52 protein-coding genes and 1 pseudogene (1 of these 53 running past the window's edge) are annotated in these 57,671 nt (G+C 66.6%); 23 read left to right on the top strand and 30 right to left on the bottom strand.

All coding sequences use genetic code 11. From position 1 onward, the window contains the following. Positions 1-159 precede the first annotated feature (159 nt). Positions 160-807 carry a permease-like cell division protein FtsX gene (locus AB0L53_RS34805; protein WP_364003167.1) on the bottom strand — a complete coding sequence of 216 codons (648 nt, stop codon included), beginning with the start codon at positions 805-807 and terminating at the stop codon, positions 160-162. Further along, a complete protein-coding gene (locus tag AB0L53_RS34800; protein WP_364003164.1) occupies positions 804-1,346 on the bottom strand; it encodes a sigma-70 family RNA polymerase sigma factor in 543 nt (180 codons plus the stop codon). The genes AB0L53_RS34805 and AB0L53_RS34800 overlap by 4 nt, the downstream gene beginning before the upstream one ends. Before the next feature lie 262 nt (positions 1,347-1,608). Here AB0L53_RS34800 and AB0L53_RS34795 point away from each other — a divergent pair, with 262 nt between their 5' ends. Together AB0L53_RS34795 and AB0L53_RS34790 are read left to right on the top strand one after the other, a co-directional pair. Further along, positions 1,609-2,112, top strand: a complete 504-nt coding sequence (locus AB0L53_RS34795) for a hypothetical protein (protein ID WP_364003161.1) — start codon at positions 1,609-1,611, stop codon at positions 2,110-2,112. 132 nt (positions 2,113-2,244) lie between these two features. After that, on the top strand, positions 2,245-3,375 hold the full coding sequence (locus AB0L53_RS34790) for a DUF418 domain-containing protein (RefSeq protein ID WP_364003158.1): 1,131 nt from the start codon (positions 2,245-2,247) through the stop codon (positions 3,373-3,375). 19 nt (positions 3,376-3,394) lie between these two features. On the opposite strand, the gene AB0L53_RS34785 is transcribed toward AB0L53_RS34790, so the two are convergent. Next, positions 3,395-3,961, bottom strand: a complete 567-nt coding sequence (locus AB0L53_RS34785) for a helix-turn-helix domain-containing protein (RefSeq protein ID WP_364003155.1) — start codon at positions 3,959-3,961, stop codon at positions 3,395-3,397. 62 nt (positions 3,962-4,023) lie between these two features. On the opposite strand from AB0L53_RS34785, the gene AB0L53_RS34780 reads away from it, so the two are divergent. The 4 genes from AB0L53_RS34780 to AB0L53_RS34765 all read left to right on the top strand — a co-directional run bounded on the left by AB0L53_RS34780 (position 4,024) and on the right by AB0L53_RS34765 (position 8,930). Beyond that, positions 4,024-4,845 (top strand): CPBP family intramembrane glutamic endopeptidase, encoded by an 822-nt coding sequence (locus AB0L53_RS34780; RefSeq protein ID WP_364003152.1) that lies wholly within the window; start codon positions 4,024-4,026, stop codon positions 4,843-4,845. A 173-nt stretch (positions 4,846-5,018) separates the two neighbouring features. Then, on the top strand, positions 5,019-5,432 hold the full coding sequence (locus AB0L53_RS34775) for a hypothetical protein (RefSeq protein WP_364003149.1): 414 nt from the start codon (positions 5,019-5,021) through the stop codon (positions 5,430-5,432). Then, positions 5,429-8,038, top strand: a complete 2,610-nt coding sequence (locus tag AB0L53_RS34770) for a tetratricopeptide repeat protein (RefSeq protein ID WP_364003146.1) — start codon at positions 5,429-5,431, stop codon at positions 8,036-8,038. Before AB0L53_RS34775 ends, AB0L53_RS34770 begins: the two co-directional genes overlap by 4 nt. Before the next feature lie 163 nt (positions 8,039-8,201). Then, the gene (locus AB0L53_RS34765) at positions 8,202-8,930 is read left to right on the top strand and encodes an aminoglycoside phosphotransferase family protein (RefSeq protein WP_364003143.1); all 729 of its coding nucleotides are present in this window, start codon (positions 8,202-8,204) and stop codon (positions 8,928-8,930) included. A gap of 555 nt (positions 8,931-9,485) precedes the next feature. On the opposite strand, the gene AB0L53_RS34760 is transcribed toward AB0L53_RS34765, so the two are convergent. From AB0L53_RS34760 to AB0L53_RS34745, 4 genes are read right to left on the bottom strand one after another with little or no spacing between them, the layout of a single operon-like run. Further along, entirely contained in the window at positions 9,486-10,409 is a 924-nt protein-coding gene (locus AB0L53_RS34760) for an ABC transporter substrate-binding protein (protein ID WP_364003140.1), read from the bottom strand. A gap of 10 nt (positions 10,410-10,419) precedes the next feature. Next, the gene (locus AB0L53_RS34755) at positions 10,420-11,082 is read right to left on the bottom strand and encodes an ABC transporter permease (RefSeq protein WP_364003137.1); all 663 of its coding nucleotides are present in this window, start codon (positions 11,080-11,082) and stop codon (positions 10,420-10,422) included. Next, the gene (locus AB0L53_RS34750; protein WP_357957705.1) at positions 11,079-11,726 is read right to left on the bottom strand and encodes an ABC transporter permease; all 648 of its coding nucleotides are present in this window, start codon (positions 11,724-11,726) and stop codon (positions 11,079-11,081) included. Before AB0L53_RS34750 ends, AB0L53_RS34755 begins: the two co-directional genes overlap by 4 nt. Next, positions 11,723-12,811: an ATP-binding cassette domain-containing protein gene (locus AB0L53_RS34745; protein WP_357957703.1), complete on the bottom strand. Its 1,089-nt coding sequence runs from the start codon at positions 12,809-12,811 to the stop codon at positions 11,723-11,725. The genes AB0L53_RS34750 and AB0L53_RS34745 overlap by 4 nt, the downstream gene beginning before the upstream one ends. 101 nt (positions 12,812-12,912) lie before the next feature. Here AB0L53_RS34745 and AB0L53_RS34740 point away from each other — a divergent pair, with 101 nt between their 5' ends. The 6 genes from AB0L53_RS34740 (at position 12,913) to hutI (ending at position 20,954) form a co-directional block, all read left to right on the top strand. Then, complete coding sequence (locus AB0L53_RS34740; RefSeq protein WP_364003133.1) at positions 12,913-14,415, top strand: aromatic amino acid ammonia-lyase; 1,503 nt, start codon at positions 12,913-12,915, stop codon at positions 14,413-14,415. A 14-nt stretch (positions 14,416-14,429) separates the two neighbouring features. Then, complete coding sequence (locus tag AB0L53_RS34735) at positions 14,430-15,290, top strand: MurR/RpiR family transcriptional regulator (RefSeq protein ID WP_364003130.1); 861 nt, start codon at positions 14,430-14,432, stop codon at positions 15,288-15,290. A 69-nt stretch (positions 15,291-15,359) separates the two neighbouring features. After that, positions 15,360-17,033, top strand: a complete 1,674-nt coding sequence (gene hutU, locus AB0L53_RS34730; RefSeq protein WP_364003127.1) for a urocanate hydratase — start codon at positions 15,360-15,362, stop codon at positions 17,031-17,033. Positions 17,034-17,068: 35 nt separating this feature from the next. After that, positions 17,069-18,271, top strand: a complete 1,203-nt coding sequence (locus AB0L53_RS34725; RefSeq protein ID WP_364003297.1) for an allantoate amidohydrolase — start codon at positions 17,069-17,071, stop codon at positions 18,269-18,271. 53 nt (positions 18,272-18,324) lie between these two features. Further along, positions 18,325-19,635 (top strand): formimidoylglutamate deiminase, encoded by a 1,311-nt coding sequence (locus AB0L53_RS34720; protein ID WP_364003294.1) that lies wholly within the window; start codon positions 18,325-18,327, stop codon positions 19,633-19,635. Positions 19,636-19,829: 194 nt separating this feature from the next. Next, positions 19,830-20,954: an imidazolonepropionase gene (gene hutI / locus AB0L53_RS34715; protein ID WP_364003124.1), complete on the top strand. Its 1,125-nt coding sequence runs from the start codon at positions 19,830-19,832 to the stop codon at positions 20,952-20,954. A 28-nt stretch (positions 20,955-20,982) separates the two neighbouring features. Here the strand turns inward: hutI and AB0L53_RS34710 are convergent, their stop codons facing one another. Next, on the bottom strand, positions 20,983-21,411 hold the full coding sequence (locus AB0L53_RS34710) for a hypothetical protein (RefSeq protein WP_364003122.1): 429 nt from the start codon (positions 21,409-21,411) through the stop codon (positions 20,983-20,985). 135 nt (positions 21,412-21,546) lie between these two features. Here AB0L53_RS34710 and AB0L53_RS34705 point away from each other — a divergent pair, with 135 nt between their 5' ends. Next, positions 21,547-21,861 (top strand): hypothetical protein, encoded by a 315-nt coding sequence (locus AB0L53_RS34705; protein ID WP_364003119.1) that lies wholly within the window; start codon positions 21,547-21,549, stop codon positions 21,859-21,861. Positions 21,862-21,909: 48 nt separating this feature from the next. On the opposite strand, the gene AB0L53_RS34700 is transcribed toward AB0L53_RS34705, so the two are convergent. The 3 genes from AB0L53_RS34700 to AB0L53_RS34690 form a co-directional block, all read right to left on the bottom strand. After that, positions 21,910-22,062, bottom strand: coding sequence for a hypothetical protein (locus AB0L53_RS34700; RefSeq protein WP_364003116.1), 153 nt, complete (start codon positions 22,060-22,062; stop codon positions 21,910-21,912). A gap of 214 nt (positions 22,063-22,276) precedes the next feature. Further along, a complete protein-coding gene (locus AB0L53_RS34695) occupies positions 22,277-22,567 on the bottom strand; it encodes a hypothetical protein (RefSeq protein ID WP_364003113.1) in 291 nt (96 codons plus the stop codon). After that, positions 22,564-22,746, bottom strand: a complete 183-nt coding sequence (locus tag AB0L53_RS34690) for a hypothetical protein (protein WP_364003110.1) — start codon at positions 22,744-22,746, stop codon at positions 22,564-22,566. The genes AB0L53_RS34695 and AB0L53_RS34690 overlap by 4 nt, the downstream gene beginning before the upstream one ends. A gap of 181 nt (positions 22,747-22,927) precedes the next feature. Between AB0L53_RS34690 and AB0L53_RS34685 the strand changes: the two genes are divergently transcribed. Then, on the top strand, positions 22,928-23,167 hold the full coding sequence (locus AB0L53_RS34685) for a winged helix-turn-helix domain-containing protein (RefSeq protein ID WP_219527888.1): 240 nt from the start codon (positions 22,928-22,930) through the stop codon (positions 23,165-23,167). Between the two features lie 92 nt (positions 23,168-23,259). Here the strand turns inward: AB0L53_RS34685 and AB0L53_RS34680 are convergent, their stop codons facing one another. Beyond that, positions 23,260-23,721 carry a DDE-type integrase/transposase/recombinase gene (locus AB0L53_RS34680; protein WP_364003291.1) on the bottom strand — a complete coding sequence of 154 codons (462 nt, stop codon included), beginning with the start codon at positions 23,719-23,721 and terminating at the stop codon, positions 23,260-23,262. Between the two features lie 913 nt (positions 23,722-24,634). On the opposite strand from AB0L53_RS34680, the gene AB0L53_RS34675 reads away from it, so the two are divergent. Beyond that, positions 24,635-26,212, top strand: a complete 1,578-nt coding sequence (locus AB0L53_RS34675) for a PIN-like domain-containing protein (RefSeq protein WP_364003107.1) — start codon at positions 24,635-24,637, stop codon at positions 26,210-26,212. A gap of 68 nt (positions 26,213-26,280) precedes the next feature. Here AB0L53_RS34675 and AB0L53_RS34670 read toward each other — a convergent pair whose 3' ends face one another. The 7 genes from AB0L53_RS34670 to AB0L53_RS34640 all read right to left on the bottom strand — a co-directional run bounded on the left by AB0L53_RS34670 (position 26,281) and on the right by AB0L53_RS34640 (position 34,582). Further along, positions 26,281-26,415, bottom strand: coding sequence for a hypothetical protein (locus tag AB0L53_RS34670; RefSeq protein ID WP_364003104.1), 135 nt, complete (start codon positions 26,413-26,415; stop codon positions 26,281-26,283). 257 nt (positions 26,416-26,672) lie between these two features. After that, positions 26,673-29,738, bottom strand: coding sequence for a DUF3427 domain-containing protein (locus AB0L53_RS34665; protein WP_364003101.1), 3,066 nt, complete (start codon positions 29,736-29,738; stop codon positions 26,673-26,675). Positions 29,739-29,941: 203 nt separating this feature from the next. Next, positions 29,942-30,856, bottom strand: coding sequence for a YDG/SRA domain-containing protein (locus AB0L53_RS34660; protein ID WP_364003288.1), 915 nt, complete (start codon positions 30,854-30,856; stop codon positions 29,942-29,944). A 188-nt stretch (positions 30,857-31,044) separates the two neighbouring features. Further along, on the bottom strand, positions 31,045-31,254 hold the full coding sequence (locus AB0L53_RS34655) for a DUF397 domain-containing protein (RefSeq protein WP_364003098.1): 210 nt from the start codon (positions 31,252-31,254) through the stop codon (positions 31,045-31,047). An 18-nt stretch (positions 31,255-31,272) separates the two neighbouring features. After that, entirely contained in the window at positions 31,273-31,470 is a 198-nt protein-coding gene (locus AB0L53_RS34650) for a hypothetical protein (RefSeq protein WP_364003095.1), read from the bottom strand. Between the two features lie 102 nt (positions 31,471-31,572). Beyond that, positions 31,573-34,110: a hypothetical protein gene (locus AB0L53_RS34645; protein WP_364003092.1), complete on the bottom strand. Its 2,538-nt coding sequence runs from the start codon at positions 34,108-34,110 to the stop codon at positions 31,573-31,575. 253 nt (positions 34,111-34,363) lie between these two features. Further along, on the bottom strand, positions 34,364-34,582 hold the full coding sequence (locus AB0L53_RS34640; RefSeq protein ID WP_364003089.1) for a hypothetical protein: 219 nt from the start codon (positions 34,580-34,582) through the stop codon (positions 34,364-34,366). Positions 34,583-34,666: 84 nt separating this feature from the next. On the opposite strand from AB0L53_RS34640, the gene AB0L53_RS34635 reads away from it, so the two are divergent. Together AB0L53_RS34635 and AB0L53_RS34630 are read left to right on the top strand one after the other, a co-directional pair. Next, positions 34,667-37,183: a DUF262 domain-containing protein gene (locus AB0L53_RS34635; RefSeq protein WP_364003087.1), complete on the top strand. Its 2,517-nt coding sequence runs from the start codon at positions 34,667-34,669 to the stop codon at positions 37,181-37,183. A gap of 354 nt (positions 37,184-37,537) precedes the next feature. Next, positions 37,538-37,852: a hypothetical protein gene (locus AB0L53_RS34630; protein ID WP_364003084.1), complete on the top strand. Its 315-nt coding sequence runs from the start codon at positions 37,538-37,540 to the stop codon at positions 37,850-37,852. Between the two features lie 806 nt (positions 37,853-38,658). Here AB0L53_RS34630 and AB0L53_RS34625 read toward each other — a convergent pair. Both AB0L53_RS34625 and AB0L53_RS34620 read right to left on the bottom strand, forming a co-directional pair. Continuing rightward, a pseudogene (locus AB0L53_RS34625) lies at positions 38,659-38,799 on the bottom strand (DUF664 domain-containing protein); the annotation flags it as partial. A gap of 188 nt (positions 38,800-38,987) precedes the next feature. Further along, a complete protein-coding gene (locus tag AB0L53_RS34620) occupies positions 38,988-40,007 on the bottom strand; it encodes a LacI family DNA-binding transcriptional regulator (RefSeq protein WP_364003081.1) in 1,020 nt (339 codons plus the stop codon). Positions 40,008-40,403: 396 nt separating this feature from the next. Here AB0L53_RS34620 and AB0L53_RS34615 point away from each other — a divergent pair, with 396 nt between their 5' ends. Continuing rightward, positions 40,404-42,608, top strand: a complete 2,205-nt coding sequence (locus AB0L53_RS34615) for a glycoside hydrolase family 36 protein (RefSeq protein ID WP_364003078.1) — start codon at positions 40,404-40,406, stop codon at positions 42,606-42,608. Between the two features lie 82 nt (positions 42,609-42,690). After that, a complete protein-coding gene (locus tag AB0L53_RS34610; protein ID WP_364003075.1) occupies positions 42,691-46,845 on the top strand; it encodes a discoidin domain-containing protein in 4,155 nt (1,384 codons plus the stop codon). Positions 46,846-47,020: 175 nt separating this feature from the next. Here AB0L53_RS34610 and AB0L53_RS34605 read toward each other — a convergent pair whose 3' ends face one another. The 6 genes from AB0L53_RS34605 to AB0L53_RS34580 all read right to left on the bottom strand — a co-directional run bounded on the left by AB0L53_RS34605 (position 47,021) and on the right by AB0L53_RS34580 (position 50,929). Next, positions 47,021-47,899 carry a DUF1963 domain-containing protein gene (locus AB0L53_RS34605; RefSeq protein WP_364003072.1) on the bottom strand — a complete coding sequence of 293 codons (879 nt, stop codon included), beginning with the start codon at positions 47,897-47,899 and terminating at the stop codon, positions 47,021-47,023. Between the two features lie 220 nt (positions 47,900-48,119). Next, positions 48,120-48,407: a DUF3592 domain-containing protein gene (locus AB0L53_RS34600; RefSeq protein ID WP_364003069.1), complete on the bottom strand. Its 288-nt coding sequence runs from the start codon at positions 48,405-48,407 to the stop codon at positions 48,120-48,122. A gap of 199 nt (positions 48,408-48,606) precedes the next feature. Then, positions 48,607-49,275, bottom strand: coding sequence for a DUF2993 domain-containing protein (locus tag AB0L53_RS34595; RefSeq protein ID WP_364003066.1), 669 nt, complete (start codon positions 49,273-49,275; stop codon positions 48,607-48,609). A gap of 57 nt (positions 49,276-49,332) precedes the next feature. Next, positions 49,333-50,196, bottom strand: a complete 864-nt coding sequence (locus tag AB0L53_RS34590) for a hypothetical protein (RefSeq protein ID WP_364003063.1) — start codon at positions 50,194-50,196, stop codon at positions 49,333-49,335. After that, the gene (locus AB0L53_RS34585; protein ID WP_364003060.1) at positions 50,193-50,534 is read right to left on the bottom strand and encodes a helix-turn-helix transcriptional regulator; all 342 of its coding nucleotides are present in this window, start codon (positions 50,532-50,534) and stop codon (positions 50,193-50,195) included. The genes AB0L53_RS34590 and AB0L53_RS34585 overlap by 4 nt, the downstream gene beginning before the upstream one ends. Before the next feature lie 233 nt (positions 50,535-50,767). Beyond that, positions 50,768-50,929, bottom strand: a complete 162-nt coding sequence (locus tag AB0L53_RS34580; RefSeq protein WP_364003058.1) for a hypothetical protein — start codon at positions 50,927-50,929, stop codon at positions 50,768-50,770. Positions 50,930-51,105: 176 nt separating this feature from the next. On the opposite strand from AB0L53_RS34580, the gene AB0L53_RS34575 reads away from it, so the two are divergent. Then, positions 51,106-51,660, top strand: coding sequence for an RNA polymerase sigma factor (locus AB0L53_RS34575; protein WP_225300290.1), 555 nt, complete (start codon positions 51,106-51,108; stop codon positions 51,658-51,660). Continuing rightward, positions 51,657-52,820 (top strand): CU044_5270 family protein, encoded by a 1,164-nt coding sequence (locus tag AB0L53_RS34570; protein ID WP_364003055.1) that lies wholly within the window; start codon positions 51,657-51,659, stop codon positions 52,818-52,820. The genes AB0L53_RS34575 and AB0L53_RS34570 overlap by 4 nt, the downstream gene beginning before the upstream one ends. A 229-nt stretch (positions 52,821-53,049) precedes the next feature. Here AB0L53_RS34570 and AB0L53_RS34565 read toward each other — a convergent pair whose 3' ends face one another. Further along, positions 53,050-53,688, bottom strand: coding sequence for a response regulator transcription factor (locus tag AB0L53_RS34565; protein WP_364003052.1), 639 nt, complete (start codon positions 53,686-53,688; stop codon positions 53,050-53,052). Further along, entirely contained in the window at positions 53,685-55,670 is a 1,986-nt protein-coding gene (locus AB0L53_RS34560) for a histidine kinase (protein ID WP_364003049.1), read from the bottom strand. The genes AB0L53_RS34565 and AB0L53_RS34560 overlap by 4 nt, the downstream gene beginning before the upstream one ends. Positions 55,671-55,911: 241 nt before the next feature. On the opposite strand from AB0L53_RS34560, the gene AB0L53_RS34555 reads away from it, so the two are divergent. After that, on the top strand, positions 55,912-56,478 hold the full coding sequence (locus AB0L53_RS34555; RefSeq protein WP_364003046.1) for a glycerophosphodiester phosphodiesterase family protein: 567 nt from the start codon (positions 55,912-55,914) through the stop codon (positions 56,476-56,478). 234 nt (positions 56,479-56,712) lie between these two features. Continuing rightward, positions 56,713-57,138 (top strand): nuclear transport factor 2 family protein, encoded by a 426-nt coding sequence (locus AB0L53_RS34550; RefSeq protein ID WP_364003044.1) that lies wholly within the window; start codon positions 56,713-56,715, stop codon positions 57,136-57,138. Positions 57,139-57,336: 198 nt separating this feature from the next. Here the strand turns inward: AB0L53_RS34550 and AB0L53_RS34545 are convergent, their stop codons facing one another. After that, on the bottom strand, positions 57,337-57,671 hold the 3' portion of the coding sequence (locus AB0L53_RS34545; RefSeq protein ID WP_364003042.1) for a DUF3592 domain-containing protein. The gene runs 100 nt beyond the window's last position; only the last 335 of its 435 coding nucleotides appear in the window; its start codon lies beyond the right edge, outside the window — the gene reads right to left on this strand; the stop codon is at positions 57,337-57,339.

Here is a 57,671-nt window from a genome sequence, read left to right as displayed (position 1 = left end):
GAAAGGACTAAAATTGCAAGAGTGGGAGCTGAATGGCGAATGTTCATCGCTGTCTCCGGATGTCGATTGCCACGATGTACGTGGCGCCTATCGGCCCGGGTTCAGACAATTGCCAGACATTCTCGTTATAGATCGCGCTGAATTTTCAGCTGATGCGGGTCACCGCCCCTTGCCGGGGAAGGAACACTGCTCAGCTCTTCCCAGGAGCCTCTTGATGAACCCCCAGGGAGGGGCGTTGTCGAGGGCGCAAGCCTGGTCGACGCTGACGGACACGCCGGGCAGTTCACTCGCGGCCTTGGCCACGGCCGAGAAGTCGGCACCCGCCCTGAGCCGGGCGCGGAAGGACTCGGGCATGTCGGTGACGGTTGTCGCCTTCAGGAGCTGGGGGTTGTCCTTGTACGCCTGACGGAAGCTGTTCCAGGCCTGCTGTTGGTCCTCAAAGCTGACGCTCTCCACCTCAGGCCGGGCCGCCAGCGCCAGCTGGAGACTCTTCCGTTCTGCCGTGGTGATTTCGCCGCTCGCGCAACTCGCCATGCAAAGGAAGACCGAGACCTCGGGCCCCCCAGATGGCACCGTGCTGCTCGGTGACATAGCGACGATGCTTTCCTGCGGCTCCAGCGAGGGAGTGGTGAGCTCTACCACTCCGAAGGCCGTCGCTGCGACTGTCAGAGTGACGGCGGCGACCCTGATCATGCCCTTCCTGGAGCCGCGGCTGGGCCGCGGGGCGGGGAATGGACGTTGGTCGTCGCGGACGATCTCCGCGCGAGCCGTCATGGCGTCGCGGAGTCGCTCTTCAATGCTGTTCATGCGTTGTCTCCCAACACGTGAAGGAGCCTGGCCCGGGCTCGGGCGGTCATGGACCTGACGGTGCTCTGCCTGACGCGCATGGCCTCGGCGATCTCGGCGTCGGACAGGTCGAGGTAGAAGCGCAGCACCAGGGCCTCTCGCTGGCGCCGTGGCAGGCGGGCCAGCGCGAGCAGCACCTCCCGCCGCGACTCCCCGATCAGCGCGGCGGTCTCCGCCGAGTCGGCCAGGCCCGCGACCGGCTCGACCCGTCGCAGCGCGAGCGCCCGGCGGCGAAGGACCGACCGGGAACCATTGAGCACGCACGTCCTGACATAGGCGATCGTCGTGACTCCCGGCCGCCATCTGCCATGAAGCCGAGCGAACACGTCCTGTACCACGTCTTCGGCCGTCTCCTGGTCGCCGAGAAGCAGCACCGCGAGCCGCACAAGACCGAGCCGATGCTGGCGATAGAAGGCGACCAGCTCAGCCTCAGGGGGCGCGGCCGACGGGGCGGACACCTTCGATGCCGGCTCCCCCAGCCGCAAGATTTCGCTTTCCATGGTCTATGAACGCGCACCTCTACCGATCCGCTGCTTTTCTACAAGCGCGATCTCGCCTGATCACTTGTCTCGTTCTGCTTCGCGCGCAGTTGGTGAAGCGTCACACTGTGTGTGCGGCCATCGCCCCTTCGGTCCAGGTCATGTTCTCGAAGGACGACGCGATGGCCGTCTCCATCTTGATCCTGGGCAGCACTGCGCCAAATCTGTACATCCCGGGCCCGTCGATCTGCTGATCGGATGGGCGCCCAAGGACACTGCTGGCATGGACGGGCGTGAGGGGAGTGCGGCGGCGGAGCGGGCGGAGTTCGGGGGTGCCGTGTACGGCTCGCTGCTGGCGGCTTCCGTGGTCGCCGGCTCCGCCGCGGAGGGCGGACCGCCGTCCCCGCCGGAGCTCGTGACGCTCCTGGTCTGTACGGGGGTGGTGTTCTGGATCACCCATGTCTATGTCCAGGTCGTGAGCTCTGGTTATCCCGCCAGGCCCCTCACCTGGGCGAATTTGCGCACGGTCGCCAGGCGCGAATGGCCGCTGGCACAAGCCTCGTTCCCGCCGTCGATCGCCGCGGCCATGGCCTCGGGGCTGGGCATGTCCAACGCGGTCGCGGCTTGGGCGGCGCTGTGTGTCGCGGTGGCGAGCCAGGTCACCTGGGCTGTGACGGCCGCGGTCAAGATCGGCTCTTCCAGAAGAGTCGTCGTCATCTCCGGAATCGCCAACCTCGCCCTCGGCCTGGCCATCGTCGCGCTCAAGACCGTGGTCGCCGGCCATTGATTCCGCCAGGACAGGCTCGCCGGGGAACGTCGGCGCGTGACCAAAGACTGTAGGTCGTACATCGATGGATGTACGACCGTTTTCGCCTGGTCGGACGAGATCGGCGGGGTTTCGCGCGGCCAGCCTTGAAGCATGACGAGACGGATAGACGCACTGGACGTGTTACGCGGTGTGGCGATCATGGGCACGCTCGGGACGAATATTTGGATCTTCACCAATCCCGGCGGCCCGGCGGAGCTGATGGGACTCGGCGGCGACATCGGCGTGGTGGAGTCGTTCCTGCGGTTCCTGTCCAACGGGAAGTTCCTCGGCCTGCTGACCCTGCTGTTCGGCATCGGCCTGGAACTGCAGTACCGCAGTGCGGTGCGCAAAGGGCTGACCTGGCCGGGCAGGTACCTTTGGCGCGCGGCCCTGCTGTTCGCCGAGGGCGCGCTGCACTACATCCTGATCTTCGAGTTCGACGTGCTGATGGGCTACGCGATCACCTCCATGATCGTCGCGTACCTGATCGGCAGGAGCGATCGCACGGTACGGATCTGGATGATCAGCGCGGGCACTGTGCTCGTCTCTCTGGTGGGCCTTCTGACGATGGGCTTGCTGGCCTCGGGCGACGATGCCTTCACCAGCACCGCCACCACCCTCTACAGCCAGGGCGGCTGGACCGACCAGATCGCCTCTCGCCTCCAGCAGTTCGCCTTCTACCGTTCGGAACTGGTCTTCATCATCCCCATGGGCGTGGTGCTGTTCCTGCTCGGTTCGCGGCTGCTGCGCGCCGGCGTCTTCGATGAACGCGGCGCGGGCCTGCGCAGGAAGCTGACCGTCATCGGACTCGGGGTCGCCGCGCCGCTGAACCTGCTCACCTCCTTCGCGGGGCCCGCCTGGTTCGCCGTCGACCGATACATCCTGGCTCCGCTGGTCGCCCTGGGCCTGCTGGGGCTGATCAGCTCGATCCTCCTCGGCATGAGCGGCTCGCCCGGCGTGGTCCGCAGGGCCGTCTCGAACGTCGGACGTACGGCGCTGTCCTGCTACGTCTTCCAGAACCTGGCCGCCAGCGCGCTCTGCTACGGCTGGGGCCTGGGCCTGGCCGCCGAGCTCGATTGGCTGCGCCCCTGGTGGGTGCCCGTGGCCTGGGCTGGGATCTGCCTGCTGTTCGTCATGCTGGCCGCGCTGTGGCTGCGCCGGTTCCAGCGCGGGCCGCTTGAGCTGGCCTGGCAGTGGGCCTACCAGGCGCCTTGGGCGAAGGCCGCAAGGGGACAGATGTGAGCCGTTGGGGCGACACGGTTCACTCAGCCTTGGTGTCGGCGTCCGGCCCAGGTTCGGTCGCGCGTTTGTCCGGCACGACGACGAGGCTGACGATGCGACGGGTGCGGCCGTCAGCCTCAGCGTGGCCGATCCGTGTGACGACCGCGCTCTCGATCTCCTCGATCATCGCGGCGAATTCGTCGTCGGTCAGCCATACCGCCGCCTGCCGGTAGACCACGCCGTCCGAGACCGGATCGGCATCCTCGTGGGCGAGGTAGCGGTCGAAATCCGTCAGCAACGATGCCACGAACGTGGTGAACGCCCGCTGGTGGTCCTCCCGCGTCATCGCCGCCCGCGCCGCGGGGTCGACCACCGCCTGCTCCGGGCGAACCCGGTAGCTGCGCTCCACCGTGCCCCGCACCCGTTTCTCGCTCACCACCTCCAGCACGCCCGCCTCGGCCAGCACGGCGATGTGCCGGTACATCGTCGCCGGTGCGATGTCGAGCAGGCGCTCGCGCAGCTGTGCGGTGGTCATCGGATCGGCGTCGAACAGCGTCTGCAGGATGCGCATCCGGACGGGATGCAGGAGAAGATCAGCGGTTGCCATGGATCTATCGTCTCACTACGATAATGTTCTCATAGTCGATAACATTCTCAAGGATGATAGCTATGGGCATGACTGTCGCAACCCCTGTTCGCCGGCGAAGCGGCCTTGCCCTTTTCTGGGCTGTCACCTTCACGACCAGCTGGATCTTCTGGCTCATCGCCATCAAACTCGGTGGATCGCCGATGGCCTTCCCCACCGTCATTCCCTACCTGCTCGGCGGCTTCGGCCCGGTGATCGGCGCGATCGTGGTCCGAGCGCGCCGCGCCCGCCACCGTCAACCTGCCCCTGCTCATACCGTGAGACTCCGGCTCAGCAAGCGGCTTTTCTGGGTGCCGCCCCTGCTGGTGATGGCATCGGCAACCGTGTTAGCAGGCGCGCTGCTCGCGCACCTCCTGGGTGGTCCCGCGGTGAGCTTGGCAGCGGGGCGGAGTCTGATTTCGACCGTCGGCGGACTTGCGCCGTTCTTGGTCAGCATGCTGATCGCTGGTCCGTTGGCCGAGGAGCCCGGTTGGCGCGGCACAGCGTATCCCCGCCTGCGTGCTTCGTTGAGCCGCTTTCAGGCCGGTTTACTGCTGGGTGTCGTCTGGGCGGTATGGCATCTGCCGCTGTTCTTCGTCTCCGGAACCGTCCAGGCCGTGCTCGGTCTGATCAGCTGGAATGGCCTGCTGTTCACGCTCAGTGTCATCCCGATGGCGCTGCTGACCGGTTACGCCTACGAGCGTGCCGGGGTTGCGGCGTCGATCGCGGTGCACTTCGCCGTCAACGTGACAATGGCCCTCTTGGGCGTGAGTTCGCCCGTGACGCAGGCATTCATCGTGGCGGTGCAGATCATTGTCGCGATCACGCTGCTTGCCTGGCAGCGCGATCGCAGGGCGGATAGGTAACCCCAGATGTCAACCGTTAGGTGCGTGTGAGTCTCGCGACTATCGGAAAGTGGGCACTTTGCATACCCATGGACATCCCCCTAGAACTCCTGGATTACGCGGAACACGGTCCATGCAAGCGAGGTAGGTGCCTACAGTGGATTCATCGGGGTTTATCCGAGAAGGAGTGTTGGATGGATCCGATCGTGGTGGCAGCGGCAACGGCCTTAGTGGGGGCTATGGCCACCGATGCCTGGCAGCAGACCCGCGCCGTAGTGGTGGCCTGGTGGCGCAAAGTCCGCTCCGAACAGGCCGAGACCATACAAGCTGAGCTGGAAGCGACACAAATCCAAGTGCTCGCAGCCCGAGAGCGAGTGGATCCTGATACAGAGCAGGCCCTGGCAGGGATATGGCGACTGCGGCTGCAGCAGATGCTCGACGAGGACCCGGCCATCGGTCAGCAACTACAGCGTCTGATGGATGAGCATCTGGCACCCTCATCGCGGTCCGGTAAACAGTTGCGCATCCAGCAGAACATTACCGCCCATGCTCGCGACCAGTCCCGACAGTTCATCGCAGGCCGAGATCAGCACATCACTGAATCGTGAGTCGGCCTGAAAAGGAGCTGAAGAATACCCAGGCGCGCATTGAAGCAGTCGCCAAGGGACAAGCCCGGCAGATCATTGCTGGTCGAGATCAAACGATCTACACCGGCCCCACACCAGCTCCTGCCGTGACGATGCGTACGCTCCGTCGGGATGTGGCGGGCTTCACCGGCCGTAACGCCGAGCTGCGATGGCTCATCACTGCCGCATCTAGAACATCTGGCGCGGTGGCCGTCTGCACCATCGATGGGATGCCCGGTGTGGGGAAGACTGCTCTGGTCACACGTGCCGCACACATGCTCACTGACGCTTTCCCGGATGGGCAGCTGTTCGTCAATTTACACGCTCACACCCCTGGTCAGCAGCCCGCTGACCCCCGTGACGTGCTCGGAGATTTGCTGGCCTGCACCGGCATGCCTCAGAGCGAGATCCCTGCAGGCCTGGAAGGACGAGCGCAACGGTGGCGCGGACGTCTCGCCGGGAAGAAAGTGCTGATGGTCTTGGACGACGCCGTCGACCATGCCCAGGTAGAACCGTTATTGCCAGGGACGGCAGGAAGCGTGGTCCTGATCACCAGCCGCCGGCGCCTGATCGCCTTTCCTGATGCCGAGCCGGTCTCGCTGGCCACGCTACCGCCCAGTGAGGCATATGAGCTCTTCGCTCGCGTGGCCCATCGCTCGCCTGTAGGGCGGGAGAGGGCTGCTGTTGCTGACCTGGTTGAGGGATGCGGCCATTTACCGCTGGCCATTACGCTGCTCGCCAGCCGCTTGGCCCATCATCCCGCCTGGGATATCGCCGCCTTGGCGGATGCTTTTGCCGCCGCGCAGGATCGGCTGAGCGAACTCGACGCAGGTGACCGTACGGTGACGGCCGCCTTCGGCTTGTCTTATCGCGCCTTGTCCACCGACCAACAGCGCCTCTTCCGTCGTTTAAGCTTGCACCCCGGCCCTGAATTCGACGCCTATGCCGCTGCTGCTCTCGATGCCCTCTCTCCTGGGCAAGCCCGCCACGAACTCCACGATCTGTACGCCAACCACCTCATCGACGAACCAGCGGTTGGCCGCTTCCGCCTGCACGATCTCCTGCGGGCGTACGCTCAAGCCCTCGTAGCCCAGGACCCAGACGAGGAACGCGAGTGCGCAATCGATCGCTTATGTACCTACTACCAGCGCACCATCGAGGCGGCTGACCGTCTCATCGGGCATTCTGGCCCTGACAGCACTGTCCTGCTCGATGCTTCTGTCGACATACCGGACTTGGCAGGCCGGGAACAAGCGGTGACGTGGATACGTACCGAACGCTCCAACCTGCTTGCTTGCGCGAGCGCCGCCATCAATGTGCACGACCGCCGCGTAATTCGACTCGCTAAGGCCATGGCTTCCTTCCTCTCTCAAGAAGGCGCCTGGGATCAGGCCGCGGTTCTCCACGAGGCGGCACTTACCGCCGCTCGACACATCGATGATCGTCCTGCCCAGGCCGATGCCCTGCACAACCTGGCCAGGGCTCGGATTGGAATGGGTGCCTACTCGGCAGCGGAAGACCTCGCGGAGCAGGCACTGGTCCTGTATCGCACCTTGGTCGATCAGCACGGCGAGGCCTATGTCTTGCTGACTCTCTGTCACGCCCGGCGTTTGACAGGGAAATACGAGACAGCGGCAGACCTGGCAGAGCACGCGCTGGCCTTGCATCGCTTCCTCGGCGACCGATATGGCGAAGCGGAGGTTCTACGGGCACAGGGCTGGATCCGGCGTGTGGTGTACGTGGAGTACGCGGCGGCAGCTGATCTGCTGGAACGGGCGTTGTCCTTGCATCGTGATCTCGATGACCGCCTAGGCGAGGCCAGGGCTCTGTCCAATCTCCGCGTCGTACGGCAAGCGCTCGGAGAGTACTCAACGGCAGCGGACCTGGCTGAGCAGGCCTTGGCGCTCTATCGCGCGCTTGGCAATCTGAACGGCGAAGCGGATGCGCTCCGGGGTTTGAGTTGGGCACGGTGTTCGACGGGGAATTACAAGGATGCGGCGGATCTGGCAGACCAAGCTCTAGCCCTGTATCGCTCCCTCGGTCACCGACACGGCGAAGCCGAGGCCCTGCAGGCTCTCGGCCGAGTACGGGTCATGAACGGCGAATTCCAGGTGGCAGCCGGTCTGGCCCGGCGAGCCCTGACGATCTATCAAGCTCTCGACTTTGGCCACGGCAAAGCCAACGCCCTCCGTCTTCTTGGCCAGGCACGATATCTCTCCGGGAACTACTCGGAAGCAGCTGACCTACTGAAACAGGCCCGGACCCTATTCCGTCATTATGGTGATGATCAAGGAGAGGCCGAAGTACTGAACTGCATCGGTGCTCTCCTAGCCGACACCGCCGGACCACAGGAAGCACTTCCCGCATACCGGCAGGCTCGTCAACTGGCTTGCAAGGTGCAGAGCCCGTTGGACGAGGCAAATGCTCTCCAAGGAGCTGCCGAATGCCTAAAACGCTCCGGCCGACGACGGGCCGCCCTCGTTGATCTACGCTCGGCAGTGGCCATCTACCAGCGAATTGGGGCTGCGGAGGCTGTATCGGCTGCAGAGCATCTGGCGGCCCTCCAGGCGAACGCCTGCAAACACTAACGGCCCTGGCACGAATTCCGCGTAACTGGGCGCGGCAAGCTGCGCCGCCGACGACCTCGCCGAAGCCACCAGCGAGGCCTTCCTACAGCAGCTCACCAGTAGCACACGACCCCGTATCACCCCCGCTTGTGAGCCTTGGAGGCATGACTCACCATGGTTTGTTGTGACCGAGGAACTTCTCACTGGCGGAAACAACGCCCTGCAAGTGGCACGGGCCGGCGATACGGTGCGTCGCACGCGCGACGCGGGGTCCGCGTTCGCTGCCCGGGTCCTGACCCACCTGGTGTCCGTCGGCTACTCTCACGCGCCGCGCTACCTCGGCATCGACGAACACGGACGCGACATCCTCAGTTTCATCCCCGGCACCACCACCGACCACCCCACACAGCGAGCACAAGGCGCCTACGCAGCTGGTGGCCGGATGCTCCGCGAGCTGCATGAGGCCACCGCCAGCCACGTCCTGTCCGCCGGTCGGGAATGCGTGATGCACGGTGATCCCGGTCCGTTCAACACCATCTTCCAGCAAGGCCTGCCGGTGGCCTTCATTGACTGGTCATCCTGCCGCCCCGGCGACCGGCTCGACGATCTGGGCTACATGGCATGGACCTGGTGCATCCAGTCGCAAGGCCGGGTACCGATTGCCGAACAAGCCCGGCACCTGCGGGAACTGCGCGACGGTTACGGCACCGTCGAACCGGCACACCTCCTGGGCGCGATGGTGCGCAGGCAGACGCACATCGCGGATATGGAGGCGGCGAACATCGCCGATCCCACGCTCACGCCCGCTCGCCGCCGCCACGCTGAAGCAGCCATGGCATGGGCCACAGCTGATCGCGAGCTCATCCACCGGCACCAGCCGCTCCTGCTGTCCGCACTGCAATGGACCGGCTGACCACCGACCGCTCGATCCAGATCCGCGCGCCGCAGCACCTTTGAACACCGGATCGACCCTGTTGGTTGCGACAGGCAATTCGCGCCCAGGCAGCAAGCCGTTGGTGCGGAACAGTTGGTTGAGGGCAAGCTGCTCAGGCTCGGTGAAGGTGCCGGGTGTAGTCGTACGAGTCCTCCTCCGGGGCGAGGCCACGACCGGCGGGACAGCTCGAATACAGCGTGTCCGGCTTTGCCGGGGCGATGTCCTCCACTTCGATCTGATGCCGTCACTCATCGAGCCTGCGAGTCGACTTGTCAGCAGATCCTGGGAAGTCCTGTGCCAAGTCTGTATATCGCCGTGCCCATCGATCGGCTGATCGGGTGGAGGCAAATGACACTGCTGTCATGAACGGGCGTGAAACGGGTGCGGCATCGGAGCGGGTGCACTCCGGGGTGCCGTGTACGAGCCGCTGCTGGCGGCTTCCGTGATCGTCGGCTCTGCCGCGAAGAGTGGACCGCAGACCCCGGCGGACCTTGGTCGGCTTGCGCCACGCGGTAGCGCGAGCCGCAGGAGGGGTCAGCTCGACAGGCCGTGGGTCTTGACCCACTCGGTGGCGACCTCGTCCGGGTCCTTGTGGTCGTTGTCCACGAGCGAGTCGAGCTTGCTCAGCTCCTCGGTGGTCAGCGCGGTGTTCAGCTTGGCCAGAGCGGTTTTGACCGTGTCGGTGGCCTTGTCGGTGCGGATCAGCGGGACGATGCGCTGGGCCGGGATGAGGTGCTTCGGGTCGGCCAGTACGACCCAGCCGTTCTTCGCGATGTCCACGTCGGTGCTGAAGAGGTTCCCCAGTTGGACGTCGCCGCTCTTCAAGGCTCCCTTGACCAGCGGTCCGCTGGCGTCGAGGGACTTGAACTCCTTGAACTCGACACCGTAGACCTCCTTGAGCCCGACCACGCCGACCTGGCGGGTCTTGTCCTCCGGGGGGCCGCCGAAGACCAGCTTGCCGTTGTGCTTGGCCAGGTCGGCGAGGGTGCTGAGGCCGTACTTGGCCGCGGTCTCCTTGGTGACGGTGAAGACGTCCGCGTCCTCGGCGGCCGCGGGCGGCAGGACCGTCAGTCCCTTCGGCAGCTTGGCGGTGAGCGCCTGCTGCAGGGCGTCGGAGTCGCTCGCGGTGGCCTTGGGGTCGAAGTGCAGCAGGAGGTTGCCCTGGTATTCGGGCAGCAGGTCGATGTCGCCGTTCTGCAGCGCGGGCACGACGATCTCCCGCGAGCCGAGGTTGGGCTTGACCGTCGTCTTCACGCCCGCGGCTTCGAGGACGTCGGCGTACAGGTAGCCGAGGATCTGGTTCTCGGAGAAGTTGGCCGTACCGATCACGACCGTGGAGCCGCCAGACGCGGCGGTGGCCGGCGGCGTGTTCAGGCTGGTCGTGCCTCCGCCGCAGGCGGCGAGCACGGGAAGTACGGCGAGCGCGAGCGCGCCCGCGACGACGTTCCTGCGGTTCATGAAAGCTCCATCAAGTAAGGCGGTGGCGGAAGAGAACGCGGTGGATTCCGGCGAGGATGAGGTCCACGGCCACGGCGAGGACCGCGACGAGGACGGCGCCGCCCAGGACCTGGGTGAGGTCGCGCTGGGCGAGGCCGTCGAAGATGTACCGGCCGAGACCGCCGAAACTGACGTAGGCCGCGATGGTGGCGGTCGCGATGACCTGTACGGTCGCCAGCCGCAGCCCTGTCATGATCAGCGGGGCGGCGAGGGGGATCTCCACCCGCCACAACGACTGAAGCCCGGTCATCCCCATGCCGCGGGCGGCGTCCTTGGTATCCGCCTCGACCGCGGCCATGCCCGCGTAGGTGTTGGTCACGATCGCCGGGATGGCCAGCGCGACGAGGGAGATGTACACGGGGGTCATGCTCAGGCCGCTGACCAGGAAGACCAGGGTGACGATGCCCACGGTCGGGAGGGCACGGCCGAAGCCCGAGAGGTTGATGGCGAGGAACGCGCCTCGCCCGGTGTGGCCGATGAACAACCCGATGGGCAGGGCGATCAGCGCGGCGACGAGAGTGGAGAGCAGGGAGTACTCCACGTGCTCGAACAGCCGCTGGGCGATGCCCTCCGGGCCGGCCCACTGGCCGGCGGAGGTCAGCCAGGCGACCAGCTGGGAGAAGAGATCCATCATGCGCGCGCTCCCTTGCGGATCCAGGGGGTGCAGAGCCATTGCACAACGACGAGCACCGCGTCGGCGGCCAGCGCGAGCAGCAGCGTGAGGACCACTCCGGCGAGTACGGGGGTGGGGAAGCTGCGCTGGAAGCCATCGGTGAACAGCTGGCCGATGCCGCCGTACCCGATGTAGCTGGCCACGCTGACCAGGGAGATGGTCATGACGCTGGCCACCCTGACCCCGGCCATGATCACCGGTAGGGCGAGCGGGAACTCGACTTTCACCAGCGTGCCCAGACTGCCCCTGCCCATGGCGAGGGAGGCCTCCCGGACCTTGGCGGGCACGCTGTCGAGCCCTTCGACGGTGTTACGGAGCAGGACGACCAGGGTGTAGACGGTCAGCCCGGCGATCGCGGTCGTCCTGGTCAGTCCCGTAATAGGCAGCAGCAGGACGAACAGGGCCAGCGACGGGACCGTGAACATGATGTTGGAGATGCCGAGCAGCAGCCCGCGGAGCGGACGGACCCGGTGGGCGACCACGGCGAGCGGCAGCGCGATCAGCAGGCCGAGCAGCACGGCCGGGACCGCCGTCGCCAGGTGGTCCAGCGTGAGCGACAGCAGGTCGTCGGTGTGTGTGGTGAGCCAGCCCCATTCGATGGTCATGCGAGGCTCCGCTGATGGGCGTGCACGACGTCGTCTCTGGAGGCCCCGACCAGCACGCCCGCCGCGTCCACCCGTACCGCCATCCCGGTGGGAGAGGAGACGGTCTCGTTGAGCGCCGAGAGCAGCGAGTCGGAATCGGTCAGGCCGCGCACCGGGGTGAGGGTCGCCTGCCCGATCGAATCGGACCCGTCGAGCGCGTGGACGTCCAGCCAGCCTGCGGGTTTGCCGTCGGGGGAGACCGCGAGCAGCCAGCGCCCCGTCGCCTCCGCGCGTGCCTGCGCGGCCGTGTCGGTGGTCCGTACCGCTGCGATCGGCTCGTACGGCACATCCTGCAAGGAGATGAGAGACAGCAGCTTCAGCCCGCGTTCCGCCCCGAGGAACCCGGCGACGAAGTCGTCGGCCGGTCGGGCGAGCAGTTCGGCGGGTGGGGCGAACTGGACCATGTGCCCGCCGGTGCGGAAGATCGCGATGCGGTCGCCGAGCCGTACGGCCTCGTCGATGTCGTGGGTGACGAAGACGATGGTCTTGCGTAGTTCGGCCTGCAGCCGGATCAGCTCGTCCTGGAGCAGGGTACGGACCACCGGGTCGACCGCCCCGAACGGCTCGTCCATGAGCAGGACGGGCGGGTCGGCGGCCAGCGCGCGGGCGACGCCCACGCGCTGTTGCTGACCGCCGGAGAGCTGGTGCGGATAGCGTTTGCCGGACTCGGCGGCCAGCCCGACGACTTCAAGAAGCTCGGCGGCCCTGGCGCGGGCCTTGCGCCGGCCCCAGCCGAGCAGGGTCGGCACGGTGGCGATGTTGTCCAGGACCGTACGGTGCGGGAACAGGCCCGCCTGCTGGATGACGTACCCGATGCCGCGCCGCAACTGAGCCGCGGGCAGCTCCCGTACGTCGCGCCCGCCCAGGCTGACCGTGCCAGAGGTGGGATCTACCAGCCGGTTGATCATCCGGAGCGTGGTGGTCTTGCCGCAACCGGAGGATCCGACGAGCACCGTGATGCCTCCTTCGAGGAACTCCACGGAGAGGTCGTCCACGGCTGTCGTGCCGTTGGCGAACCTCTTTGTGACTGACTCGAATCGGATCATGGGCACCACCCTTGCCGGTCTGCATGTATTCATGCAGACTCATGCACGAATGAAGATGTGTCAATAGTCGGTTTTGTGCAGGTGAAAGGGAGTTGAACGCCGTGGCGTCTCGAATCGTAGGCGTGGCCGTCCCACAGATCGAGCTCGACGGACATGGTCTCGACAGTGAGACGGTCGCGCTGCTCGCCGACGGCGTGGCCTGCGTGGAGGTGCCCCTGTCCGCCTACGACAAGGTCGAACGGTCGTGGCACAGGGCGGGCGACCTCGTCGCCACCGGGCGCGTCTACGGGCGCAGCACCGGCGTCGGCGCCAACCGCACCCTTGATGTCGATCCCGCCGACTTCGACCTGCACGGCCTGCGCCTGCTGCGCAGCCACGCGGGCGGGATAGGGGCACTGCTGCCGGCCAGGGAGGTCCGGGCGATGATGATCGTCCGGCTCAACCAGCTCCTGGTGGGAAACGCCGGGCTCCGTCCCGAGGTGGTCCGCGGGCTCGCCGCGGCGTTCAAGGCCGGAGTGCACCCGCCGGTGAACGAGTACGGAGCGGTCGGCACCGGTGATCTGGCCGCGCTGTCCCAGCTCGGATTGGCCCTCGCCGGAGAGCACCCCTGGCACGGGGGGCCCACCCCGCCACCTCCGATCAGCCTCGAAACCGGCGACGCACTGGCCCTGATCAGCAGCAACGCCCTCACCCTGGGACAGGCGGCGCTGGCCCGCCACAGCCTGGACCGCCTGCTCAGGGCCGCCCATGTGGTGGCCGCGCTCTCCCTGCTGGCCGTCGACGGCTCGCTGGAGGCCTTCGCCGAGCCGGTGCACGCCGCGCGCCCGCATCCGGGCAACATCCGTGTCGCCGCCGAGGTCCGCCGGCTCGTCGGCGCGCCGGATCGGCCCGCGCCGCCGACCGGCCGCATCCAGGACCCGTACGCCTTCCGCTGCTTTCCGCAGATCCACGGGCCGGCCTTGGAAGCCTCCGACGCGCTGGAACGGGTGCTGGCCATCGAGCTCAACGCGGGCGCGGAGAACCCCCTGATCAGTGCGGAAGGCCCGGACGGCGGGCCGGCGTCGTACCATCACGGGGGTTTCTTCTCGGCTCACGTGGCGCTCGCGCTGGACCAGCTGTCTCTCGCGCTCCTGCCGACGGCGCGGCTGTCGGCGGCGCGGCTGGCGGCCCTGAACGAGCCGGGCATCACGGGGCTGCGTCCGTTCCTCGCCGGTGGGGCGTCGGCCGGCTCCGGGGTGCTCATCCTCGAATACAGCGCGAACGCCGCCCTCGCCGAGCTGCGGAACGCGGCGACTCCGGCCTCGTCCGGGCATGCCGTACTGTCACGGAGCGTGGAGGAGGCCGCGAGCTTCGCCTCGCAGGCCGCCCGCCAGGTCCTGCGGGCCGTCGAGACGTACCGGCTGGTGCTCGCCTGCGAGCTCGTCGCCGCCGTCCGCGCTCTGCGTCAGCTCGACCCCAACGGCGTGAAGCTGGACCGGTCCTTGCCGGTAGGTCGCGCGTACGCGCTGGTGGACGACAATCTTGAGCTATCGATGGAGGACCGGCCGCTCACGGCGGACGTCTCGGCGGCGGCCGGTCTCCTCGACGCACTGGCCGATCTGTAGACCCCTGGAGAGTCATGAACACGGACGATGTCGCGCCGGAGGCCCGCTTGCTGCGGCTGTTCGAGGGGCATCGGCTGACCCCCGCCCAGCGGCGGATCGCGCACTGCCTGGTGCAGCACGCCGGGCAGGCGGCCTTCCTGTCCAGCGTGGAAATCGCCGAGCTCGCGGGGGTGAGCCAGCCGTCGGTGACCCGGTTCGCGATGACCCTCGGGTACGACGGCTACCCCGCGCTGCGCAAGCAGATCCGCGAGCTCGGCCTGCCCGACTCGGCGGGCCGGGGCGAGACGGGCGAAGGCGTGCCCCTGAGCGAGACCCAGCGGGCGGTGCGCACCGAGATCGCCAACCTTCAGCATCTGGCCGACTCTCTGTCGGACATGACGGCGATCGTCAAGGCCGCCCGGCTGCTGGCACCCTCCCGGCCGCTGCTCGTGCTCGGCCTGCGCGCGGCCGCGGCGCAGGCCGCGGGCTGGGCCTACTTCGCCGCCAAGGTCCACCCGGACGTACGCCTGCTCAACGAGGGCGGGTCCATGCTCGCCGACCGCATCGAACAGGCGGCCGACGCCGGGGCGAGCGCCCTGCTCTGCTTCGCGCTGCCCCGCCACCCCGCCGAGCTGACGGAGGCCCTGTCGGCGGCCAAGAAGGTGGGGTTGAGCGTGGTGACCATCGCCGACAACGCCTTCGCGCCCTCGGCGGACCTCGCCGACGTGCTGCTGCCCGTGCCGGTCGGCACGGAACTGGTCTTCGACACGGCATGCGCGCCCATGATGCTCGGCCGGGTCCTGCTGGAGACCATGGTCGACGAGATCCCGGGCGCGCAGGCCCGCCTGGAGGCGTTCGAGCAGTCAGCGGCATCGCGCGGCTTGTTCACGGACTAGCTATTGACTGAATCTATTCATTCTGGATATAGATGCATGAATAGATGCGCAGAGGGGGAGGTCAGGAACATGGACCAGATCAGCGGTCCGCGCCCGGTTCGGGCTCCGCGTGGCACGACGCTTCATACCCAGGGCTGGCAGCAGGAAGCCGCCCTGCGGATGCTCATGAACAATCTCGACCCCGAGGTCGCCGAGCATCCCGACAAGCTCGTCGTGTACGGCGGCACCGGCAAGGCGGCCCGTGACTGGCGCTCCTACGACGCGATCGTCCGCACCCTCGGCACGTTGAAGGCCGACGAGACGCTGCTCGTGCAGTCGGGCCGCCCGGTGGGCGTCATGGCCACGCACGAATGGGCGCCGCGGGTCCTCATCGCCAACTCCAACCTGGTCGGCGACTGGGCCACGTGGCCGGAGTTCCGGCGGCTGGAGCAGCTCGGGCTGACCATGTACGGGCAGATGACGGCCGGCTCCTGGATCTACATCGGCACCCAGGGGATCCTCCAGGGCACCTATGAGACGTTCTCGGCCGTGGCCGCCAAGAAGTTCGGCGGCACGCTGGCCGGGACGATCACCCTGACCGCCGGGCTGGGCGGCATGGGCGGCGCCCAGCCGCTGGCCGTCACCATGAACGGCGGGGTGGCCATCTGCGTCGACTGCGACCCGCGCTCCGTGGACCGGCGTATCGAGCACCGCTACCTCGACGTCAAGGCTTCGTCGCTGGATGAGGCGCTGCGGCTGGCCTACGAGGCGAGGGACGCGCGCCGGCCGCTGTCCATCGGCGTGGTCGCCAACGCGGCGGAGGCCGTGCCGGAGCTGCTCGCGAGTGGCGCGGAGATCGACATTGTCACGGACCAGACGTCGGCGCACGACCCGCTGATGTACCTCCCGATCGGCGTGGCGTTCGAGGACATGGCCGCCGAGGCGGACAAGGACCCGGTGGGGTTCACCGAGCGCGCCCGGCACTCGATGGCCCGGCACGTGGAGGCGATGGTCGGCTTCCAGGACGCCGGGGCCGAGGTGTTCGACTACGGCAACTCGATCCGGGGCGAGGCCCAGCTGGCGGGCTACGAGCGGGCCTTTGACTTCCCCGGCTTCGTGCCCGCGTACATCCGGCCGCTGTTCAGCGAGGGCAAGGGGCCGTTCCGCTGGGCGGCGCTGTCGGGCGACGCCCAGGACATCGCCAAGACGGACCAGGCGATCCTGGACCTGTTCCCGGAGAACGAGTCGCTGGCCCGGTGGATCCGGCTGGCGGGGGAGCGGGTGCACTTCCAGGGCCTGCCCGCGCGCATCTGCTGGCTCGGCTACGGCGAACGGGACAAGGCCGGTGACCGGTTCAACGACATGGTGGCCCGTGGCGAGATCTCCGCTCCGCTGGCCATCGGCCGTGACCACCTCGACTGCGGCAGCGTCGCCTCGCCGTACCGGGAGACCGAGGCCATGCTCGACGGCTCCGACGCCATCGCCGACTGGCCGCTGTTGAACGCCATGGTGAATGTGGCTTCTGGCGCGTCGTGGGTGTCCATCCACCACGGTGGGGGTGTTGGCATCGGCCGGTCCATTCACGCCGGGCAGGTCACGGTCGCTGACGGGACCGCGCTGGCGGGCGAGAAGATTCGCCGGGTGCTTACCAACGATCCGGGTATGGGCGTTATTCGGCACGTCGACGCCGGGTACGACCGGGCCACTGAGGTCGCGCAGGAGCGTGGTGTGCGGATCCCGATGCGTGAGGGCGACTCGGCGTGATCGATCTCGCTCAGGTTGAAGGCAACTTCCGGGGGATGTGGCGCGAGCTGCTGCCCGTGGGCCGGTATGACTCGACCGGCGGATATCGCCGCCACGCTTGGAACGCGGCCGACGGCGAATGCCGGGTCTGGTTCAGGGAGCAGGCGCTAAAGAGGGGTTTGACGTACGAGGTCGATCGGAACGGTAACCAGTGGGCCTGGTACGGAGATCCGGAGGCGGGGGACGCCATCGTCACCGGCTCCCATCTGGACTCGGTGCCTGATGGGGGAGCGTACGACGGGCCGCTTGGCGTGGTGTCGGCGTTCGCGGCCCTGGACGCGCTCCGGGACCGGGGCGTGCTCCGGGACCAGGGCGTTCTCCAGGATCGGGGCGTTCTCCGGGATCGAGGCGCCGCGGGTGGGCGCCCGCTTGCGATCGTCAACTTCGGTGACGAGGAGGGCGCCAGGTTCGGTGTGGCCTGCGTCGGGTCCCGGTTGCTGGCGGGGGTCCTGGACCCGGATCACGCTCGGGCTCTCAGAGACCAGGACGGCGTCCTGCTCGGCGACGCGATGGAGCGCGCGGGGCACGACCCCGCCATGATCGGCCGCGATGACGAGCGGCTCGGGCGCATCGCCGCGTACGTCGAACTCCACGTCGAGCAGGGCAGGAACCTGGGCGACGCGCCGGTTGGCGTCGCGTCGGCGATCTGGCCGCACGGCCGCTGGCGCTTCGACTTTCACGGAGAGGCGAACCACGCAGGAACCACCCGCCTGGAGGACCGCCGGGATCCGATGTTGGCCTACGCCGCCACGGTCCTGAACGCTCGCGAGCAGGCCAGGCTCGCCGGGGCGCTCGCCACCTTCGGGAAGATCTCTGTCGAGCCCAACGGCACCAACGCCATCGCCTCCCGAGTGACTGCTTGGCTGGACTCGCGTGCTGCTGACTCCGCCACCCTCGACACGCTCGTGAAAGAGATCATTCACGAGTCGGGGGCGGAGGTCACTCGCGAGTCGTACACGCCGGTGGTCGAATTCGACGGGCCGCTCAGGGACCGCTTGGCCGCGCGGCTCGGTGGGGTTCCCGTCCTGCCGACAGGGGCGGGGCACGATGCGGGCATTCTCGCCTCTGCCATCCCCACGGCCATGCTCTTCGTACGGAACCCGACCGGCGTCTCGCACTCCCCGTCGGAACACGCCGAGGAAGTCGACTGCCTCGCGGGCGTGGCTGCCTTGGCCGCCGTCCTGGAGGACCTGCTGTGAACAGCCGGTTTTGGGCGAGGTACGCGTGGACCGGCGTATCGGGGGCTGGTGCGTTGGGGTCCGGCGCGTCGGGGTCCGGTGCGGTGGAGTCCGGCGTTCTCATCGAAGTTTCGGCGGACCGTATCGCCTCCCTGCAAGCGGGCAGCGCTCCTCCCGGCGACGCTGTCGTCCTGGACGGCCTGGTCATCCCCGGACTGGCCAACGCCCATTCGCACGCCTTCCACCGGGCGTTGCGCGGAGCCACGCAGCTCGGCGGCGGCACCTTCTGGACCTGGCGCGAGACCATGTACCGGGTCGCAGCGGCTCTCACTCCCGATGAGTACCTGGAGCTGGCACGGGCGGTCTACGCCGAGATGGCCCTCGCGGGGATCACCTGCGTCGGCGAGTTCCACTACCTTCACCACGCTCCCGGAGGCGTCGCCTACGACGACCCGAACGCGATGGGAGAGGCGCTCATCGAGGCGGCCGCCCAGGCCGGCATCCGGATCACCCTGCTTGACACCTGCTACCTCTCGTCGGGGTTCGGCGCTCCACCGGACGAGACCCAGCTCAGGTTCAGCGACGGCTCAGGGGAGGCATGGGCCGAGCGGGTCAGCGGGCTGAAGGAGCGCGATCACGCCCGCGTCGGCGCGGCCGTCCACTCGGTCCGAGCCGTTCCCGCCGACCAGCTCGGGGTGGTCGGCACCTGGGCGGCACAGCGGAACGCCCCGATCCACGCGCACGTGTCCGAGCAGCCCGCCGAGAATGAGGGCTGCCTGGCGGCGTACGGCGTCACGCCCACGCGCCTGCTCACCGACCACGGGCTGCTCGGGCCGCGTACCACCGCCGTGCACGCCACACACCTGACCTCGGAGGACATCGCGCTGCTCGGCGACTCCGCCACCACGGTGTGCATGTGCCCCACGACCGAGCGCGATCTCGCCGACGGCATCGGACCCGCTCGCGAGGTGCAGGCCGCGGGATCGCCGCTGTCGCTCGGCAGCGACAGCCAGGCCGTCATCGACCTGTTCGAGGAGGCTCGGGCCATGGAGTTGAACGAGCGGCTGCGTACCCGTCGTCGCGGTCACTGGACGGCGGACGCGCTCCTGCGGGCCGCCACCGCCGACGGCCACGCGTCCCTGGGCTGGCCGGAGGCGGGCGCGCTTAAGGTCGGCGCGCTCGCCGACCTCGTCACGGTCTCCCTCGACTCGGTTCGGACTGCGGGCCCGCTCCATGGTGCGGAGACCGCCGTCTTCGCGGCCACCTCCGCCGACGTCAGCGACGTCGTCACGGGCGGCCGGGTGATCGTACGGCGGGGCGTCCACCAGCTCGTTCCCGACGTTGCGGGCGCGCTGCGGCAGGCTCTCGCACGGGTGGCGTCATGACTGGCGCGGCTGCGGGAGGCTCTCGCGCGGTTGGCGGTACGAGCGGCGTGACTGGCGCGGCTGCGGGAGGCTCTCGCGCGGTTGGCGGTACGAGCGGCGTGACTCGCGCGGCTGCGGCAGGCTCTCGTGCGGTTGGCGGTACGAGGGAAAGCCTCCTGATCACGGGGATCTCCACGCTGGTCACCAACGACCCCTTGCTGGGTGAGGGTCCGCTCGGGCTCATCACGGACGCCGCCGTCGTCATATCCGGCGTCTCCGGCGAGGAGATCGCCTGGGTGGGGCCGGCTTCGCGGGCTCCCGCGGCGGATCGGATGTACGACGCGGGCGGCCGGGCCCTGCTCCCCGGTTTCGTCGACTCCCATGCCCACCTGGTCTTCGCGGGAGACCGGACTGCCGAGTTCGATGCTCGGATGCGCGGCCTGCCCTACACCGCAGGCGGGATCCGCACAACGGTGGCGGCCACCCGCGCGGCGAGCGACGAGGAGCTATCGACGGGAGTGGCCCGTCTGGTGGGCGAGGCACTGCGGCAGGGCACCACGGTCATCGAGTGCAAATCAGGCTACGGCCTCACCGTCCAGGACGAGGCACGCCTGCTGCGCATCGCCGCAGAGCACACGGATGAGGTGACCTACCTCGGCGCGCACGTCGTACCGGCCGAGCAAGACCCTGATGCGTACGTGGCGCTGGTGACCGGGGCGATGCTGGACGCCTGCGCTCCCCATGCTCGATGGGTGGACGTCTTCTGCGAGCGAGGGGCGTTCGACGGCGACCAGGCGCGGGCTGTACTGGCGAGTGGCATCAAGCGCGGCCTCGTACCCAGGATCCATGCCAACCAGCTCAGCCACGGACCAGGCGTCCAACTCGCCGTCGAGCTGAACGCCGCCTCCGCCGACCACTGCACCCACCTCACGGAAGCGGACGTGGACGCCCTGGCCTCCGGGACCACAGTCGCGACCCTGCTGCCCGGGGCCGAATTCTCCACCAGAGCCCCGTACCCGGACGCCCGCCGCCTCCTGGACGCGGGCGTGACTGTGGCACTGTCGACCGACTGCAACCCTGGCTCCAGTTTCACCACCAGCATGCCGTTCTGCGTCGCCCTGGCGGTTCGGGAAATGGGCATGACTCCGGACGAGGCGGTATGGGCGGCGACATTGGGCGGGGCGCGAGCGCTGCGGCGCGACGATGTGGGCCGGATAGTCGTGGGCGCACGCGCCGACCTGATGCTGCTGGACGCTCCCTCGCATGTCCATCTGGCCTATCGACCTGGGGTCCCGCTCATCTCCGCAGTCTGGCAGCGCGGCCGCCAAGTGGTGTCCTGACCGACTCCGCGCAGGACTCGCACGGTCATCATGGCGCTGCTACATCCCACCCGTGTGCGACGAGCAGCCGCCGGACGCCGTACACGCCCAGCGGGGTCCGGCAGACAACAGCGCTGTCACGCACCGCCGTGAGCGCAGGTCGCAGGATCGTCTGGAGGAATTGCTCGGCCGACAGCCCTCGAACGGCTGTCGGATCGTCATCCGCCTCGTCGGGCTCTTCGGGGGCGAGCTCCTGGTAGAAGCCGGCCTCCAAGTCCTTCATCATGCGTTCGGCCACGTCAGGGTCTATGGGTCGGCTGACCGGCTCGATCACCCCGGCCAGCGCCCAGTCGCTCATCGCGGCCCGCACAGCGCCAAAGAGGCTGTCAGTCAGACCGTACAGACCGATCACGTCGCCCGTGGCCGCAGCGATAGGCAGGGCCGGAAGCAACACAGGACTGTGGCCGTCTGCGGTCATCTCTGGGCCGACCACATAGTGCTCTGACCGAATAGGCTCACCGGGTTAGGGCCCGCGTTTGGTGGGCCGGGACGTCCGGTCCAATCACTCGAACCGCATCTGGGGACGCCCGCGTGCCCTGGGAGGATTTCCCGCATGTTCGAAGAGAAGCTCGTCGCGCTCTCGCAGATGATGGCCGAGCATATGGCCATGCCGTTCCCACCTGGCTTCTGCGGCCTCGACATCGAGGACCAAGACATGGTGATGCTCGACGCGGACGCCTACGGCTTCGCCGCAGGCGTCCTCAAAGGCCCGCTCAGCGAACAGCACCGCCCTGGCCTGACGCGGCTGACGTCGGTGCTCGAGGAGGTCCTCCCGACGATCGACGACGAGTATGCGACCAAGTACTACACACATGTGCACGATATGGCAGTGCTGGCCGCCGGAATCGAGAGTCTGCGCGAGAAGTAGTCCTCTGACCATGACATTCGACACCGAGGCATGGAAAGAGCAGTGCGGTCAACAACCCGGCGAACGTAAGCGGTTGAATCGCCCCGGCTTCGGTGGAGACTTGATCTCTTGAGAGGATCGAGTCCATGCCATGCCGGCGATGGTCACCATGAAGGTCTTCATCTCTTGTGGTTCCTTCGATCCTTCGGTGTGCAGCATCATGCAGGCGAGAGTCCAGGTGGATCGGGACCCTCGCTTGGCGAAGACGGGTCAGCGGTACGGTGCACGCTTGACAGAGGGGCGGGATTCGACCTTCGAGCCCGCGAGCTGGATTGCGCCCCTGAGCACGAATTCCGGATTGGTCCCGGTCAAGGACTCGCACTTCGTTTGCGCAGACGTGGCGGACCAGCCCGGGGAGGCGTCCGCCGCACTGCTCTCACCGGGCCTCGCCTTGGAGGATCTGATCGAAGGTACGTTTGGCGACAGCGTTCAACGTCCACGCGGTTTCGCGGACGGTGCCCTTCTCTCGGTCCGTACGGCGGACGAAGCCCTGGCCGGCGGCGGCGCACAATTCGTACGTCATTCGGCGGCACTCGCAGGTGTGTGAGACCACGCGGATACGCTGAGCCCGCTGGGTCGATTCGTACCAGGTCAGCTTGACATTGCCCGGCTGGGGCGACGCGACGTGCGGACCGTGGAAGTCGGGGATCTCATCCCACCATGTCACCAAGTCCGTCCCTCGAAGATCTCGACGAGGTTCTTGAGCGCGATGTCGACGCGAGCCATGACGAGTTCGCGGATGTGATCGCCGCCTCGAGGCAGCTGGTAGCCGTGCTTCTCGAGTACGGCTTGGATCTCGGCTGTCAGGCAGGACTCGAATCGTAGGTCTGTGATTGGGTTACCCATGGGTCGGACCTCCCGTGTCCGATCAAGGGCCCGTCTTGGCGTTTGGGTCGCGAGGACGGGCCCGACTCCCTTGAAGGCCGTGCAGAGCCCAGGCTAAAGCAAACGTCTGCAAACGTCTGCCCCCGATCGCAAACATGGGCGAGTGATGGGCCACGGATGCGGACATTTACGGTCTATGTTCATGACGATCGACCATGAAGGGCCGGTGCCGCTCTATCGCCAGCTCGCAGACCTGCTGCGAACACAGATCGCGGACGGCACACTCCCGCCCAACCGGCCGATCCCGACCGAGCAGAGGTTGATGCACGAGCACGAAGTGGGCCGCGACACCGTCAGAAAGGCCATCGGCATCTTGCGAGAGGAGGGCTTCGTCATCGCGATCCAGGGCCGCGGAACCTTCGTGGCGCCCCGTGAGAACTGACCTGAGCAGTCGTGATGCCCACAGCTGCCCCAACCGCGCCCTCGGTCGTGACTGGAGTTGCCCCGGTTTGGTGGACACGTCAGGGCTTGCGGCTAAGCGGCAGCATAGTCACCTTCTTGGGTGTTCTTGAATGCCTGTCGGCGTTCGTATTCGGCGGGGCTGAGTTGGCCGTTGGCGGAGTGACTGCGGCGTGGGTTGTAGAACCCCTCGATGTAGCCGAACACCGTCCGTTCGGCCTCTGACCTGGTCCGGAACGTGCGCCAGTCGATCAGTTCGCACTCCAGGGACGCGAAGAAGCTCTCGATGATGGCGTTGTCGAAGCATGTCCCGGTTCTGCCCGTGGAGGGCGGATGCCAGCTTGTTCGCAGCGCTGGCCGAAGGCGATGGAGGTGTTGCGACGACCAGTTGGATCCGCCCTGGCTGCCATTGTCACTGTGATGGATCACTCCGGTGCTGAGGCGGCGCTGGTGGAAGGCCATCGCCAACACATCGGCCACCAGCTCGGTGCGCATGTGGTCGGCCATCGCCCAGCCGACGATGCGGCGGGAGAAGATGTCCTAGACGACCGCGAGGTAGACGAAGCCCTGCCAGGTCGGCACATAGGTGATGTCGGCGGTCCAGATCCAACTCGGCTCGACCGCGCTGAACTTCCTCTTGACCAGGTCGGACGCGGCCACAGCCTATTTGTCTGCGATCGTCGTCCGGCAGCCCTTACGCCTGCTCACCCCAGGCAGCCCCGCTACCGGGCCGCCCAGGCGAAGTAGCCCTGGCGCGACACACCCAGAACCCGGGGCCAGCTCACCCTTCTCGGCGCTGGTTAGGCTGTCTTGCGGCGGCCGTCATCCAGGTCGGCCTGGCGCACCCAGACACGGATCGACTGCGCGGAGGGCTGGAATTCCTTGGCCAGTTCCCCGGCGACCGTCCCGCGCGCACCAGCTCCACCATCTGCCGGCGAAACTCCGGCGGATAGTTGTTCGGCACAGCAGACTCCTTCTTCCGGGAACCAGGGTTCCCCAGAGATCAGGTGTCCAACAAACCGCACCAAAACCAAGGTCTCCATCAAAGTCGGGGCGGTTCACTTTTTGCAAGGGCGCGCAGATGTCCCGCCGTCTTGCTCAAACGGGAGTAGCAGCCTGTGGACGAGCCGACAGCCATGAATCCCTTCAACGGTGAGCAGACGATCGCCAACTGCCTCGTGCGGTCCGTGAGTAGGGTTGTGGCGGACGGGCTTGCCCAACTATGTCCGCGCATCAATACGCATCTGATGAGGCACCATGCCCTGCTACATGTAGTATGCGTGACTGCTTGCGCATCGCCATCACTTAGATGACGAACGTGAGATGTATGCCACTGCGACTGGCAAACGTCGAGCCTGTTGGCGGAATCCTTTTCGCACAGTCTCTCGGACGATGTAAAGGTGTAGTCTGTGGGTCTTGGGTGGCATCACTTAGTAAGTGAGGACACGGTATGAGCGAGAGCAGCGAGCCTCGATTGCTGCATCAATATCGTAGTTGGATAGAGCAATTGGAGGATGAGCACGTTGATACGCACCAAAGAGAGTTTTTTGAGCACGCGCTAATCGTCCTAGACACGAATGTTCTCTTGAGCCTATATGAGCTGCATGCGTCTGCTCGTGATGAAGTGATCAATGCTCTGAAGCGTGTGCAATCGCGTCTTTGGCTCCCTTATCAAGTTGGATTGGAGTTCGTTCGGCGCCGGCATGCGGTGATAGCAACGAGGACTCGCACTCTAAATAGCGCTCTAACGGATCTAGAGAAAAGATTCACAGCTGCACGGCAGTCTGTTATTGCCGCTCGAGATGAGGTCGTCCAACTATATATAAAGTACGCTTGGAATTATGAAATCGGACAGGAACTAGCTGAATCGATAACGCAGCAGTCCGTCGATGCGGCTCTATTGAACATGAAGCAGGATCTACGCAAGAGAGTTAGGAAATTAAAGGACGATCACGATCTAGCACTCGGATCACTCGACTCTGATGATCGTGTGCTCCCTATAGTTGGATGGCTCTATGGTGACCGGATAGCCGCTCCTGTGCCAGGTGCAACAATCTACGAACGGGTCAATCACGCAATTTCCTATAGGTTTCCAAATAGGATTCCGCCTGGGTTTTCTGATGCAACAAAAGAAACCGATCTGGATCGCGCGGGAGACTATCTTATTTGGGAAGAGATCATCGAGCGGGCCCAAGAGCTGCCAGAGCCAAGACGTGTAATGGTTGTGTCCTCCGATGAAAAGATGGACTGGTATCAGCCGGCAGAACCCGGTCGCGCAGCGCGTCCCTGGCCAACGCTGTCGGATGAGTTATGGGCCCGTGCCCATGCTGATCTAAAAATTCTAAAGTCGGCGGAGTTTCTTAAAGGCGCTCACCTGTACTTGGATGTGCAGATCAGCTCGGCAACGTACGAAGAGATCGATCGTGCAACCGAAACGCTTGTAGAATCAAACGTCAACCAGGACGCCGTTCGAGCAGTAGACGATCTGCGCCGCCGCCTCCTATCGGGGGAACCTCCAGATGACGTCCTCGACTCGTATGTACATGTAAAAAACGTTCTTGCTCAGTCCATGCAGGCTCTCGCGCGTAATCAGCTCGATGAGGGACGATCGGCCTTCCATAAACTCCGTGAAGAGATCGCTCATTTTGTAGCCTTGAAGTTGCAAGGAAAGATTCCAGAAAAGTATCTTCAAATACCTTATGGGCGCCAGAGCCATGAAGAGGTCTTTGCGCTTCTCTATCAAAATATGGACAGGCCAGTGTCGTCCGAACATCTTCGCATCCTTACTGGCGGATCTATTCACGCAGAGCGTCGAGTTAGAGAGCTGCGTGAATTAGGTATTCCCATTGAAGCGGTAGGGGGGAATGGCGAAGCCCTATACATCCTGCGGCGCTTGGATGTTAACATGTCGCAAGTCATTTCTGTCTTTCAATCTCACATACGAAACGACCGTGCAAGTTCACCTGCCGAAAGAGATCGTATCCTGCAACTCTTGGATGAAATTAGGATCGAAACTGATGACGAGTGATTTCACCCACATTAGTTCGAGTTGCATGGAAAGCTTCAATCGGCTCGTACAGTGAACTCTTTTCATCCTCAGGCAGCTTGTGCGACGCGGTGGTTCTGAAGGGCGGCGATGGCCTTGCAGAGGTGGCCTCGCGCGAGCATCCAGGCGCTCTCGTCGATGATGTGCAGAGCCCCATCGGAGATGCGCCGGACGAACCACAGCACGCCTGCAGTGTGCCGCGCGAGTTCGCCGGCTGTGCCTTGTCGTTGCAGATGCCCAATGACCTTCGCGAGCGGTTGAGCGCAGTGGGCAACCGGACTGGTGGGCCAGAACGGGGATTTCTTTGCTGGCTGGCCGGTTGAACGCTGATCTTGCGCGAGGCACTTGAGCCGCGAAGTATGCCCTGGCCTGCGTGGCTCGTGCACAGCACCAGGACGCCTATCTGTAGCAAGCCAACCGAGCCCCGTGGACGCCGCCAAACTCAACCGGCAGTGGCCTTCGCATAGTGGAACACATCGGGTGGGAGCGGGCGATCCAGGCGCCAGACGAAACGCATTGGTCGTTCGCCTTCGTGGCTGACGTACCGCATGGGACCGGCATAGGTGTACGGCGGCGCGCCCAGCCCTTCGTCACGCTTGGACCGGCGTATCAGCAGGTGAACGGTGGACTCTCCGGATAGGTAGCGGCGAGAGGTTGCGGCGGAGGAGCGCAGGGTGCTCTGCGATTCCCATTGGAACAGCTCTTCGCTGATCGCCCGATCGTGGTACAGCGTGGTCGGGGAGTAGTGATCTTCAGCCTTGTCGATGGTGACGAAAAACAGGTCCGCGTTGTGCTCCTCAACATATTTGACGCCCTCACGCATGTGGGCGGGCCTGTCGACGCCGAAGGCGGCCAAGACTTCGTTCTTGCTGTAGCGCGCGTGGACGTGCAACGGCACGATCGGGTCCAACTGCGGGGCGACGTGACGAATCCCTGAATGCAGTACGCCGGCTAGTTCTCGAAGCTCCGGAACCCGAGCACCAGTGAGCTGCGCGAGTCTGGCCTCCATGCCGGAGACAGGCTGGGTACCGCCCCACAACATGACATCCAGCATGGCCAGGAGACGCAGCTCACGGGGTGAGCGCGGGGTTCGGCCGTTCAGCACTTCGGTCAGGAAGGCGAGGCGCTCGACGTCGTCGATATGCAGCATCCGGCCGAAGGCACGGCCCAACTGCTCATCTGGGGTATCCGCTTCAAGGCCAGCGGCGTGCCGTAGGGAGGCCCATCCCTGCCGCCGCCGGTAGAGGTCCTCCACATCCAGTCCGGTCTCTTCTAGGAACCGCGGCAGAGTGACATCGCCGAGATCGCGCAGCTCGCGAGACAGGTCCTTCCAATTGAGGCTGAGCGCCTGCCGTACGTTCTCAAGGACTAGGCGGCGTACGTCCCGGTCCAGGTCAATGACGCACCCGGCGGGCAAGGTGGGAAAGCCCTGCTCGATCTCGCGGGCGATTCCGGTACGGCTGGCACCGGTGAGCGCCCGGTAGCGCCGATCGAAGCGAAACTGCTTGTGCTGGTTGCCAACGAAGTCGAGCACGGTTAGGCACGGCTTGTCATCGGCCAATCGCAGACCACGGCCGAGTTGCTGCAGGAAGACGGTTGCACTGTCGGTGGGGCGCAAGAAGAGTACGGTGTCGATCTCTGGAACATCAACGCCCTCATTGAAGAGGTCAACCGTGAACACTGCGTTGATCCGGCGTGCTCTCAGGTCGCGCAACGCTTGGGAACGATCGCCCGGCGAGCTCTGCGCCGTGACCGCAACCGAGGGGAGCCCTGCTCGGGTGAAGCGGTCGGCCATAAAGCGGGCGTGGTCGATGCTTACGCAGAACCCAAGGGCCCGCATCCGCCCGACGTCACCGATCTTGCGATTGAGCGTCTCCAACACAACGGCAACCCGGCGGTCGTTGCCCGTGTAGACACCGGACAACTGGCCTGTGTCGTAACCCTGTCCCCGGCGCCAGCCGACCTGACGCAGATCGGTGCCATCGTGGATACCGAAGTACTGGAACGGGGCGAGTAGTCCACGCTCGAGTGCTTCCCACAACCGCAGCTCGGCCGCGATCCGACCGCCGAACCAGTGCTTGATGTCTTGCCCGTCGGTACGTTCTGGCGTCGCGGTGAGGCCGAGCAGCACCTTCGGGTGAACTGTGGACAGCAAGCGCCTGTAGGTCGAAGTCGCGGAATGGTGGAATTCGTCCACGATTAATACGTCGAACGCATCCGTCTCTGGCAGTGGGTTGGCGTGTAGAGATTGGATCGAGGCGAACACGTGCCGCCATTGCTCGGGGCGCGCGCCGCCGACGTACAACTCGCCAAATGTCTTGTCGCGCAGCACCTGACGGAAGGTGAGCAGGCTCTGCCGCAAGATCTCCTCACGGTGGGCGACGAACAGCAGCGAGTCAGCCTGTCCGGCGTCGCGTAGCCGGCGATAGTCCAGGGCAGCGACCACGGTCTTGCCGGTACCCGTGGCCATGACCACCAGGTTCTGCCATCTGTCGTGGATCTGGCGTTCAGCGGCGAGCTCGTCAAGGATCTCGCGTTGGTAAGGGTATGGGCGAACGTCGACGTGGGCGAAGTCGATGACGACCTGACCGCTGCCGGAGCGCTCCGCCGACAACGCATGGTCGAGCCGCTCGGCATCCTGCACCGGGTCATACGGCTCGAACGCGGGGTCGCCCCAATAGTCGTCGAAGGTGGCCGCGAAGGTGTCGATCAGATGGGGCTGCTCGGCCTGGGCGAGCCGTACGTTCCATTCCAGGCCGTGACTGAGAGCCGTCTGGGACAGGTTCGAGGAGCCCACATAGGCCGTGGACAAGCCTGACTTCCGGTGGAACAGCCATGCCTTTGCGTGTAGGCGGGTCATTCGGGTGTCGTAGGAGACGCGGATGTCGGCGCCCATGGCAGCCAGCCGGTCCACTGCGAGGCGGTCGGTGGCGCCGATGTAGGTGGTGGTCACCAGTCTTAGCTGTCCGCCGCGCGCCAAGAACTCCTCGATCGCTTCTGCCAGCACCCGTACGCCGTTCCATTTCACGAAGGCGCACAGCAGGTCCACGCGATCTGCGGAGGCGAGCTCGTGCTTGAGCTCGTGGCCGATCTCTGGTTGGCCTCTGCCGTTTACCAGCAACGCGCTGTCTGTGAGAGGAATTACTGGTCGCGCCGGGAACCGCACCTGCCCGCCTACGTCCCGGTTTCTGGCGAAGCCCAGTAGCTCCTCGGCGGCCTCCACGAGTTCTTCAGGCGCGGCGGCCTCGGGCACCAGGTCGCCGATTAGATCGGCGATACGGTTGACGATCTCGACTTGCCGGGCCAGCCGTGCCGAGTCTGTTTCCCCTCGGACGGCGCGCAGCGCCCGACGCGTCAGTGCGGCCAGATGCCGCGCCAGCGTCTCGTGGGAGTCGGCGATGTCCAAGGACCGTCGGTCGATGAGCTCGCGGTCGGGTACTGCGCGTAGCAGGGCGCCTACTTGACGGGTAATTAGGTGCTCGTAGACGCCCGGCTGGAGATCGCTCACGCCCGCGACTATAGGGCGCCGCATGGTGATGTGAGGGCATAAGCGGCTTGCTGCCTCAGCGCAGTAGCCGAACTACCTCGGACAACCATCGAAAGATCACCAAAGACCGAGGCTAATCCAACTTTGGGGTTATACGCCACGCAACCGAACGCCATTCGCAGACTAGCTCCGATCTTCAGGTGCTCGGCATCAAGTAGATGGACCTACTCGCGAGCCGTACCCGTTGTCCATCGTGCACGGTGGTGCGCCACATACTGCGGATCGATCCGATGTGGGCGGTTCACGGTGAGGGCCCCCGTGGTCTGACCGGTTCGAGCATCGATCACCTTGAGATCATCGGACAGGTAAATAGCTCCGCTGTCGAACCGAACATGATCGTTTGGGCAGAGGCAGAGGACGTTCTCGACAATGTCGGGGCCGCGGTGGGGTCTGCCGAGGGCTTGAATATGGGCTCCCTCGCTGTAGCGGCCGCCGGCCACTTCTATGGCAAGTCCACAGACTTGGCACTCGTGGTTGTACCAGGCTTTAACTTGCTGAACGACCTTGCTGCTGCGGACGATTCGCTGAATTACGGTCTCGATCACCGAGGCGGGGCCCGGGGCGTTTGTGCCCATATCGATCGCGCCCTGAAGAGGAGGCGGCGTAGCTGTCGTAGGCGCCTCGTCTGGGATCTTGACCAGGGTGAATTGCCAGATTCGGAATCCGTCGATGCCTACCCTCGCGGCGTGGGACTCCACACGAAACAGCCCGTCGTACCTGAGTCCCGAGGCAGGAGCATAGGGCGAGGCCGCGTTACGGCCTCGGACCACACGAACGGGCAACCCTTCGAGCTCGCTGCGGACCAGCCCGGCGTTACCGGGATCGGATAACTCCTGATCGCGGACCTGCCGGCCTGTGTCTGCGTCGCGACCGCCATGACCTGTGTAGACGATGATGTCGCCGTAGTCCTCGTCGTCCACGTACCCGCCGGAGACCACGATGGAGTCGGCGCCGTCCTTTCCAGTTCCCGAGATGCCCGCCTGGAGCGGAGCATGGACGCCCGCATCGTGTAGTGCCCGTCGATTCACGTACGTCGACCCTACTCGTTGGGCCTGAATGTGCCCGAAGATCCTCGCCATGCCGACATAACTAATATCAGCGTCAAATGGTTCCAAACGGGCGGATCATCTTGTGTTGGCCATCAGGATTGGCATAAAAGCCCACGTAGCTGACGTCGTTGGTGGCCGCTTGCCTCTGTGATGTGACACGGTCGGGGGAAGGTGGCCTGTTCGCAGAAGCAGTCTGAGAAGTTCGAGTTGGATGACTGCTAATCGAAGAAGTCGAACTCTCCTGCCCGAACCCCGGCCAGGAACGCCTGCCACTCCGCCCTGGTGTAGACGATCGCGTCACCTTGGAGTTTGCTGTGCCGGACCGCCACGCGGCCCGTTCCGTCGTTGAGGGGGCCGGCCTCGACGCAGTTGCCGCCGCCGTCGGCGCTGAAGCTGCTGATGTGCCAGGAGATTACGGGGGTGCTCATGATCGGGCGGCTCCATCTCTAGGCGTCGGAGATGCTGTCCGCAACTGCCGCGATCAGTTCTAGCGAGTCCTTGGCATTGAGCGAATCGTGGCTGATGCGGTCATATTTCAGCTTAAGCCTGTCGGCTTCCTGGCCTTCCACGTAGATGGAACCTCGGCGGCCGCAAGCGGACGAGCGCGGGATTCCCGCATCGGATGCGAATCCAAGGGTGCTCATCCCTGATCGTCGCCAGCCACGGTGAACCCGAGGGCATGGTCAGACGGCGGGCTTGTATGTGGCGTCCGTGTGGAGGAACTGCCCACACGGACGCCACGAGGGCTACAACTGGAGGATCAATGCCTCGACCTGCTGCAAGGTACTGACACTTGCCTCGGCTGCGCTGCGTGCCTTGGTCAACTTCTCCATCCACTCGATCCGCTGGTCAGCGGAGAGGGGTTGTTCCTCTAGAAGGATGCGCAACTGCCGGGCCGTGTCGAAGTCGGCCAGAAGGATTTCGGCGGACTGGACCGCTTGGTCGTATACGCCTGCAGTGAGCTCGATCCGGGCGGGCAGTTCCCGCCGAAGATCATTGAGTCGTTCACGAGGGTCCGCCGCCACGGCTTCGGGCGCTCGCGTCACGGTCATCACGCCGCCAGTTTCTCCGCTGCCGGTTTGGTCGTCGTTCCCGTGCTCTCCCTCGTCCCTCGTGGAGTTCATGGCCTGGGTCAAGTCGGGCTTGAAGGTCTCGTCGAACCACGCCTTGTCCATGACGAAGGCGGTGGGATTGCCCTCGCTGTCTGGAACAAGGATCATGCCCGGGACGATCGGCGTTCTGTTCTCCGGGTTCCAGTCGTCTTGCTCGCCGTAGCAGACTGGAGCTGTTCCGTTGGGAGCCACCGGGACGCTGGAGGCATCGGGATGGGCGAGGACGTCCCTCGCGAAGGCGGCGAGCAGTTCCCGGGTGACGGTCGGTGTTCCCCGTGTGTAAGCCATCTTCAGCGCGGCGACGGCGCTTGAGGGGCTGCGGCGCATTCCCTTTCGCTGGTCGCCCGCCTCACTACCCTGGCCGGGAGTGATCAGCGGCTCGGGGGCGTGGATTAGGTTGGGCACCATGCGGTCGACCAGTGCTTTCCACGCTGCTGCATCGCCGGCCTTGGCCTCCAGAAGTAGCTTCCTGACGGATCGGGGATCTTGCCGGGCGCCCTCCCTGGCGTCTGGAACCCCGAACAGGCCCGTAGCAGACAGGATGTTGCCGCGCTGCAGGAACAACTGGGCGATGGCGGCGGACCAGAGCCTCGTGCGGGCCGCGGCGGCCTTGGCGCTGATCTGACTCCAGGCCGGCTCTTGGAGCGCGCTCCGAACGATCGGCCAGTTCAGTCCCGTGTCGCGGATCTGGCGGCGTCCGGTCTCCGCTGGCGCTGCCGGGACCTTGGGAAACACCAAAGCGGTGATGGAGCGGATGGCGATGTCACGCAGCGCCATCGGGTCAGCCCCCTCCTCCCCCGGCAGCAGTGGAATGAGGGGGGCGAGCGGACCGTTCGCGGTGAGCGCCGCCCGCACACCGGCCACGTCAAGCAGGCTGGCACCCCGAGCGTCGGGGAAAGCATCGCTGAGCGCCGGTACGAGTCGACGATCGGTGACGTACGCGTCGACGAGAATGGCCCACAGGGCGATGAGGCGAGCGTCTTCGTCGTACGGCTGGATGCCGCGCAGGTGGTCGTCGACGTTCAGCGTCCGCAGTACGTGTTCTAGGGCCGCTGGGTCGCTGCAGCCGATCACGATGTCCGTTGGCACGGTGGTGATCCTTGCGGCGCGGTGGGCCGCATGCTCCTGGCCCGTGTCTTCTCCCATGCGAGCGGCATTGAGGGTGTGGGAGATGCGGTTCAGGACCTCCCGCTGGTTGAGCAGCAGGAGCGTGGGGTCGGAGTTCTCGTTCGGCATCGGCCACCGCGATGGGGGCATGCCCGTCACCAGGTGCTCGGCCTCCACACCGTAGATGCCAAGACGGGCCAGGGCCCTGTTGTTCGCCGTCACGGCGACCATACGCCACAGATTCGCCGTCTGCCCGTCGGACTGCTGGAGCCGCCACTGCTGTAGGACACACATCCCTCGCGACAACTGGCCGGACGCGACCAGCGACTCGACCAGGTCGTAGCCCCGGCGGCGGCCTGCACGGTGGAGCTTTTCCACCGCGTAGCGCTGAAGGTGCACAGCGACTTCCTGCGGCTGGGGCGCGAGTACAAACGCCGCCGCAGCCTGCCCGTCGCTGTGCTTCGCGGGCTGGACAACGGGGCGAGGCCTGCGGTCGCCGAGCGACGATGACAGGCGATCCCGCTCGCGCCGTGCTTCCTTCGCCACCGTGTCGGCCGCTCGGTACTTGTCATCCGCTGCCGCGAGCACGGCGGCACTGTGCGGCTCGTTGCCTCCCTGGCGGCGACGAGCGTCGCGCTCCATCTCCGCCAGTTTTGCGGCCTTGTCAGCCCTCTCCACGGCGAACTCGGCAGCGACCAGATCCTTGACCCGCTGCATCGCCTCCTCGCTGGGCGGTGTCCAGGCTCCGGCAGTCCGGTCGTTCAGGTCCCAAGGGACGATGCCCGCGCCATGGACCTCGCAGCTGAGCAGGAGCACCTTCGCTTCGCCAGCCTTGACGACTCGGTAGGCATGGGGGGCGAGGATCTTCTTACCGCGTTGGGTGACAAATAGTTTCTTGATCTCGGTGTCGCCTAGGGCGGTGGCCAAGCCCTCGACGATCGCGTCCCGCGGCGGTGGCGTAACCTCCTGTTCCGCGCAGGTGCTTTCGACAGCATCGGCGAGATGCTCCGCGTAGGTCGTGGTGCTGATGTAGGGGAAGATTCCCTCGGGCCGCTTCACAGCCATCGTGGGTTTCTGCTTTCTCCGGTCTTGCCGGGAGAAGCACGCCCTCGACTGTCGAGGGCGTGACACGCACCCGAGTCGAGAGCCTCGCGCTAGCAGGACGCGGACCCCCGGGAGGGGGCCGACCTGCTCCGTACGATCCGCCTGCCGACGCCCGCAGAGGGATCAGCCCCAACAGCGCCACAGTGGCGCTTGGACGTCTCGCGACTGGTTCCTGCTCCGCCGACGGCGGCATGAGGCGGACGTCGGTGGAGAATCACCGACGTGTGCGGACGATGCTTGCATATTCGAGCCTTGAGCGAGGGCGAAATGGGAACGTCGCATAAATGATCATTTGCTGATGGGGGCTGAACGGCGTGTCAGTTCCTTCGCCGCTGAGGGAGTAACGCACGCAGACGATGCGGCGATAGTTACTTTCGGTTGATGCTGCGAATGCAGTCGAGAAGAGCACGTCATAACGGCTGATTGTCGACATCTTTGTCATCGAATTGACCGATCGAGGCGGGGCCACCGTGCTTCTCGGTTGATCGCGAAGTGCTGGAGAGCTAGGGGAGATGACGTGAAGGCCAACGAGACCACGCTTCGCAGGCTCATCCAGGGAGACCAGCAGTTGCTGGTCCCGCTGTACCAGCGCCAATACACGTGGGAACGCCCGCAACTCGTCCAGCTGTGGGCCGACCTCAAGACCCAGGTCGACGTCCTGGCCGAGGGGCGGCAGGACGCTCCCAGCCATTTTCTGGGGTCTGTGGTGCTGGCTCCGGGGCCCGAACTGGCGCCGAACCGGTCGCAATGGATCGTGGTGGACGGCCAGCAGCGGCTGACCACGCTGATGCTGGCGCTCTGCGCGATTCGCGACCACATGGTGGCTGAGGACCCGGGACACCGGGAGCGGATCGACGAGTTGCACCTGATCAACAAGTTCCAGCGTGGTGAGATGCGTTATCGGCTGCTGCCTACGCAGGGGGATCGGGCGGCGTTCAAGGCCTGTGTCGATGGGGTGCCGGAAGGTAGGACCGACAGCCTGGTCGGTAACGCGTACCAGTTCTTCAAGACCATGCTGGTGGAGTTCGACGACCCGGCCGATCCCCATGACATCGACCGGGTGGAGACGGTGCTCCTGGACCGGCTTAACCTGGTCCAGATCCTGGTGGAGAAGGACGACAACGCCTTCCGCATCTTCGAGTCGATCAACAACACGGGGATGCGACTCAGCCAGGTCGATCTGATCCGCAACTACGTGTTCATGTGCCTTCCCATGCTCGGACAGCATGTCTACGACGACTACTGGAAGCCGACCCAGGATCTACTCGATCCCAAGGCACTGGAACAGCTGATGTACCTGGTGCTGGTCCTCAAGGAGGGTGATGAGGCCCAGTACAACGCCGTCTATCGGGGCCACCAACAGCTCCTGCTGGAGCTGGCGGGCGACGAGGCGAAGGTCGAGCAGTACGTCAAGGATCTGCACCGCCGTGCCCGGCATCTGAAGCAGATCCTCAACCCGGATGGCGATTCGCCTGTCGCGGCGCGGTTGCGCTTCCTTAAGGAATGGCAGGCATCCACTGCCTACCCATTGGCGATGCGGCTGCTGGAGCTTCGCGAGGATGATCTCATCACCGACGAGGAGGCGGCCCAGGCGCTGTCGTACGTCGAGAGCTTCCTGGTCCGCCGCCTGCTCGCGGGGGTGACCACCAGCAACTTGAACCGCATCTTCCAGCGACTGGCCGTACAACTGACTGGCGAGGAGGAGGTGCCGCGGGCGGTGCGGACCGCGCTGTCGCCGGCCCGTCTGTACTGGCCGTCCGACGCGCAACTGCGCGAGGAGATCCGCAGCCGCGCCTTCTATTGGCAGGGCCGTACGGCGCAGCAGAAGCTGGTCCTGCGCCGCATCGAGGAATCGCTGGGTAGCAAGGAGCGGGTGGACCTGGCCGACAAGCGGATCACCATCGAGCACGTCCTGCCGCAGTCCATGACCGCCGACTGGCTGAACGAGCTGTCCGGCGAGGGCGATGCCGCCGACCTGCTGCACCGGCAGCTTGTACACACCCTAGGCAACCTCACCCTCAGCGGCTACAACTCCGAGCTGAGCAACAATTCTTTCGCCACCAAGCGTACGCAGCTTGGACAGAGCGGTCTGGTTATGAACCAGGAGATCGCCGGCTGTGAGCGCTGGGGCAAAACCGAAATCCTGGCCCGCGCTGACCGGCTGGCCGAGCGGGCGATCGCACTCTGGCCCGGCCCCGAGGAGACAGACCGGGGCAGCGCCGCTTCCCGCGACTGGACCCTGTTGCACACCGCGCTGGCAGCCCTGCCACCCGCCACCTGGACCTCCTACTCGGATCTGGCCGAGCTGATCGGCTCGCACGCGGTGCCCGTGGGCGTGCACCTGGCTACGGTCCAGGTCCTCAACGCCCACCGAGTGCTCACCAAGTCCGGGCAGGTGTCCGAGGGCTTCCGCTGGATCGACCCGGACGATGAACGCGATATCCGTGATGTCCTGCGCGCCGAGGGCATCTCGCTCGATGAGTCCGGCCGCGCGGTCGCTGACCAGCATGTCAGCGTCCGCGAGCTCGCCGAATTGCTTGGTCTGCCCGCCGCCGAGGACCTGGCTGAGTCTGAACTGGCAGGGGAGCACGATACGGACCTTGAGGTCGTCGGTGAACATGAGCAGCGTTTCGTGCGCCAGCTCAACGAGCAGAGCGGCCCGCAGGCCGCCGGCGCGGTCCATCGGGTGTTGGAGCACTGGCGAGCACGCGGTGGCCAGGTGCAGTACGGCACTGCCGCCGGTGCCTCCTGCGCTCCGGTCATCAAGATCGATGGAAAGCTGATCAACGTCATTCGCTTCTACGCCAAGACCGTCGAGATCCCTTTCGGGACGCTCAAGAAACGCCCGCCCTTCGACGACCCGGCATTGCGTGAGGAGCTACGGCAGCGGCTCAACGACGCGCCAGGCGTGGACATCCCCGTGGCCAAGCTGGAGCTCTACCCCTCGATCAAGAACACCCAGCTGGTCAACATGGCAGTCTTCGACGTCATCGTCGCTGTTCTCGACTGGTTCACCGCGCAGGTAACTGACTGAGTGGATGGGCCTGGACCTGACGTGAAGCACTCGCCGTTCATGATCAGGGCACGTTGAGGGCACTCCGCGTCCTGCCCGACGCTCATGGGGCCGCCCGGTTTACCTTTCCAACCCGATCGGTCTTAAGGAAGTCAGGAAGCGCCCGCCTGCGTGAGGGTAGGCCCCCGGATGCCTCTGGTATCGGGATGGATGCGGGCGTACTCTCACATCGAATAGGCGTTCGATCGCTGGGTTGTTGCAACTGGTATAGGCAGGTGTCCCCTTTCAGTTAGCTCATTTATGCATCAAGAGCATCAACGGTGATCTCTTTTCGCATCAAAACCAAAAACAAACCAGATGGCGGAGTCGGGAGACATGAACGACGAATTCTTCCCAGCCGGTTCTGTGGCTCATGATGATCCAGCGGTCGAACGGGCCATGGCGACGATTGAAGGGCTCCAGCCCTCCGAACGGAGGGAGCTCCTGCGCAGCTCCTACCGCGCAGCACTGGCCTTCCAGCAAACGAAAGACGTTGACCACCTTTTGAATTTCGCGAACAATCTCCTCGCGACCGTTCGTCTGCGCGGTATCCCCGATTATGTCGAAGCGGTAAGGAACGCTCCCAAAGACCGGAGCCGATCGGGCGAGTCGTTAGACATCGAAGAGGTGCTCACCAGACTCATGGAGTAGCCATGGCCGGGCTCCGGCTCCAGGCAGGAAGCGACAAAGTACTCGCGACATGGTGGAACTCAGCTAGTCCTAGAGACGGGGATCACCAGCTTGTCGCAGAGGTTCTGGGGACCATCCGCACCGGGACCTGGCAATCTCGATGGTACTGGACCGAAGATATAGCTGATGACCCGACTATCCTTCGCCCGATCTCCATCTGGCCACGCGACAACTTGGTGGTAACAGTCCGATTCTGGCCAGCCGAAGATCCGCCCGAGGTTGAATTAATCAGGATCGTTGATGTGGCAGACCTTCCAGAAGTTGACCTTTGAGAAGAGGTCTAATGCTCCAGTCGCACATCGAGATCTTGGGCTGAGTGTCTCGTCGAGGGCATTTCGGAGGTAGACGCAAGAAGGTAGGCGGCCACCGCTGTGATCATTCAGGTGTGTTGTGAAGATCATGCGGTGGGTGCGATGGCTAGGTTAGAACACCTGCAACGTGCTCGTCTGCTAGCTGGGCTGGATGATGTGTTGTAGCTCTTCCGTGCGTACACCTTTGAAGCGGCACGCCCGATCCGACGGACATCTACTTTCTCTCGATCACGTGGAGTTCGTACGCTTTGTTCTGCTTGTCGGCACCCATGACACGGATACCCGCAGGGAACGGAGGGCCGATCGCGGTCCCGAGCGGTCGTAGTGAGTGGGAGGGGTATCAGGCGGCTCAGCGCAGAGAAGGCGAACAACGAGCACGCGAGGCCACAAGACAGGCCAGGGAGAAAAGCAAGAACGCCAGCGGCAGCATCTGAAAAGCGGCAGGTGACGGCGCGGTCAGAGTCCTACTGCTCCATCGATCTGTTCCCGAAGCAAGTCGGGGTGTCCATTGTGCCGCGCGTACTCCTCCACCATGTGCATCAGTACCCAGCGCAGTGACACGGGTCCTTCTCCGGGTTCATTCCCGGTGAGTTCGAGGTCCGGCGACCGGTGACCGGACCGGCACGCCCAAGCAGCGCGACGGCCGCATCGAGGCGCTGCGCAATCTGCGCATCGCCCAGCGCAGCGCCGTCGACCAGTTCCTGGTCACGCCGAACAAAACCACGACCGGATCCACGGCGAGGCCGCTTTCGCCATGCTGAGCGGCGTCGCACCGATCCGTCGTGTCACCCTCGTGGGGGAGCGGTCGACTCCCGCACCACGAGCTGGGGTACCACGACGCTCGAGGTCGCGGTCATGTCGCCGTCGACGAGCTGTTCGAGAATGGTGAAGGCCCGCTCTCCGAGGTCCTCGAAGTCCTGATCGACGGTGGTGAGCGACGGCTGCCACATGGCGACCAGCGGCTGGTCGTCGAACCCGACGACAGAGATGTCACGGGGTACGTGTATCCCGCGGTCGGCCAGTGCGCGCATGAGGCCGATGGCGATCTCGTCGTTGCCGCACAGGACGGCGGTCACGTCGTCACGGCCGGCGATCCGCTCGCCCCAGCGGAATCCAGAGGTGGCGTCCCACTCGGCGTTCATCACCGCGGGGACGGGAATCTTGGCGTCGGTCAGTGCGGCGCGCCAGCCGTCGGTGCGCCCGGAGTGCTTTCCCGCGGTTGGGCCCGCGATGTGGTGGACAGTCCGGTGCCCGAGCCGGAGCAGGTACTCGGTGGCCTTACGTGCGGCCGTGCGCTCGTCGATGAGCGCGGCGGGGACGCCGCCGGTCCGGCGCGAGCCACCGCCTGCCACGATCACGGGGAGCCCGTCGGGGAGCATGTGCCGGGCGTTGATCCCGGCGCGATCGAACTCCAGGACGATCGCTCCGGCGGTCGGCTGGGCGAGCGCGAGATCGATGGCCCGCTTGACGTCCTCGTCCTCGCCTGACTCCACGACGGTGATCGTCACCGACATCCCCGCCTTGCGGGCCGCGGTCTCGATGCCCTGGAGGGTGCGGGCGTAACCGTAGTTGGCCGTCGCTCCGGCGAAGACCGAGACGAGGGTGCGCCGACCGGAGCGCATCGAGCGCGCGGCGCCGTTCGGGCGGTAGCCCAGGCGCTCGATCGCCTCGTGGACGCGGCCGGCGAGCTCGGGAGCGACGTACTTGGTCCCGTTGAGGACACGCGAGACGGTCGGCACGGACACCCGGGCGGCACGGGCGACATCGGCCAGAACCGGTGCGCGGTAGCCCTTCTGCGTGGTCATGCACCGAGGATATGCGCTGCACTCGTCGGATCATCGTTTTCCCACCGGCGTACGGCAGCAGATTTCCTGGAGGTAGCGAATTTGCTACGGGCTCTTGTCAGGATGTTGGGCGTATGTAGGATAACGATATCCCAGACAGTGGCTCAGAGGTGGGTCGATTGGTGCGGGATGGTCAGAACGATTCCTCGCCGGGCCGACCGGCGGGGATGTGTCCACGCGCCCGGGGGACAACGATTTCCCGTCGAGATGATTCGGGAGCGTGCACAGGCCGTCTCGAAAGAGAGAGCTGATGAGGATCAAGCGCACCTGCTCCGTGACGACAGGGATCGCCGCCGTGGCGACCGCGCTCGGGTGGCGCGACGAGTGGACGATCGACCCGGTCACCGGAGCGGTCGCGTGACCGTCACGCTGCCTGGGCTGCCCGAGGAGGACGAGCAGCACCTCGAGTGGGGCAACGACGTCCTCCGGCTCGTGATCGCCCACGGGCCGGACACCGCCCCCCGGCTCGTGGCCCTCTGGCACGCCGCCGAAGGCGGGCCGGACCTGATGGCGTTGCGTCGTTCGGCACTGCCGGTGCTGGAGACGGCGGTCCTGGGCGAGGGCCGGTCCGGGACGTCCGGCAAGCGGCACGTCGACGGCGCGGCCGCCCAGCGGCTGCGCCTCACCGGCCACCGCGAGCGGCGCGACGGCGATCGCACATGCCTGGAGCTCGACCTCGCCGAGGAGGAGGCCGGGCTGCGCGCCTGCGTCACGTACGAGGTGCACGACGGCGTGCCGGTGGTGCGATCGTCGGCGACGGTCACCGCGGTCCGCCCGGCGGTCCTCGACCACGCGACCACCGGCGTACTCTCGGGCCTCGGCCATGGCGCACGCTGGGAGGAGGAGCTCGTGCTCTGGGCGGCGGCCAACCCCTGGAGCGGCGAGTTCCGCTGGTGCCGCGCCACGCTCGCCGAGCGCGGGCTGATCGACGTCGGCATGGTGCGCCACGGCCAGGTCGGATCCAAGAACCGGGTCAGCCTGACCTCCACCGGCGCCTGGTCCACGTCCGAGTACCTCGCCCAGGGCATCGTCGAGGACACCCGCACAGGACGGATGCTCGCCTGGCAGGTCGAGACCAACGGCGCCTGGCACGCCGAGCTCGGCGACCGGTACGACGACGTCTACCTGCTCGCCACCGGACCGACGACCCTGGAGCACCAGTGGGCCGGCTCCGTGGGACCCGGAACGCAGGTGCGGACCGTGCCGGTCAGCCTCGCCGTCGTGCCCGGGCACCCGGACGGGCGCGAGACCACCCTCGGCGCGGTCGCCGCCGCATTGACCGCGCACCGCCGTCGCGTCCGCCGCCCGCACCCCGACCACGACCGGTTGCCCGTCGTCTACAACGACTTCCTGAACGGCCTGATGTCCGACCCGACGACCGAGCGGGTCCTGCCCCTGGTCGAGGCCGCCGCCGACATGGGCGCCGAGTACTACGTCATGGACGCCGGCTGGTACGACGACGAGCTCGGCGGGTGGTGGGACTCCGTCGGCGCTTGGGAGCCCTCCGTCAACCGGTTCCCTGGCGGAGGGCTCGGGGCCGTGCTCGACCGGATCCGCGACCTGGGGATGAAGCCGGGGCTGTGGCTCGAGCCCGAGGTCGTCGGCGTGCGCAGCCCAGTCGCCCGGAGCCTGCCCGCCGAGGCCTTCTTCCAGCGGCGCGGGCACCGGGTCACCGAGTGGGGCCGCCACCAGCTCGACCTGCGCCACCCAGCGGCCCGCGGCCACCTGGACGCGGTCGTCGACCGCCTCGTGGGAGAGTTCGGCCTGGCCTACCTCAAGCTCGACTACAACGTCGACATCGGCCCGGGGACCGACGCCGGGCGCGGCGAGCCGCTGGGCAACGGGTTGCTCGGCCACGACCGCGCCCTGCTCGACTGGGTCGGCGCGGTCATGGACCGGCACCCGGGCCTGGTCGTCGAGGGCTGTGCCGCCGGAGGCTCACGCACCGACGCCGCGACCGGGGCCGTGTTCCCGATCCAGTCGCTGACCGACCAGCAGGACTTCCGGCTCACACCCCCCATCGCGGTCGCCGCGCCCCTGGCGATCCCGCCCGAGCAGGCCGGTGTGTGGGCGTCCCTCGACGGGACGATGACGCTTGAGGAGACGGCGTTCTCCCTGGTGACCGCCCTGCTCTCGCGGGTCCATCTGGCCGGGCGGATCGACACCCTGCGCCCCGGGCAGCAGGCCGCCGTCCGCGAGGCGCTGGCCGTCCACCGCGCCGTCCGCCACGCCGCGGCGAGATCCGTGCCCGTATGGCCCCTCGGCCTGCCCGGCTGGCGCGACCCGTGGGTCGCACTCGGCGCACGCGACGGCGGAGACCTGTACCTGGCGATCTGGCGCCGTGCCGACGACGAGGGCCGCGAGACCCGGGGCGGGGACAGCGTGCACCTGCGGCTACCCGGGATGGTCGCCACCGGGGGCGTGCAGGTCCTGTACCCGACGTGGGGCGGTGAGTCCGCCGCGGCCGTCGACGGCGGCACCGTGGTCGAGGTCAAGCTGCCGGCACCGCTGTCCGCCCGGCTTCTGCGGGTCCAGGTCGCCGACCGGCCGGGCCCTTCGTGATGAAGGCGACCAGGGGCCTTCGTCCCTGAGCAGAGGTACAGCGCAGCCGGCCAGCTGCGTCCTACGAGAGAGGAGACCGACGATGATCACCACGAGGCTCGGCCGGCTACGACACTGGCGGCGCATGGCCGCTGCCAGCGTGGTCGGGGTCGCGCTGAGCACCACGCTCGCCGTACCAGCCGACGCGGCGGCCGCCGAGGTCGCCGGGACGGCGTTACCCAAGATCGTCGAGACGACGAGCGACACCGGGTTCGTCCACCCAGGCGTCGGACTGACCGCCGGCAACCTGGAGAACATGCGGACCCAGGTGCTCGCGGGCACCCAGCCGTGGGCCGGCTACTACGGCGCGATGATCCAGACCGGGTTCGCCTCACGGACTTTCAAGGCGCAGAACGCGGGCACGTCGGACGAGCAGCCGCTCAGCGACGCCTACAACGCCGTCTCGATGCGCTCCCGCGCGCTCAACGACGGCGTGGGCGCGCTGACGCAGGCGCTGCGGTACGTCGTGACCGGCGAGGAGGTGTACCGGGCCAACGCACTGCACGTCATCCGCACGTGGAGCAGCCTGGACCCGGCCAAGTACCGCTACTTCGCCGACGCGCACATCCACACCGGCGAGCCGCTGTACAAGATGCTCGTGGCCGCCGAGATCATCCGGTCCACCACCCCGGTCAACGACACCCTCGACGGGTACGACCTGCGCTGGACCGACCGCGACCAGCAGCGGATCAAGGACAACCTGATCCACCCGGTCCTGAACACGTTCCTGTACTCCCAGAACCGCCTGTGGAACCAGCACCTGTACGGCGTGGTCGGCATGATCGCGGCCGCCATCTTCCTGGATGACGCCGACCTGTACGCCGAGCGCGTCGAGTGGTACACCGTCAACTCGACCTACACCAGCGAGCACACGATCAACGGCGGCGACGTCAACGGGTCCCTCGCCTCGCTCTTCCGCGTCATCTCCGCCGAGGACAAAATCAACCCGTACGGGCACGATTTCGTCCAGCACATGGAGATGGGGCGCGACCAGGCGCACGCGCAGGGCGACGTCGACATCCTGACGACGCTCGCACGGATCGTGAACAACCAGGGCACCCGGCTCGACCCGGTGGCCGGCACCGTGTCCACCGCCGGCAACGCCGTCAGCCCGTACGAGTTCCTCGGCAATCGGACCCTGGCCGGCGGCGACGTCTTCTACGCGTTCATGCTCGGCGAGGACGTGCCCTACGTCGACACCTCCGGCGGATCCGGCAAGCTCTCCGGGGCCTACCGCGGGCGGCTGATCGACTCGGTCAGTGAGCTGTACTACCAGTACACCTATGTCGCCGGCGTCGACGTCAAGGCCAAGGCGCCGCACGTCGCCGAGGTCTTCGCGCACCGCGACGGCCCGCTCTACTACAACGGCACCGGGGTGGCGAACTTCTGGAACCTGCGCGGCTCGGACTTCAACGCCGCCGAGTACTGGGTGGCGTTCCCGCCTGAGCTCGCCGGTTCCAGCGATTCGGTGCCGCCGGTTCAGGACGGTCCCGAGCTCGATGTCGCCCAGTTCGGCCACGCCGTCGGCGACGGCGCGCAGCCGGGCGCCGACGAGGACGGCACCCGGTACGTGCGCCTCGACGCCGCCGCCGACGAGGGGCGGCTCGCGGTGCGCCGGGCCGTGTGGCCTGGCCGCGTCGGCACCGCGCTCATCGGGTTCAAGGTCCGCACTGATGCGGCCGCGACCCTCGAGGTCCGGCCCACGCCGGGCGCCCAGACGCACGCGACCGTCCAGCTCCCCGACACCGGGGGGCGGTGGCGCTACGTCACGCTCGACATCGACCAGGCCAGGCACCCCATCTCCCCGGTGGGCGACAACATCGTGTTCCTGCGCGCCACCGGTGGCAACGGGCACGTTGACGTCGCAGGAGTGCTCGCTCAGGCGAACGGGACGCTGACCCCGGCCGTCTTCGCCGCCGGCGACTCCTTGGCCGCCGTGGCCGTGGCCGGCGAGCCGTTCACCCGCATGCTGTCGGCAACGGGCGGCAGCCCGATCACGTTCCGCATGCAGGGCTCGCCGTCGTCGGCCACCCTGTCCAGCGACGGAAAGCTCACCTGGACCCCTTCCGCCGGCGACACCGGAAACCACACGTTCCTTGTCGTCGCCTCCGTCGGGGAGACCGACACCGCGCTGCCGATCACCGTCACGGTCGCCAAAGACCGGGCGGCGGCTGTCGAGGCGAGCCTCGACGGGCTCAAAGCGCCCGAGACGTACACGACGGCCACGTGGACCGACGTCGCCGCCGCTCGGGACGCCGCCCTGGCCGCGGTCGCCGACGCCGGCCCCGCCGAGTTCGCGACGCTGCTCGAGGACCTGCGCGTCGCCGTCGACGGTCTCGCGCTGCTCAACCCGCGGCTGGAAGACCGAACGCTCGACTTCTCCAGGATCGTCACCTCCCCGCTGTCCACCCCGACCCTCGTCGCCCTGACCGACGGCGACAACCAGACCACCTGGGGCGACCAGCGCGTGCTGAGCGTCGTGCTCGACTTCGGCGTCGGCTACCGGCTCCGCGCCGACGGGTTCGGGTTCCTCGCCCGGGACACCTTCCCCAACCGTGCCGAGGGCACCAACGTCTACGGCTCCGTCGACGGTCAGACCTGGACCCTGCTCACGGAGCACCCGAACGCCGGCGACGACGTCGGCATCGAGCGGGTCCCGGTCCGCGCCGACCTGCGCGACACCGCCTACCGGTATCTCAAACTGCAGGTTGACAAACCCGGCGTGCCGTCCGACCCCGCCTACCCGGGCATCTGGACCCTCGCCGACTTCCGCATCGACGGCGAGCGCTCCGAGGTGGGCCTGGACACCGTCCTGGACCTGGCCGATGCCGTCGACCTCGCCCCGTACTCCCGCGCGTCCGCGATCCTGTTCACCCGTGAAGCCGACGCTGTGCGGGCCCTCGCGCTGGAGCAGGGCGCGGACACCCGGGCGCTGGCCGTCCGCCTCCTCGACGCCTGGGAGCTGCTGGAGCCCGCCCCGGTCGGGGTCGCCAAGGTCCAGCAGCCGTGGGTCACCGCCAGCAGCCCGTCCTGGGACGGGCGCAAGGACGCCGCCGCCAACGGCTGGTCGATGTTCGACGGCAACGCCACGACCTTCACCGACACGACCCAGTCCTCCGGATGGGTCAGCGTGATCCCGGAGAACGGCGCCACCTTCACGGTGGAGTCCGTGCGATTCCTGCCCAGGGACGGGTTCGCCGCCCGGGCGAGCGGCGTCCAGTTCCAAGGCTCCGGCGACGGCGGGCAGACCTGGCAGACCTTCGCCACCGCCGGCACCGTGACCAGCGCCTCCTGGAACGAGATCACTCTCGACCAACCGGTGACCTACGGGGCCGTACGCGTCCTGGCGCCGTCGGGCAACACCAACCTCGCGGAGGTCCAGCTCGTACGGACGATCGTGGACACCACGGCCGTGCGGCTCTACCTGGCCGAGACCGACGGACTCGCGAAGGACGACTGGACGCCGGAGAGCTGGGCGACGCTCACCAACGCACGCACGTCCGCCTCCGCGCTGGTCGCCGACGGGGCCGAACCGACCCAGCAGGCCGTCGACGCGGCGGCCGGCGGCCTCGCGAACGCCGTCGCCGCCCTGGAGCCCGCGATCCCTGCCGGGACCACCACCGAGCCGCCCGGCCAGGGCGTCCTGTCGAGCGACAGCGGCTGGGCCGACGGGCTCGCGGATGGCAACCACACTGTCACGATGAGCTTGTGGTGGGGCCCGAACGCCACCCGGGTCAAGCTCTACGAGAACGGCGAACTCATCGCGACCCGCGACCTGACCGACGACACCCCGAACGCCCAGCACGTCTCCGTTCCGGTCACCGCGCGCCCGAACGGTGACTACGAGTACGTGGCCGTCCTGATCAACCGGAACGGGCAGAGCACGACCAAGCCGCTGACCGTTCGCGTCACCGACGCCGAACCCGGCGTCGGCGTGCTTTCCCACGACAACTGGGACAAGAACGACTCGTACACCGTCTCCTTCGACCTGTGGTGGGGGACCAACGGCACGGCCTACCGGTTGTACGAAGACGGCGTGCTCATCGACACCCGGACGCTGACCGCGGCGACCCCCGCTGCCCAGCACGTGGCCACCGCACTGACCGGCCGGGCCGCCGGCGAGCACACCTACCGCGCCGAGTTGGAGAACGCGGCCGGCGTCACCCGGACTCGCGAGATCGTCGTGAAGATCCGCTGACCGGGAAGGCCGCCCGCCACTTCGCGGGGCCTGTTCGAGCATGTGGAGGGCTGGAGAGCCGATCGGGCTTCCCAGCCCTCACGGAGGGCGACACGCTTGCCCGGCGGGCCAGCGCTTGATCAACCCGATCCCTCGGGAGGAAACCGCCCCCGCGAAAGGACACGAGATCGCGGTTCTACCAATCGTCGGGGTTGGCTCGCACCTGGCTCATGTCGCCTGCCCGGAGTGCTTTGGCCGGGGCGACAAACCGCACAATGCCCCCGTCGCCCCACTCCCACATATCGGTGCCGGCCAGAGTGAGCAGGTGAGCATAAGGCTCCTCCTGCGACAGCTCCTGCAACAGGTCAACGCCGTAGCTGCGGATCGGCGGCCAGCCGAACGCCTGATTGCTTATGCCACCCCACTCGATGCCTTGCTCGTCCACGCAGTACCTCGGCCAGGCATCCTCGCCGAACTTGTCGACCACCAGCCAGCCGGGATTCACGCGGTAAAGGGATGACCGCTCGATCTCGTCTCCGTAATCGAGGGTGCTGAGTACCGGATCGCAGTCGTAGGACGACATCGAGGGCAAAGTGACGACAGGGTCGGCGCGCATCCGAACCCGGTCGAACCTCGGGGCCGGATCCGGCGCCGGGACCTCGACCACGCGTTGCGGGTCGGCAGGCACGACCCGGCATACCCGCGGATCGTCATAGCTGAAGCTGCCGGCATCTTTCGGAACCTCCCTGGATCCGGTCCATGGATCCAAGAAGAAGAAATTGAGCAGCGTGGACCCGGTCGACGGGATCTGATCACCGAGCCATGGGCCGAGCGCGCCGACATCGAGCACGGCATACAGGCTGAGCGGCACACCCGCGTACACAGGCCACTGTGTGCCCGGCTCCAGCAACGCCGGGCCGCCCCACCGGCACAACCCGGTCGCCGCGGCGTCATCATCCGCGGGCTTCAGATCGAACCCGGGCCGCGCCAACGCCGCCAGCTGGGCCCCCACGTGTTCCCCCAGATGTTCAACGCACAGCTCACGCACGCCGGACAGCGTCTCTTCGTACCTCACCCGACCATGAAAGCAGCACAATGCACCTGAAGATCACCAGTTCCGAACGTTTCAGATCAGGGGAAGGCCAAGCCATCGGCACGCTGGATCTAGCACCGGGCCTTTCGGTCGCCCTCTCAGAAGCCTGAGAAACGAGAGAAAGCAGAGAAGAAGGCCAAGCCGATGACGACCGCGATAAGCCCGACGACGATTCCGCTGTAGCCGCCGCCGACGTCGTCCGCTAGAGCACCTCGGTCTCATTGCCGATGCCAAGGTCGGAGGTGGTGGCTGCCTCGGTGGTGATTTCCCGCCCCTCCACGGTCGTGAAGGTCAGAACAGGCCGCTGCATCGCCCTCAAGTGCTCCCCCCGACCCACGAACGTGGTCCGGACGTCGCTGACCACGCCCGGCACCCGCTGTGCCTGCCGGACGAACTGCTTGCCGTCGATGATTCCCTTGATCGAACGGAGAATGATCAGTGCTCCAAACGCCACGAACAGCAGCGGGAAGTACGGGAACAGATCTTCCAACGTGGATCTCCTTGGGTCGGCTGCATCGTAGAACGTCCTAGAGGACCGAAGGTTCCCGTCGTCAGCCGATGAGGAACTCGGCGTCGGCGTAGCGGTTGCTCTTGGTGGTGCGGTCACACGCACTGACAAGGTTGGCACCCAGCACGGTCACCTGCTGTGCCCGCTCTCTTCACGGACGACAGGGCGAAATGGTGTCATCTCATCCACGAATCGGCACGTCAAACGCCTCGGCGGAAAACTCCAGTCCCTCCGGCACACTTTTGACCCTGGTCAGCTTCACATCGAAGGGCAGATCCCCCTTGAACGGGATCGGGTAGGAGATCAGCTGCGCGATCTGGTCAGGCACGGGCACGCCCTGGATCTTGTCGGCCTGGAGTTTGATCCTCCCGTCGGCGACCTCGACGCGCATCTCGGCGTTGAACTTCACCTTGTCCGCCCCGATCGTTATCTCTCCCGAGGCCGTGAGCCGTCCCCCGTTGCCGCCGATCTTCACGCCACTCGGCGCGTATTCGTCGATCGTCGCCCTGGTGAGGGTGCCGCTGATGCTCACGCGACCTGCCTGGACACGGGCTTGGTTCTGCAGGACATCGGCCAGGGGCGCCGTCACGTCGTACGCGGCGCCCCGTAGGTTCCTGACCGGCACGCCGCCGTAGCTGAAAGTGCCGAGGTTGAACCGCACCTCTGGATAGCGCCCCGACACGGCCTGCGTGAGAAACGGGATGCCCTCGATTGACACAGCCGGCGTGCCGGAAAGGCCGGGAGCGGCGGCGATTCTGTTCGCCAGGTCGCGCTCGACGTTCGCTACGGCGACTCGGTCGATGATGAGGAGGACGACGAGCGCGATCAGGAAAACGATCACCTTCCGCATGGGGGACTCAGCATGCGCCGGCGGCCGCGGAAGGTCTTGGCTGCCGTTCCGGCATCACTAATCCGTCGATGACCCGCTTAACGCCGGCGTACTAGAACGGAAGGCGGCGACCAGAAAGCCGGCCGACCCCAGCCCCAACAGCGCGACCCCCCACAACCCAACCATCATGAGCTGGGGGAACATCGCCAGCATGACCGGCGAGAGCACCACCACGCTCCTGCGCCCTACCGGAGACTGTGCGGCCACTCCGCAGACCACCGCACTCAGCCCGAGCAGGAGCAGCTCGGGCGGCACCCCGATTTCCCGCAGGGCAGCCTCCAGCTGCCACGTCCCGACGACCACCGTCAGAGCCGCCCCGGACCACGCTAGGATCCGCCCGCGCCCCACCAGCGACAGCCCTTGACGCGGCTGCGCCACCCCCGTCAGCACCGCCGCCACAAGCGCGAAAGAGCCAACGATGCCGCCGAGTGCCACCCCCATATCCAAGGAGAAGCCTGTGGCCGACAACATCGCCGCGGCGGCCATGCCCGCGCTGAACAGGAGGGCCCAGATCCACGCGACCGCCGCAGCAGGCCAGCGGCGATTGGTCCAGGCCAGGAAGACGGTCAGGATGCCCATCAGAAGCACCTCACCGCTGATGCGCAACTGCATCTGGTAGATGAGCAACACTATGGGACCGACCACCGCGACGACACGCATCGCATCCCGCCACCGCGCCATGGACTCCGGCCCGAACGCCCAGCGCGCCCGGATCGCGGCGGCCCCCTTGACGAGGTCGAGGGTGTCACGCGGCTCCGGACGACTCTGCCCTGGCCGCGCCGACTCCATCAGCACATTGAGCATCTCCTCCTCGTGCCGCTCGCGGTGCTCGCGCGGGTACCAGCGGAGAAGGCTGCGGTAACGCCGTTCGAGGTCGCTCACGCGACACCTCCGGCGGGGCGCGTGTGCAGCCGGGCGGCGGCGGTCCTGACGTTGCGCCGCAGCCGTTCGACCTCGGCGGCCAGACGGGCGCCGCCCTCGTCGGTGAGCCGGTAGTAGCGCCGCAACCGCCCGCCGACGATCTCCTCCCGGTCCTCCGCGATCAGGCCTTCGGACTGGAGCCGGTCCAGGGCGGCGTACAGAGTCCCGGCCCGCAACCGGACCTCACTCTCGGAGATGCGCTCCACATCGCTGATGATGCCGTAGCCGTGCTGGGGCTCGGTGGCCAGCGCGGTGAGTATGAGGAACGAAGGCTCCTGCAAAGGGCGTAACTTGGACACAGGATCTTTATATACCGATAGTCGGTATATTGGAAGGATCTAGAAGTCGATTCCGATGTCCCCAGCGAAGCGGCGTACTGGCGCATCCATCCCGCCGGCCAGCACGCGCAAAGCCGTAGCTCGCGCGCCACGAGGCAGACCTGCTCAAAGCGGGATATCGCGTCGAGCCTGATCCTGGTGATGATGAGGTGCTGCGGGTGTGGGAGGTCTCCCCACCCAGTACCGCCTGAAGATCAGCGAGTTCGTCGGCGGTGGGCGGGATCGGCTTCGGCGGTGATGCGGGTGGAGGTCTTCTCGCCCAGGCGGACGTAGTGGCCGAGGCCGGCCAGGTGCTGGTGGTGGCTCTTGGCCTGTAGTTCGGGCGCGATGCGGCCGGCTTGCGCGAGGTGCTGCAACGCACTGTGGTGGAGCTGGTGCAGAGTCCAGCTGGCCCGGGTTTTCGCATGCCGTCGGTCGTGGGGCCGCTCCGATCGGTTCAGTCGTTCCTGCCTGGCCTGAAATTCTGCCGTCGGCCGCGGACACGTAGGAGTTGAAAGCCCGCAGCGTTCGGAAGGTCTGACGAGGATGACGCGTGAGTGAACAAGATGATCGGTCCCGGTTTGAGGCGGTGTACCGGCGAACCTATGAACAGATCCTCGGCTACGCCGTGCGGCGGTGTTCCTCTCCCGAGGACGCCGCCGATGTTGTGGCCGAGACCTATGTGATCGCCTGGCGGCGGATGACCGAGCTCCCGGACGGTGAGGCCGGCAAGCTCTGGCTGTACGGCGTGGCCCGTCGGGTCCTGGCCAACCACCACCGTAGCGAGCGGCGCAGGCTCACCCGGCACGCCGAACTCACCGACGAGATCGAACACCTCTACGCCGCCCCCTCCCACCACAGTGAGCAACACGGCGTGGATGAAGCCATGGACCTGCTCGCCGACAGCGATCGTGAACTGCTGGCCCTGACTCTCTGGGAGGGGCTCGATCCCGGCGAGATCGCCACAGTGCTGGACTGCTCCCGCAACGCCGCCCGTATCCGCCTGCACCGGGCCCGCAAGCGCTTCGCCAAGGCCCTGGAGAAGACCCGCCGCCCATCGGCCGCCGGTTTCGCATCACGGCCGCTCATCGAGAAGGAGTCAGGGTGAACAACGACCAGATCTTCAAGGACCGGGCGCGAGTGCTGGATGAGGACCTGACCGGCCGGGCGTCCACCGCGGGGGCGGACGCGCTGCTGGCGGAGATCGTCTCGCTGGAGCGCGTTCCGGCCCGGCGGCGGCTCCTGCCCTCCCCTGGCCGCGCTCTGCTCGGCCTGGCCGCAGCCGCCGCCGCGGTAGCGGTCATCGCTCCAGTGATGCTGTCTGACCGTACGATCTCTATCGCGCCTCCGCCCAGCACGTCGGTGTCCGCGACGGCCGAACCGACCGCTCGGCAAATCCTGCTCGCTGCTGCCGTCGCCGTAGAGAAGGCCCCTGCGAGCGGCGACTACTGGCGCACCGCGACCGTCAACCAGTGGATGTTGACCGACCCCACCCGCAGCTATGTGCTCGAGGGCAGCCGGTCCCTTGAGACCTGGCTGGCGAAGCGGCCGGATCTGCAGTACTGGCGCATCTGGCAGGATCTCGGCATCAAGCCCGCGACCCCGCTGGACGAGGCCGCCTGGCGGGCCGCGGGGGCGCCCACCAGCTGGCGATACCCCAAGAACATGAAGACGGAGAACCTGTTCTCCGTCCCATCCAGGCCGCTGGAGGCAGCGGCAGGCGAGCGAACCGCCGAACGGCTTTACGGCAAGTGGAAGGGCTCGGCCGGTGACCTGGCAGGGGAGGACATGTCCTGGGAGGAGGTGCGCGCGATTCCCAGCGAGCCCGACAAGCTCCGGAGCTACCTAGAAGAGCGCATCGGCCGGCTGGAGCTGGCCGGATCCGGGATGGATGTGGAGGAGGCGAGGGCGCACATCCTTCTGCGGAACTGTGTGGGCATCATCAGTGGCCTGCCGGCCTCGCCCGAGGTTCGGGCATCCGCGTACCGGATCCTTGCGTCTCTGCCCGGCATACGGGCCGAGGGGGAGATGACCGATCCGCTGGGCCGGCGCGGGCAGACGCTCAGCTATCAGGAGGAGATAGAGCCGGACCTGTTCACCCAGGTTCAGCTCGTGGTCGATCCCAGCACCGGCCTGCTTCTCGCCGAGGTGAGGACAAACACCACCAAGCTCGCGAATGGGCGGCAGGCGGAGCTGCGTCTCTCCACCTCGTTCCAGGCGATCGGCTGGACCGACGACCGGCCAGAACTGCCCACGCATCGGAACTGAGCCGCTCACCAATCCGCGTGTGAGGGCCGGCAGAGGGGTCGGCGCATCATGTTCTTAGTGATCACCGCCGCCGACGCCTGCCAGGGCTGGCGGCTTGCGCTGCTCCGACCCCAAGCTGGCGTTATGCGTCGTTTTTGGGTGTGGTGAGGCTCTGGAACTGGTCCCACTGAACCTGGGGCCGGGCCAGGCCGCGGCGCTGCTGAAAAGCACGTTCGGGAGAAGACGTCCGTCAGGGGCGGCCGAGGCCGGCGTCGCGGGCGCGGATGATGGCTTCGGCGCGGTCGGCCACCTGGAGCTTGGTGAAGATGCTGGAGATGTGGTTGGCGACCGTTTTCGGAGCGATGACCAGGTGGCGGGCGATCTCGCCGTTGGGACGGCCGGCGGCGATGAGATCGAGGATCTCCCGCTCGCGGCCGGTGAGCTCGGGAAAGGGGTCCTGGACGGTCGGCGGGGCGGCGAAGAAGCCCAGTACCCGGCGGGCCACGCCGGGGCCGAAGATGGCCTGGCCGGCGGCGACGGCGTGGATGGCGCGGGCGATCTCGTCCTGCTGGGCGCCCTTGAGCAGATAGCCGCGGGCACCGGCACGCATCGCGGAGAACACCGAGTCGTCGTCCTCGTACATGGTGAGCATGAGCACCGCGACGTCGGGCGCCGCGCGGGCGATTTGGCGGGTGGCCTCGATGCCGTTCAGACGCGGCATCTGGATGTCCATGACCAGGACGTCGGGCTTGTGCGTCACCGCCTCGCGTACGGCGGCGTGGCCGTCGGCCGCCTCCGCCACGACGGTCAGGCCGCTGATGGAGTCCAGTAGCGCGCGCAGGCCGCTGCGCACCACTGGGTGGTCGTCGGCCAGCACAATTCTGATCATTTTGCCCCCAAAGGTAGCGTGGCCGTCACGCGGCCGCCGGTGGGCTCGGGGCCCGCGATGCAGGTGCCGCCCAGTTCGGCGGCGCGCTCGCGCATCGATCGCATGCCGACTCCCGGCGGCCACGTGCCGGATCCACCTCCGTCGTCGGCCACCTCAACGTGCAGGTGGTGGGCGGCCGGCTGTCCGTCAGCGTGGATCCGTATACGTACTCGGCCGGCGCTGGAGTGCCGGACCGCGTTGGTGAGGGCCTCCACCGCGATCCGGTACGCCGCCGCCTCCACAGCCGCGGGCAGGGCGGGAAGGCCGGTGGCCTCGACGCGTACCGTCAAGCCGGGGCGTTCGAGCTGGGCGGCGCGTTGCCGGATCGCGCCGGCCAGGCCGAGGTCGTCCAGGGCCGGCGGCCGGAGGTCGTAGACGAGCCGCCGGATGTCGTCAATGGCCTGAGCGGTTTCGGTGCGAAGCTCGGTCAGGAGCGCCCGGGCGCTGCCGGGGTCGGTGGCCAGGAGGTTGCCTGCGGCATCGGCCTTGAACGTCACGCCGGTCAGCACCGGGCCCAGGCCGTCGTGCAGATCACGGCGCAGGCGCCGTCGTTCCTCCTCGCGGGCCACCACCAGGGCCTCGCGGGAACGCTGCAACTGCTCGGAGAGGGCGACCGCGTGCACCGCCACCGACAGCGGCGCCGCCAGCAGCTCCAGGACCGCCCGGTCCGGGCCGCCGAGGCGTTTCTCACCGGCACGCAGGCCGATGACCATCTCACCCACCCGTACCCCGCCGTAGGTGAGCGGGATCGTGTGCAGCAGTTCAGGCGGTGCGCCGCAGGCCGCCACCTCGGTGTCATCGGTGCGGAGGGCGGCGAACGGCAGGCGCAGCGCCTCCCGTACGGCCTCCAGCACTCCGGGAAGACCGGTGTCCAGCCGCGCCCCGACCCGTGACACCACCCGTACGGGATCGGCACGGTCCCCATACACGATCCGGTCCACGATGCGCTGGAGGCGTACGCGCACCGGGTTGAACCCCACGGCGATCAGCACGGTGACCGCCGCCGAGCTGCCCAGCCCGGCCTCACGCCGCATCACGCTGTCGAGCAGAGCCACCAGGCCGATGTACGAGGCGACGACGACGGCCGTGAGCAGCGCGTACAGCACCGTTCTCGAGAGCACCAGCCGGATGTCGAGCAGCTGGTGGCGCAGGATCGCCACGGTCATCGCGGCGGGAATGAGCGGGATCGCGAGCAGGACGTAGACCGGCGCGTTCTGCAGAACCCCCCACGGCACCAGCACGATCAGGACGAGCAGCACCGCCTGCATCAGCCACAGCAGCTGACGGCGCCGCCGCTCGTCTCCGCGCCGGTAGCGCACCCCCAGCGCCACCAGGCCTACCGCTATGGCGGCCAGGCCGCGCACCTCGACCGCCGTCCACAGCGGGTCAAGGTCGGCGTGGATGATCAGGTAACCGGGAATTCCGGCGACGACGGGATCCGGGCTGGTGCCCATCTCCAGCGCGAACAGCGGCGAGGTCACCACGGTGGCCCACATCAGCCGCCGAAAGACGGGACGGCCATCGGGGAAGAGCTGCAGGATCAGCGGCAGGCATAACCCGATCGACCACGGCCACGCCCACGACGCGACGGTGACGAGCGTGCGAATCAGTCCGCTGGGCCAACCGTCGCGTACACCGGTCTCGGCCAAAGGGACGATCGCGGCCGTCGTCGCGTGCCCGATCCCGGCGGCCAGCAACAGCCAGCCGACCGGGTTGCGAGGCCGGTGCCAGGCCACCAGGACACCGCCGATCGGAAACGACAGGCCCATCGCCGCGTTGGTCACGACGAAGTGGTCCCACGCCTCGATCCAGGTCATCCCGGCCACCGCACTGCCGATCACGGCGACGGCGACCTCGGCAACGGCGATGCCGAAGAGCCCGGCGGCCAGTACGACCGGCCACCGTGCCTGCGTCGGCGAGGTGGCGGAATCACCCGGTGTCATGAGCACATGATGAGGTGCACAGGCCCGTCTGTCGTGGGTGTGCGTTCCTGGGACGGCCGGGAAATCCTTCGGGCCTCTCGGCGGTCCTGGCCCATGCGCCTGGGAACGGCGAAGGCGGACGCTTCTGGCATCTGAACCCCTACGATCTCGGAGGCTCTTGCATGACCACCGCCATGCCCACGACCACGCGCGAGGCCGTTCCGCTCTCCGATATCGGGCGCGCCTGGGCGCGCCGCCTCATGTGCGTTTCGCGAAGGTTCACATCCCCATCACGCCGCAGACCGCGCCTCGTGAGCTGTTCGTCCGCCGGGTCTTCGAAGAGATCCACGCATCGGGGATCGAGCACCAGGTCACCATCCAGTCCTTCGACTGGGGCGCATTGCTGGAAATGCATCGGCTTGCGCCAACGTGGCCGCTGGTGGCGCTGACGAACTACGACTTCCTTCAGATTGGCAAGCCCGGCGCCTCCCCGTGGCTCGGTGGTATTGACGTCGACGACTACGAAGGCGATTTCGTGAAGGCGGCCGCCTCCATCCCCGGCGTCACGGCCCTCTCTCCTAACTACGGCTTCCCGCAGAGTGGAAAGGTCGGTGACCCAGGCTTCCGCTTCTACCCCGATCAGGCGATGGTGTCGGAGGCGCACGCCCGGGGCCTGAAGGTCATCCCGTGGACCTGCGACGACCCCGCCACCATAGCGGCCCTCATGGACATGGGCGTTGACGGCATCATCACGAACTACCCGAACCACGTCCGGCAGATCATGGCCGACCGCGGCATGCGACTGCCGAAGGCCTACGCGCCGCGCTGACTCCCTCTCGGGCCCGCGGCATCGTGGGAAGACTCCGATCTCGCGGCCCAGGTACCCCAATCCCAAGCCTGCTACGGAGTCGGGCGATCAACAATCGGAATACACCAGCCGGCGTCCGTGTCGGCCCAGGGAACTGGTGACCAACGCTCTTAGTCGGGCATCTTTCGACACTGATCGAAAGATTTGCCTCATAGGGTTCGCATACATTGCAGGACCATTTCAGGGAGCAGTCAGATGTCGAACCAGCACGCTGATGCGGCCGTTGCAGTCGAGCATGTCTTCCAGGCGTGGGATGAGGCGCTGGGGGCTAAGGACCTGGACGCGGCGATGGCTCTGTACCACGAGGACGCCACCCTGGAGAGCCCACTGGTGTGTTACCTGCTCGGCGTCGAGGAGGGGATGATCCGGGGTCGTGACGCGATGCGTCTGTTCGTCGAGCGGGTCTTTGCCCACCACCCGCCGCAGCGCCGCCGCTTCCGCACCGGCTTCCTGTCAGACGGGACGGTGTTGACCTGGGAGTATCCTCGCCAGACGCCTGATGGCGAGCAGATGGACATTGTGGAAGTCATGGAAATTCGAGACGGGCTGATTCAGCATCACCGGGTGTATTGGGGATGGTTCAGCGTCAACATGATCAAAAATGGCGCGCTTCCCCGTTAGCGGCTCGGCTCTGCACCGATTAAGTGGTGAGCTCCGAAAGTCTTCTCAGCACGAAAACGGCCCTGTGATCACAGAAGTGATCACAGGGCCGTTTTGTTTGGCCCACTTCGCCAACGAGGTCAAGCCGGAGGGTCTTCTACCTGCGGAGGGTCGGGATCTGAACCCCGGATGGTGTTGTCGCCGGACCTCGGTTCGATCTCAGAAGTCAGAGAAACTAGAAAAAGCAGCGAAGAAGGCCAGGCCGATGACGGCCGCGATGAGCCCGATGACGATTCCGCTGTAGCCGCCGCCGCCGCCGCCGACGTCGTCCGCGGGCATGGCGTTGGTCGGGTCCTGCGGGTCGTAGAGCACTTCGGTCTCGTTGCCGATGCCAAGGTCGGAGGTGGTGGCTGCCTCGGTGGTGATTTCCCGCCCCTCCACGGTCGTGAAGGTCAGAACAGGCCACTGTGCCGCCCTTAAGCTGTCCCCCTGCCCCACGAACGTGGTCCGGACGTCGCTGACCACGCCTGGCACCCGCTGCGCCTGCCGGACGA

The organism is Nonomuraea sp. NPDC052129 (assembly GCF_040680095.1).
Taxonomy (GTDB): Bacteria; Actinomycetota; Actinomycetes; order Streptosporangiales; family Streptosporangiaceae; genus Nonomuraea.
The sequence above is the reverse complement of the archived record's forward strand: the minus strand, read 5'-3'. Positions and strand labels throughout refer to the sequence as shown.

Excerpts from the sequence above, each read along its gene's own strand:
- AB0L53_RS34805 (WP_364003167.1), bottom strand. The coding sequence starts at position 807 with ATGAACAGCATTGAAGAGCGACTCCGCGACGCCATGACGGCTCGCGCG.
- AB0L53_RS34800 (WP_364003164.1), bottom strand. The coding sequence starts at position 1,346 with ATGGAAAGCGAAATCTTGCGGCTGGGGGAGCCGGCATCGAAGGTGTCC.
- AB0L53_RS34795 (WP_364003161.1), top strand. The coding sequence starts at position 1,609 with ATGGACGGGCGTGAGGGGAGTGCGGCGGCGGAGCGGGCGGAGTTCGGG.
- AB0L53_RS34790 (WP_364003158.1), top strand. The coding sequence starts at position 2,245 with ATGACGAGACGGATAGACGCACTGGACGTGTTACGCGGTGTGGCGATC.
- AB0L53_RS34785 (WP_364003155.1), bottom strand. The coding sequence starts at position 3,961 with ATGGCAACCGCTGATCTTCTCCTGCATCCCGTCCGGATGCGCATCCTG.
- AB0L53_RS34780 (WP_364003152.1), top strand. The coding sequence starts at position 4,024 with ATGGGCATGACTGTCGCAACCCCTGTTCGCCGGCGAAGCGGCCTTGCC.
- AB0L53_RS34775 (WP_364003149.1), top strand. The coding sequence starts at position 5,019 with ATGGATCCGATCGTGGTGGCAGCGGCAACGGCCTTAGTGGGGGCTATG.
- AB0L53_RS34760 (WP_364003140.1), bottom strand. The coding sequence starts at position 10,409 with ATGAACCGCAGGAACGTCGTCGCGGGCGCGCTCGCGCTCGCCGTACTT.
- AB0L53_RS34755 (WP_364003137.1), bottom strand. The coding sequence starts at position 11,082 with ATGATGGATCTCTTCTCCCAGCTGGTCGCCTGGCTGACCTCCGCCGGC.
- AB0L53_RS34750 (WP_357957705.1), bottom strand. The coding sequence starts at position 11,726 with ATGACCATCGAATGGGGCTGGCTCACCACACACACCGACGACCTGCTG.
- AB0L53_RS34745 (WP_357957703.1), bottom strand. The coding sequence starts at position 12,811 with ATGATCCGATTCGAGTCAGTCACAAAGAGGTTCGCCAACGGCACGACA.
- AB0L53_RS34735 (WP_364003130.1), top strand. The coding sequence starts at position 14,430 with ATGAACACGGACGATGTCGCGCCGGAGGCCCGCTTGCTGCGGCTGTTC.
- hutU (WP_364003127.1), top strand. The coding sequence starts at position 15,360 with ATGGACCAGATCAGCGGTCCGCGCCCGGTTCGGGCTCCGCGTGGCACG.
- AB0L53_RS34725 (WP_364003297.1), top strand. The coding sequence starts at position 17,069 with ATGTGGCGCGAGCTGCTGCCCGTGGGCCGGTATGACTCGACCGGCGGA.
- AB0L53_RS34710 (WP_364003122.1), bottom strand. The coding sequence starts at position 21,411 with ATGACCGCAGACGGCCACAGTCCTGTGTTGCTTCCGGCCCTGCCTATC.
- AB0L53_RS34705 (WP_364003119.1), top strand. The coding sequence starts at position 21,547 with ATGTTCGAAGAGAAGCTCGTCGCGCTCTCGCAGATGATGGCCGAGCAT.
- AB0L53_RS34700 (WP_364003116.1), bottom strand. The coding sequence starts at position 22,062 with ATGATGCTGCACACCGAAGGATCGAAGGAACCACAAGAGATGAAGACC.
- AB0L53_RS34690 (WP_364003110.1), bottom strand. The coding sequence starts at position 22,746 with ATGGGTAACCCAATCACAGACCTACGATTCGAGTCCTGCCTGACAGCC.
- AB0L53_RS34685 (WP_219527888.1), top strand. The coding sequence starts at position 22,928 with ATGACGATCGACCATGAAGGGCCGGTGCCGCTCTATCGCCAGCTCGCA.
- AB0L53_RS34675 (WP_364003107.1), top strand. The coding sequence starts at position 24,635 with ATGAGCGAGAGCAGCGAGCCTCGATTGCTGCATCAATATCGTAGTTGG.
- AB0L53_RS34660 (WP_364003288.1), bottom strand. The coding sequence starts at position 30,856 with ATGGCGAGGATCTTCGGGCACATTCAGGCCCAACGAGTAGGGTCGACG.
- AB0L53_RS34655 (WP_364003098.1), bottom strand. The coding sequence starts at position 31,254 with ATGAGCACCCCCGTAATCTCCTGGCACATCAGCAGCTTCAGCGCCGAC.
- AB0L53_RS34650 (WP_364003095.1), bottom strand. The coding sequence starts at position 31,470 with ATGAGCACCCTTGGATTCGCATCCGATGCGGGAATCCCGCGCTCGTCC.
- AB0L53_RS34645 (WP_364003092.1), bottom strand. The coding sequence starts at position 34,110 with ATGGCTGTGAAGCGGCCCGAGGGAATCTTCCCCTACATCAGCACCACG.
- AB0L53_RS34640 (WP_364003089.1), bottom strand. The coding sequence starts at position 34,582 with ATGTCGACAATCAGCCGTTATGACGTGCTCTTCTCGACTGCATTCGCA.
- AB0L53_RS34630 (WP_364003084.1), top strand. The coding sequence starts at position 37,538 with ATGAACGACGAATTCTTCCCAGCCGGTTCTGTGGCTCATGATGATCCA.
- AB0L53_RS34620 (WP_364003081.1), bottom strand. The coding sequence starts at position 40,007 with ATGACCACGCAGAAGGGCTACCGCGCACCGGTTCTGGCCGATGTCGCC.
- AB0L53_RS34610 (WP_364003075.1), top strand. The coding sequence starts at position 42,691 with ATGATCACCACGAGGCTCGGCCGGCTACGACACTGGCGGCGCATGGCC.
- AB0L53_RS34595 (WP_364003066.1), bottom strand. The coding sequence starts at position 49,275 with ATGCGGAAGGTGATCGTTTTCCTGATCGCGCTCGTCGTCCTCCTCATC.
- AB0L53_RS34565 (WP_364003052.1), bottom strand. The coding sequence starts at position 53,688 with ATGATCAGAATTGTGCTGGCCGACGACCACCCAGTGGTGCGCAGCGGC.
- AB0L53_RS34560 (WP_364003049.1), bottom strand. The coding sequence starts at position 55,670 with ATGACACCGGGTGATTCCGCCACCTCGCCGACGCAGGCACGGTGGCCG.
- AB0L53_RS34550 (WP_364003044.1), top strand. The coding sequence starts at position 56,713 with ATGTCGAACCAGCACGCTGATGCGGCCGTTGCAGTCGAGCATGTCTTC.